Here is a 42828-nt window from a genome sequence, read left to right on the forward strand (position 1 = left end):
ACGTTCGTTGGGATCGGTCACCTATCAAGATGCCTCAACGATTGTGTTATCGACCACCGTTTCCTATCAACTCGGTAATGGATTGGCCAGTTTTTCGCGCGATACTTCCACGCCCTTTGAGCGTACCATCACCCAGGATGCCTACAATCATCAGCAGATCAGCTATAGTGATGCGCTTGGGCGCCATCGCTATGATCAACTCTTTAGCGGCACAGGCGCATCAGGCAGTCCCTATAGTACGGTGCGCACCCTGCAATACAATCGCGATACGGTGGGCAATCTGGTCTCCACCGATACCTTTGATGCCTCCTCCAACCTTCTTGCTTACCAGACGACGACCTATGATGGGGTCGGGCGCAAAACGGGGCTCAATGACGCAGATTCCGGCTCGTGTACGAATACCCCCTTGCCCGCTGGCTGTAGCAGTAGCGCAGATACGGCCTGGAAGTACAACTACGACCGCAACGGTAACGTGCTCAGTCAACAAGATCCGCGTGGGCAGAGTACCTATGTGAGCTATGATGTGCTCAACCGAGCGCTCTGTAAAGGCACCACATCCGCAGCGGTCTCACCCTGTAGCAGCAGTGCCTCTGCGACCTTCTTTTATGATAGCTATGACAACACCAGCAATCCTGGCGTGACCTTCCCCACGACCTGTATGGCTCCCAGCGGTTCCTACGCCTCCGACCCGATTGGTAAAGAGACGGCGGAAACCTTCAGTGCCACGGCAGGCAATGGATCCCGCTGTAGTGGCTACAATCAGCGGGGGCAGGCCGACCAGAGCGGGTTGACGGTCACCGCCGATGGTACGACCACGACGCAAACGGTGCATGCTTCCTACAACGATATGGGGCAACCCACCACTCTGGTCTATCCCGATGGCGAAGCTTTGACGGCACAGTATGATGGCAATAGCTATCTGCGCTCCTCCTACTTTGGCGATGCCAGCAGTACCGATCCCGTCAGCTTCCTGGTGGGACAGGTCTCCTACACCAACACTGGCCAGGTCTCGGGATTAGCGATTGGAGGTTCAGCAACCAAAGCATCGCAGCCGACTCCTGTTTTCTCGACCAGTGCCACCTATGATGGCATTGATCGTCCCGTGACCAGCAGTGCCACGCGCAATGGCAGCACCTTCTGGAGCCAGACGAAGACCTATGACAACGTCGGCAATACCTTGAATCTGAGCACGACCATTCCCACCGTCTCAGGAGGCAGTCAGACCGACTCCCAATCCTTCTGTTATGACGCACTCAATCGTCTCGTCTGGGCCGGAGATACCGGAACCCCGAGTGGAGGAGATCATTGTGGCTTGAATCCCAATGGCACCACTATTGCACCCTATCAACAGAGCTCTAGTTATGATGCCCTGGACCGCCTGACGAGTGGTCCGGCAGGCACCGAAACCTATGGCACGACTCCAACGCATGGTGCCACGACGTTAAGCACGGTGCCCAACCAGTACGCCAGCTATGATGCCATGGGTAACATGACCTGTCGGAACACCGATACCACCGTGGGTTCAATGCAAAGTTGTGATGCCTCCCAAAGCGGCGCACTGATGAGCTATGACAACGAAGGTCGTCTCTCTTCCTGGACCGCGCCCGGCGGCACGACCCCCAGCGATCAATTCCTCTATGACAACGCAGGCCAGCGCGTGCTGCTCTACTACAATTTTCGCTACTATGACTCAACCAGTGGTCGTTTTACAAGTGCGGATACGGTCGAAACCAATGGAAGTGGTCTGGATCCCTATGCCTATGTGCATAACAATCCCGTGAGCCTGACTGACTCGAACGGACATTGTCCATGGTGTATTGGTGCTATTATTGGAGCTGTTGTCGGTGCTGTAGCGGACTATGGCTACCAGGTTTATAGCAACTATCAGAGTGGAGACTCTAATCCATGGGGCGATGTGAATTGGTGGGATGTCGGCGGTGCGGCGGTTGGAGGGGCACTGATTGGAGCCACATTGGGTGCTGCGGCCCCTGCTCTTGCAGACGCGGCGGCAGCGGGTGTGTCCGCCTACAATGCTGGTGTGGGTGCGAGTGGCATTGCTACGCTAGCCTATACGGCCTATCAATATGGACCAACCATTGCAGCGGATACCTCGGCAGTAGCTACAGCAGCTGATACTGGTGTAACGGCAGCAGCAGATACAAGTGCATCAGTAGCACCAAGGTGGACAGAGTCTACTGTGAAGGATACCTTGAATGATGCTGGTGCTAAGACAACCAATGCAGATAGCCTTAAACTGACGCGTAACGAGAATCGTCTCTATCTTGGACATTATGGTGGGAATGGTACCATTATAGGAGGTACGGATGTTCCTCGCATTAAGCCAGGATTGACTTATCTCGATGCGCTTGCCGAAGACAATGGCGGAATGACTCTTGCCGATCTGATAAACCCGACTATAGATGAGATAACACCTCATATTGATAAGGCTGATGAGATTCTGTTCAATATTGGTCGCAATGGACTTGCTCCTGGATCATTGACGGAGCAAGAGTTCATGTATATATTGAGCAAAGAGCAGATCTTGCAACGAACCCAATTCGTTGAAAGGAGATAGTAATCGATGTCACACGATGCCCAAATGCCGATCTTCACTGAAGACTGACGCTTGATAGAGAACAATCAATTAGGCGTTCCTCTATCTATTCATTCCATAAAAAATAAAGAAATACTCTCTTGGACTATTTTGGGCTGGTTTATCTTCATACTCTCTGTTCTTACTTTGAGCGCGCTCATCATCCTCATAATCATCAATTGGCAACAGATCATTGCGCTCTCTACTGAACATCTCCACGATATAGGAGCAGTTGAACAACGTAACGTGAAACAAAGCCAACTGTATGATGAACATTTTTCGCTCTTTCGATCTTTGGTTGTAGTTGGGTGTGTGTTTCTCTTAGGACTGTTTCTCTTGCTTGTCAGAATTTCCTCTATGAAAAGGCGACGAGTCATTGTTTGTGAGCACGGTCTTCTCCAGGTTCGCAGGAAAGTATGGAGTGATCAGGTTGAAGTGGTGCATTGGGAAGAAATCCAGGCACTCAAGTCGGTACATACCATTTCTAACCGAGAATATATGCATCTCATACGAAAGGAAGGCAAACCGCTTGTTCTCGTTAATGATTACGAGGATTTCGACGAACTATTTGAGCAAATAAGACAATATAAACCTTTACCATAAAGGAAGCATATCTAGCTATTACCTACATAGCATTGATCAATGGTATGAGCTGCAATGGGATAGTCAATTGGCAAGAGGAACGTAATATGCATATGAATTCTCTGGAAATAATGTGGAACAATACAGTATATAAAATTTAATAGAACAACAAACCATTGTGGTATTGCTCCCTATTGGAATGGAGACCCTGCGCTGGCTGATCGGCCAAAAGAGGTGCAAAGTTATAGTTCCGATGGGAAACTAATGCAGGACAGTCGGTGGACCGATAGCCTGAGTTGTCCCGCTTCCGGCGTGGCCGCCAGCGTGGGTGTCGTCGGTGGAATGTATGATCCGGGCACGTCAATTTTTCGAACAGATGTTCGATCCACTTCAATCCGCTCTACAAGCGGGGTTGCAAGGGGCGGCTAGCCCCTTGCCGGGGTTACAGGGGTGTCCCCTGTCCTTTTTCTTTTTCCTCGCGCCGCCTGCGGCGGGCAAAAAGGGGAAAAGAAGTATGTGGGGGACACCCCACACCCCGGCAGAAGGCTTCGCCCTCTGCACTCCCATTGTAGCGAACGTTTGTTTCAAAAGTTTGGGATAACTCATGTATTTCGTCTACCTTTCGCTCTTTGTTCTGACACCTTCTTTCATTTCTTATCCTAACATTTTCAGACAGGTGAGGCGAGATGGGTTTCCCAACAGTGTCAAAAGCGTGCCAGACCCATTAAACTGGTGCTTTTACGACAATTATCCTGGTGAACAAGCCGCTCGGGATAGCGTGTTCATAGGGTGGTTATGTACCAGCGACGATGCCCTTGAGCTGGTCGAGGGACGCTCGGATAAGTCGCGATAGATCTTGCTCATCAGGTTCGCTGACCCAGCGGTCAAACGCTATTTTGAACGTGATGGATCCGACTTCCGCGGCGAGTATCGCCGCAAGGTCGCTCACGCCGCGCCTTCGCAACGCGTCGGCTATGGCGGAGGTAAGTGCTGCGCGCTTGAGCATCTCGCGTTCTTGGAGTTCCGGGTTGGCGGCAATCACGGCCTGACGCTGCCGAACGCGTTCATAGCGCTCCTGGAACACCGGGGTAGCGGCCTCCAGGGCCGCGATAACTGCATCGAGCGGCGTGGTGGAAGCAGGCGCAGCTTCGATGGCACTCACGAAGAGAGTGCGCAGCATGTCCTGACCCCCGAACAGCACCTCGCGCTTATCGGCGAAGTAGCGGAAGAATGTCCGCTCGGTGAGACCAGCCCGTTCAGCGATCTCCGTCACCATTGTCTGCTCAAACCCGCGTTCCTGGTACAGGTCCAGGGCTGCCTGCTCCAGTCGGCCCCTGGCATTGGGTTCCCATCGGCTCATACGTTCAATCCCTCCTTCATGACAGCTATTGACATCACTTCCAGTATACGGTATTATAGTGATGTCAGCAACCGACATCACTGTTTCGCCTTACCTGGAGAGATCTGTGGCGGAGCGGAACAGAAAAGGGTGTTGAGTCAGTGGATGTTGTGTGTAGGCCTACCTCACGATAAGAAAACACATGCTCTACTTATTAGTTAGAGCATTACCGAGAGCAATAAGTGTTATAAGGAGTACGTTATATGAGTCGAGCGATTATGTATACGTCATTTGGCGGACCCGACGTTTTAGAACTGCAAGACATTCCAGAACCCCATGCTGGTCCAGATGAAGTACGAGTACGCGTGGCGGCCGCAGGCTTGAACCCGATGGATTGGAAGCTCTCTTCAAATCCCGACGTGGCTGCAAGGTTTGGTATTACGTTGCCAGCAGGATTCGGTCATGATTTCGCTGGCACCATTGATGAGGTTGGCTCTCATGTCAAAGATTTTTCTATTGGAGACCGTGTCTTTGGCGGAGCGCTTGGTCGCGCCGTCGCTGACTATATTGTCCTGAAAGTTTCATCCACAGAACCACAATTGTATCATACTCCCAGTGGCATTCCAGACGTCATTGCAAGCGCTCTTCCGGTTGCTGGTCTTACCGCCGACGCGGCACTGAGCGTGATCGGTGTCAAGTCAGGTGAGACCGTGCTCATAGGTGGTGCCGCCGGTGGCGTCGGCACCTTCGCCGTACAGCTCGCAAAGCTGGCTGGCGCAACCGTTATCGGGACCGGATCAGAGGATTCATTCGACTATCTCCGTACGCTTGGTGCTCTTCCAGTCACCTACGGACCAGGATTGGCAGACCGCGTGCGTCAGTTCGCCCCACATGGTGTCGACGCGGCTACGGCGCTCGTGGGGACAGAGACCATAGACGTTGCCCTTGCGCTTGGTATTTCGCCAGCTCGTATTTCTACGATCGCTGCAGGACCGAATCCGCCAGGAGGTGTACATGCCACAGGCGGGGCACAAGCCAGTCCTGGTGCCCTCGAGAGAATTACCGATGCCATAAGGAGTGGGAAGCTGACCGTCCCAATAGCCGCAACGTTTCCCATCGAACGGACCCGCGAGGCTGTCACGCTTCAGTGCGGGGGGCATGTTCACGGCAAAGTGGTCATTACACTTTCTGAAAAGGATCGCTAAACCTCGATGAGGGGTCAGCATGTTTTAGTGTGTGGTGTTGGAAAAGTTCTAAGAACTTTTCCAACACCACACACTAAAAAGATGTTTGAGCGCCGCAGGTGCGAAAACTCATGCACAGAGATGGTGGAGAGCATGGGAATCAAACACTTTGTCAGAACTGTGGATGAGGTTCATCCAGAAAAGGTAGGCTATGATGGAAAAGCCAGCACGGTCTTCGGGGCGTTCCCAGGAGCGTAGTCAATGGCAAGCACTCTTTCAGCAAAACACTGGCGATCCTGTACAGATGCTGGTCACGATCTTTGAAAAGGAGCTTCCCGCTCCATCGACAGAATTTGGGCAAGCAGAGACGGTCCGTGTGTCTATGCGTGACGGGATAGGTCTTGCGACACGGGTATTTCTTCCGGCAGGCCAGGGACCATGGCCTGTGATTCTGGCCCGTTATCCCTATCCGATGGCGGCAATGATGGAGGCTCTTGGTCGTGTCTGGACGCGGCATGGGTATGCTTTTGTGACGCAGGAGTGTCGAGGAACGAATGCCTCGGAGGGTGTATGGGTCCCATGGGAACATGAACGCGATGATGGTCTGGATACAATAGATTGGCTCAAACGGAAATATTGGCATGTGGGGGAGGTCCTATCTCTCTGGCGTACAGTGGGTCATGGCCGATCAACTTCCACCTGAAGTGAAAGCTCTGGTTCTCTCAGTGAATGGAACTGAGCGCTATCGGCAATTGTACATGAACGGTATGTTCAGGCAGGATGCTTTTACTTCGTGGGCATTTGCTAACTCCGAGGTGAAGACGCGGCAAGATCCAGGAGAACTCTATCAGCAAGCGCTCTATGCGCGTCCACATCTGGATGTGGATGTCAAGTTGCTTGGTCAGGAACTGCCCTGGTATCGCGAATGGATTAGCAATGTGAGCCGCGAGGGAGAGTATTGGAAGCGCGGCGTTTGGAACATGCTTCAGCACATTCCACCCCAGGTACACACTCCTGTCCTGATGGTTGGTGGCTGGTATGACCACAATCTTGATGGGATGATTCGAGCCTATGAGCAGTTCCCAGAGCAGACAAGGGCTGCAAGTCGCTTTGTGATTGGTCCCTGGATTCATGCGCTGGAAAGTAGCGGGGATCTGGACTATCCTGATAGCGATGTTCTGGGGACGTTTACAATCAAGCAGGCAACTGAATGGTTTGATCATCAGCTCAAAGGACAGTCCTATCCCTATCGCAAGGGGGGGATAGACGCATATATTATCAGAGAAGGTAGGTGGCAGGTATGGGATAGAGGATTTCCACAGACACAGAAGCAGGCATATTATTTGTGTTCCGGTCAGGAGGTGTATCCTTCCTCAGGACAATTGACGTCTGAGGCTTCGTCAACGCAGGAGCGTATCTCCTATACCTATAATCCAGATAACCCGGTTCCAACGCAGGGAGGAGAGGGTTTACTCGCCTTCTCCTTTGGTCCGACGTATCATGGTGCCGCGCCGTCGAGTCTCAAGCAGGCAGAGCCAGGGAGCAGAGCAGATGTGATTACCTTCCTCTCCGCTCCTCTCCAAGCGGATGTCGCTATCCAGGGTCGCATCAAAGCGCATCTGCGTGTGAGCTCAGACGTCGATGATACAGCATTTACGGTGAAGCTCATGGAGGTCTTTCCCAACGGCAATGCCTACAACATCCGCGATGGTATCAGTAGCCTTGCGTATCGCAATGGTGCGACACGGCCACAGGACTATGTGGCAGGAGAAGCGGTCGATATTGAGATCGAACTGTGGCCGATCGCCTGGACCATCAAGCAAGGGTCACGGATACGTGTTGATGTCTCCTCCTCGAATTTTCCAGCCTATTATGTCCACCCCAACGTTAGCGGACCCTGGGCCGAACAACAACAGGTACGCATCGCTCAACAGACGCTCTCTATCGGAGGCGCACAGTCGTATGTGGAGTTCCCGGTTGCTGTCGCGTCACTCCATGCTGATGGGATCTTCACCGCAGAGGGATCATGAAAAGCTGCGCTTGGACATGTCATTCGAGAAGAGGAAACACAATACTAACCATCCGTTTTTTTTGCCAAATCCCCTTGCTCTATCGATAGCCATCGTTTAGAGCGAAGTTATGCCGTTACACGAGACCAGGAATCCTGCACAGCTGACTACAGGATCTCTCTTGCTTCTTGATACCCAAGGGATTCGGCTTGTTGAAAGGCGTGGTGTGCCTCGGCCTGTCTGCCGAGGTGTTGAAGCACACGCCCTCGGTGATAGTGGGCGCGTGCATGGGTCGGATCAAGGGCCAGGGTTTGGTCAAAATCGGCCAAGGCCCGCTGGTAGTCCTGGAGCGTCGCGTATACCGCGCCTCGGTTGTGGTAGATGTGGGCATTGCTGGGATCAAGACGAAGGGCCTGGTCAAAGTCGGCGATGGCCTGCTGGCACTCATGGATGGCGGCGTGCGCGTTACCCCGGTTGTAGTAGGCGTCGGCAGAGTTGGGATCGAAGCGGAGGGTTTGGTCAAAATCGGCGATGGCCTGCTGGTACTCGTTGAGGGCGACATACGCAGTGCCTCGATTATAGTAGGCGTGGGCATTGCTGGGATCGAGGCGGAGGGTGTGGTCAAAGTCGGCGATGGCCTGCTGGTACTCGTTGAGGGCGACATACGCAGTGCCTCGGTTGTAGTGGGTGGCGGTGGAGTCGGGAGCGAGGCGAAGGGCCTGGTCAAAGTCGGCGATGGCCCGCTGGTACTCGTTGAGATCAGCATAGGCGGCCCCGCGGTTGTGGTAGGCCCGAGCATAGCTGGGATCGAGGCGAAGGGCCTGCTCATAAGCGGCGATGGCCTGCTGGTACTCGTGGAAGGTGGCGTGGGCATTGCCTTCCTGCACCCATTGTTCTTTGGTCTGTGGCTGTGGAGATTCCATGTGTCTATTCCTTTCCAGGGAGAACCACCCAATGATCTCAAGAGCGCTCGCCCGCCGGAGCAAGGTGGGCTCATGTAATTCGATGCAAAAGAAGCGGGCGAGCACCATCAATGAGCAGCCCATTCCGCCCCGACAGATCCAATCGGATCGCCATCATTGCAAACGACGCACCCCATAGCATATTGCAGCGCGCCATGTTTGGGACAGAGAACAAATTTAGCTGGCCTCCACCATGTTTGCTGATCGAGAGCGATCTGGGGATTGACGCACTTCACGAAGAAATGACCAATCATTTGAGCAAGCTTCTCCAGACAGGCTAGTGACCAATCTTCGTGCGGCTCATAGCACAGCCGACCCTAATCCTGCATCGATTGCGCTCTGCGTATGACCGCGAGGAGAAAGTGCTTTTCGGCCTCAAACTGTTCAGCCGTCCAGGGGATCTCATTCAGATCGAAACCAACCGTGCCCATGCCAGAGAGAGCCTGATCACGACTAGCGAACCAGACGATGAGCAACTTCTCATGCTCTCTCTCCGCCAGAGCCGAACCACTCAGCACAAGAAGAGAGATCATCACACTTGTGAGGCCATTCGACATCTTGAGTGATTCTGAGGACTCAACGCATTCGTTGGTAATGCGATTTCCCATTTATTATACCTCGCCTGTACTGCTTCCCCATTTTATCATTCTAGATGAACCACACTGTTCCTATCTCTCACGCCGCACAGTTCGCATGTGGCCGCTATGAGTCGTTTCACCACCTCCTTTTGCTCATAAGACCCAACACCGAGGTACGTGTAAAAATAGGACATAGGGGAAACAAGCAATAATAGCAAAATAGTTTTTGCATTATGCAAACGTTTTATTCATGAAATATTGGTTAAGATATTTTTTTTCTGCAGTTTCCTGCCAAACAGATAGTAATTCATGCGTAATGAGAAAGAAGTATTTCGATAAACATCTTGCTTTGCAAACCATCACAAGGCCGATGAAACCCCTTCCTTTTGCCCTGACACACAATCGCTTGCATTTTGGGCCACATTGTGCAGAATGATCTGATTTGATTGCGAGTTACTCGACGACTTGAACTGTTTCCAGGCGCTCTTTTTTCTCTTGTGGGGAAAAAGCTGCTGTCGGTTCATCAAGGATAAAAATGGGCATTTCACGCATCAACGCTCGGGCCTGCCCGGCGAGTTGGCCTATCGGTGTCTTTCGTCAGGATCGCACTGACAGGCCAGCTTCGCGCATTTTAGGTCAAATTGATACGGTGACCCGGCGTAGTCCTTTCGCTCATTACCCCAAACTGATGTAGGTAACTCTGCTTATGTATGAACAGCCAGCAAAGCCATTAGGGGAATTAAAAGCGGTCGAGATATTCCAAGGACTTAATTTGGATGAATGAGTTGATCCATCACAACCGACCCAATGAAAAGATAATGTATATTGCCCGCTAGCGAGAAGACCTACATTCCAGAGAGTAACATTTGCTCCTCCCGTACCCTCAAAACAGACATCGTCCTTGTTATAATCAGTGCTAATGTCGACCTGACCAGACGCACCTGGTTCACTACTAGTACACGTGGCACGGCTAATCAAAGGTGTCATAACGGTGTGAGATTGGACAGTAGCTGCGTGGGCGGTTCCTGCGGTGCTCTGAAAGGCAGCTCCAAAGAGAGCGCACAACAGGGCTGGGAGAAGGAGAAATCGTAATGGGTGCTGTTTCATCATTGTTCCTTTTCCTTTCTGTCAAGAAAACTATCAAGAGATTTGACACTACCAACAACATTCTGATTTTTGAAGGCTGTAAAAGCGATAAACGATCGATGATCGTACAGATAACATGATGACCATCCTCATTGCTCACCTTCTAACAAGTGGCTCGAGAGGAAATGTGCCAGTCAGGCATTCCGGAGTGCTCATGCGACAATGACTCCCGGTCACTTCTGTTCTCCTAGCGCAATTATAGGCAAAAATCTGGCTGTTCCAAATAGCATTGGCTATCATCCGGAACTATCATTTTGGCGTTTGCCAGGAGAAAAAGATATAAACTTGCCCGTTTTGTGCAAGAGAACCCCACTACACCTATACACCATCTAGCTGTATAATAGTAGATGATTCGCCTATAAAATGTCTGGTCACTTCATAAGAGAAAAGAGCAAGCAGAGGATGCTATTGATACGCTCTTCCTTTTAGCGCCCTGATCTACATCGTAGTCAAGGCTCATAGAACAAATTTAGGAGTAGAAGCTTTTATGAAAACGCAAGATGCGATTCCCTGGAATGAGTTTATACGACAAGAGCGCATCAGACGAAACTGGAGACAGCGAGATGTCGCCGAACGCCTCGGCACCACTCCCGTCACCGTTACCAGATGGGAGAGTGGTAGTCACTTACCCAGTGCTTACTTCCGCATGAAGCTCTGTACACTTTTTGAGAAAAGCGAACAGGAATTAGGCTTCAGCCAGAATGACACGATTATCTTCCCTGTTACAGAAGATCCATCCGTGGTACGAAACGAAAGCATTGAAGCACCCAGAGAACACGCACTGCCTCTGGACGCTATTCCTGTGACGTCCCTGCCTGAGAATCTTCCGGCTCCTGCCGATTCATTTGTTGGCCTTTCTTCTCCCCCTGAGCTTCCTGAAGTGCAAAAGTCCATCACCCCCCCGCAATTGCTACAAAGAAGGACTATTGCGTTCCTCCTCGGGGCTGGAACGCTCGGGCTGGCGGCCACTGCAACTTTCACCTTCTGGTTTCCCTCATCCTCTCGCTCACGTGTCAGACCGCCCTCTCAGCCAACACCTCGCTACCCTCTGCATCCACCACAAAGCCAACGCCTGCATCACCTGGTCGACATGAATACCTCAAACTGGATCAATCATGTAGCCTGGTCCTCTGATAACCGTTATCTGGCAACAGCCAGTGGTTCCAATACACTGACGATCTGGGAGATAGAGAAAGATACGATCGCGCTGGCTCACCCTACTTTGAATCAATGGATCAACGACGTTTCCTGGTCAAAGACAAATTGGGTCGCAGCAGTCACAGCCGAGTCCGGTGCTGGTGCCTTACAACTCTGGAAGTTCCCTGAGTCTACACCAGCCAGGACCATGAAAAAAGGGTACGCTCTGCGCTCAGTGAGCTGGTCTCCCGACAATTCTTACCTGGCTATTTCCGGCCATAGCCCAACCGTGGAGGTGTGGAACTCCACGCTCGATCACCTGGTGAGTAGTTATACCAACGCAAAGCTGGGGCTTCTGGGCATCTCACGGGTCACGTGGTCTCCCTCTGGACGTTTCCTTGCCTGCGCTACGGACGATGGAACAGCCCATGTATGGGAAGCACTGACAGGCCAAATGCGGGTCATCTATCATGGCCATCAGAGCCGTGTCCACGATCTGGCCTGGTCTCCCAATGAACGGGCGATTGTATCATGTAGTACCGATCAAACCAGCCAGGTCTGGGATGCAGCAACAGGGCATACGTTGATGACATACCGCGGGCAAAAGGGGGAAATTGAAGGGGTCGACTGGTCACCACACGGTACATGGATCGCCTCTGCCAGCGCAGATCACACCGTCCAGATCTGGGCTCCCTTTACCGGTCAGTTCATCGCCCTTTATGACAAATATGACGTCACCGTAGAAACGGCACACTGGTCAACAGATGGCACGATGCTGGCTATCGGTACAGACAAAGATGGTGTAGAGATTTGGCCAGGGCAATACTGAAGTGAAGAACAAAAAGGCTTGTTCTTCCTTTGTGAGAACGCATAAACCCTAGCGCAAAGCCAACGCGCCGTTGCAAAAGAAGCGTAACCGATGATACAATGAGCGTCAATCAACAATGGAACGGAACGTATTGCCTATGCAACATGGGAGAGGAATGTGATGCAAAAGCTCGATGGCGTTGAAGATCTGAGGGTTCGTCGCACGCGTAAACTGCTTCAGCAAGCGTTGATTGAGGGGACTGTGGAGAAAGGGTTTGCGGCCCTCACCGTGCGTGATATTACCAGGCGTGCAATGGTGAACCGCTCGACGTTTTATCGTCACTACCTTGATAAATATGATCTGCTCGAACAGCATCTCAATGAGATATACGAGGTGTTAGAGGAGGGACGGTTCATAGGGGAGGGACGTCATGAAGGAATCATCGATGAAGGCATCATCGAGCTATTCAAGCAGATTCAACAGTTTCCTGACTTTTACCGCGTGATGCTGAGTGCGCAGGCGGACGCCTTTTTGAGCCAGCGCTTTCGCCAACAGACGCAGCAGCGTGTTCTTGCGTACTTCCATCAGACGTTCCCCGAAGCTGCATCTGATCCCGATACACCGCCGCTCGACCTGAAGTTCACCACTGTTGCCTCGGCTGGATGTAGCGCGCTCGGCTGGTGGCTGGAGCAGGAGCGGCCCTCTACGCCTGAACAGTTTGTCCACTGGCTGCGACAGCTGAGTTATGATATCTCGGTCTCTACGCTCAAGCTGAAACAATGAGATCCCTTGCTTTCAAACGTCGCTTCAGCTCTACTAAAAATATGAGCCATCCCGGATTTTGAAACGTCATGCGCTGCAAGCGCACCACTCCGCATGAGGTATCAAAATCGGGGCAACTCCAGGCGCGGCTACGTGGGTTTTCCTCTTACGTTACGTATTTCAAATACGAATGATGTATTCATCATTTTTCCTGTTTCTTTCCTCACCCGACATTTCCGTTCGGGTTCCCTCCCAAAACGGGTCAACTCCAGAGTGAAATTTCACTGATGTCACAAACTGGGAGGTGTCTCTGCCTCAGTTTCCAACGCATTGGCACAGGTACACAACTCGTGGACCAGTTGGCGACGCTGATCCTCTGTGAAATTGGTAACCATGTGCTCTTCAATGGCTCTAGTTTTATGGTGACTCTCTTGAAGGCAGTTCTCTCCGGCTGGAGTAAGATAGGCTTGAAGGACCCGTCCATACTCAGGATGAGGGTGACGTACGATCAGTCCTCTGCTCTCTAAATTCGCTAAGATGAGATTCATTGTCTGTGGGGTGACAAAGCACTGCCGCGCAATCTTGTTCCCTGAAAGACCAGGATTTTCTTCAATCGCAGTGAGCGCTGAATATTGAGGGGTGGTCAGCCCTGTCTCTCGCAACGCATTGTCCATCTGGACGCGTAAAGCGTACTGGACACGCTTCAACTGATACCCCACGCTTTGTTCTCGCATACTTTTTCCTTTCTTCCTACCCTTGTATTTTTATCAGTATGCTGTTATAATATCAGTGTGCTGATACTAAAACAATATACTGATATTATAACATACAAGGAGAACGTTATGGCGAAGATTCTTGGACCTGATTTCATTGGCTTACAAGTTCGCAACCTGGAAGCATCTCGAACTTTCTACGTGGAGCTGCTTGGGCTTGAGCCTACTCCTCAAAGTCCACCCCACGCGATCGTGTTTCGTACCCAACCTATTCCATTTGCCATCCGTGAACCAGTTGTCAACCTTGATGAGGTAAGCCACCTGGGATGGGGAGTTGTGCTCTGGCTTCAATGTGACCATGCTGACGAATTGTGCGCCTCACTTGAAGGTCATGGGGTTCCCATCGTGCAACGACCTTTTGACGGCCCTTTCGGTCGCACCTTCTCGTTTGTTGATCCTGATGGTTACACGATCACCGTTCATGGTGCCTGATGAGCCAGTTCACGCTACAACCGCTGGGACCCTACTCCCTGGCATCTGAAATTGCTCCCAATTTCATGATTCAGGGTGCTCCGTCAGGAGCATGGCTTATTTGAGCGGTATTGACCGCAAGGGATCGGGCCTTCGTTGCGGGAGGACCCCTGGGTGAGGTTGGTGAGGATGACCTGATAGGGGGTGAGGGTGATGGTGCTCTGGTTGAGATGGACGTTGACTTTGTGCGCGGTTTTGTTGACGAGCATGAGTTTTGTGTTCGATGCCAGGGCCCCGATCTGCGCGGGATCGGAGATGGTTGTGTTGTAGAGGATGGTGCCAGCTCCAAAATCCTGGGTGAGGGTTTTGTAGGTGGTGTACCAGGGATAGGCGAGGCCGCCGTTCGCTTTTTGGGTGGATGTCCACAGTCCGTAATCAGCGCCTCCAGCGCCGAAGTTGTTCCAGGATAGGGCAACTCCTCCGCCAGCCTGAATAAATTGCATCATGGTGGAGGCTTTGAGCGCGTTGTCCTTGTCGAAACTGCTGCTGTTATTTTCCTGGCTTGAGGCATACCATTCGGCGAGCCAGATGGGAAGGGTGGTTGCCCCTGGATAGGTTGTGGGGTCCAATGAACGCATCCATTTTACGGTGTCGGCGAAGACGTCGGCGGCGGCAAATGGCTGGTGATTAAGGATATGCCCCGTGTCACGGTTCTCGAGCGAGCCATCAAAGGTGATGAAGCCGGCGCCGCTTTTGTGCTGTAGCCAGTATTGAATAACGTCCAGTGGGCGTTGATCAATGACACCATAGGCTTTGCTCAGATGGGATGGATGGCTGCTCTGCGCTCCATTCGACCAGGTATCGAGGACGACATAAGGACCCCCAATTTTGATGTCCTGCTGATTGATATGCTGTGCGTTGGCAACATTCATGATGGTGCTATAGACCTGATTGTACATGTAGGTGTAGCCATGGCGGGCATTGGCTCCATTCGCTTGGCCGGGACTTATGGTGTAGTCGTAGCTGTTGATATCAGGATTGAAATAGCCTTTGAGCTCGTTCCAGACCTGGAAGGTGCGGACATTGTAGGGTGGCTGCATATAGCGTTCCGCGACCGCCTGTACCAGATGGGTCCACTTATCCATCTTGTTATCCAGGATACGCGAGCTATATGCAATGGGTTGCCATTCATCGTTGGCTGTCAACTGCTTCGTCTTCCCATGTCCATCGTATTCGCCCTTCATCCACCAGGGGGCTTCGGCCAGTGTGATCACGGGTGTCTGGCCCAGATGGATGGCGGTCTGGATACGCGCATCCAGCGCGCCCCAATCCGTGGGATTAGGGGTGGAGGGATCCGGCCAGGGATCAGGCAGGCCCCAGGCCATGATCGAGGTGTTCATGTATTTTACGCCCTGCTTGATCTGTGTATAGACCTTCCCGATTGCGCAGTCATCATTGCCGTATCCTTGTGTCATTTGATTGTCTGATTGCGTGATCCCGGCGGCAAACTGGGAGGTGCTTGTTGTCTGTTTATCATAATTGACGGTCACGTCAGTAGGCGTTACATTTGTTTCTTGTCTGCTATGTTGCATGGATGATGGGACCTCACGGGGTGTCGTACATTGATTAGCAGTCTGTTTTTTAGTGCTGCTCGCACCTGGACCCGCGCAGGAAAAGATAAGTGGCAACAAGACCACCAGTCCTAACAGGGATAGGATGGAGTTTTTTTGCCATGTTCTTCTTATAGTTGTCGGTACAGTCAGTACTCTCTGCATGCTATCTTTCTTGGTGCGAACGTAAGGCTTTTCAAGCGGGATTGCAATGGAGAAGTGTAGGTGCGGCCCGAGGTCGCAACCGAGGTCCGCTTACCCGTTCATCGTACGATGCCCTCACCCCGTAGGCCCATCCCAATCTCAAGAATTGCGTTGGGGCGCATGACAGAGCGTTGGGGCACGATGGTCGTACGAGACGAGGAAAGCGCACCTCGGTTGCGACCTCGGCACGCACCTACATCGCTCCCCTGCGGTACGAATTTCCCTCCCTTATTGTGTACGAAAGAGAGGCACCTCTGGTTGTTACTCATCGATTTGATATTCCTGAACTCAGACATGCAGTGGAGGCGCTCCTGGCTTCCACTGCATGTCTGGTGTGCCTCTTTTAATGGGTAATAATAACCTGATAGGGAGTGAGAGGAATAGTGGTTCCATTCACGCTTACGTTGATAGGATTTGCTGTGGTGTTGACGAGCATGAGTTGCCTGTTTGAGGCCAGCGCAGTGACCGCAGCGGGATTCGATACGGATGTTATGTAAATAGTGGTGCCAGCACCAAAGTTATCCATTAAGGACTTGTAGGTGTTATACCAGGGGTAGGCCTGACCACCACCTGGCTTCAGAGTGGATGTCCAGAGCCCGTAATCCGATCCTCCGTTGCCAGCGTTATCCCAGGATAAGGCGGTTCCCCCACCGGCCTGGATAAATTGCATCATGGTAGAGGCTTTGAGTGCGTTATCCTCATCAACGCTGGTACCATCTATTTCCGTCCAGGAGAACCATTCCGATAAATTGATGGGGAGTGTGGTTGAACCGGGATAGAGCTTTGGATCGAGCGCACGAATCCATTTGACCATATCGGCAAAGAGGCTGGCAGCCGCGAAAGGATTCTGGTTGAGCACCTTCATGGTGTCGCGGTTTTCCAGTGAGGCATCAAAAATAATGAAGCCCGCGCCAGTTTTGTGCTGTAACCAGTATTGCAGGACATCCAGTGGGCGTTGGTCAAAAATACCGTAGGGGGTCGTGACCTTTGAGGGATCGCTCTGTCTGGCGTTGGACCAGATATCTGTAAAGACGTATGGACCTCCGACTTTGATGTCCTGGGTGGCGATATGTTGGGCGGAGGCTGTATTCAGCAAGGTATTGTAGACCTGATTGTACATGTAGGTGTAGCCATTTTTGGCGTTTGCACCATTCGGTTGGCCGGGATCGGTCGTAAAGTCATAGTTATTGATATCAGAATCAAAATAGCCTTTGAGTTCGTTCCAGACCTGGAAAGTGCGGACATTGTAGGGTGGCTGCATATACCGTTCAGCGACCGCCTGGACCAGATGAGTCCACTTATCCATCTTGTTATCCAGGATACGCGAGCTATACGCGATGGGTTGCCACTCGTCGTTGGCCGTCAGGGTCTGGGTTTGTCCATGCCCATTGTACGCACCCTTCATCCACCAGGGGGCGATAGCTAAGGTAATGATGGGTGTCTTGCCAGTATCAACCGCCAGTTGTACCCGCGCATCCAGCGCGCTCCAATCCGTGGGATTGGGCGTGGTAGGATCGGGCCAGGGATCGGGCAAGCCCCATCCCATAATGGGCGTATTTACATATTTCGTGCTTTGCTGGATCATCGATTTCACATTCGCCACAGCCGTAGGATCACTCCCACTTCCCGGATCTAATGAGCCGTCAGATAATGTGATGCCCGAAGCGTATTGCGATGTAATGGCGCACTGTTTTTTGATCGTGACGGTAATTGTCGTCGAACTGTTCCCCGACTGTCCATTTCCTGCATTGCATATTGCATTATAGGTCGCGGTGGCTGTGGCGCTTTTGTTGGGCAAAAGGTCCCCCTGGTTGGTGTTGCCCCCATTCTTGCTGCTAGAATTACTACTTGATGCATCATATTGACTGCCTTTATTGAATGGATTTGAGCAGGATACTAGCAATGGAACAAGTAAGACAAGCAGACTGAGTATATAAAAGGAGTTCATACTCCACTTTTTCATGCGTATCCCCATCCTTGTAAATTTTACCGATAATGTAACGAATGGCATCGCTGATGATTGAGCGGGCTAGTACTTTTGGGTGTCCCTGAAAGGGTGCTCCAGCTCTTTTTCCTGCATGCGTACGCGAGGAGACAAAAATCTGTTTGCTTGACGAATGAAGATCGATCAATATATCATGGAAAAAAAAGCTCTGGAAATACGAGTATTCTCCAGCACTTTGAACAAAACGCTTCATCCTTAATCAACGGTGACCTTTTCGCTTCCCAATTACTTATCGTGCCCTGGCCTGGAGATACAAACGTGTGCTAAAAGATGTATATATTTTTTTGCTCTGGCAAGAACAGTATCTCCTATTCTTATATAGTAATACATGAATGTGATGATGCGTCAAATAAATAGGAAATATAGGACCTCTTCTATAACAGCGCGTAGTCCTGTGGGACTTCATCCCTTAGAGTGAAAGGGGGGCAGGGGCAGCCGCCCAGACGGAGCGCGAAAGAATACATTGAGTAAAAAAGAAGGTTGATTAGAATATTTCTATGCAAGTTACAACACAAGTTCCAAAAATAAGCGTTGTTATTCCCACCCGCAACGAGGCCAAAAACCTGTATCATACGCTCCCCAAAATTCCCGCTATGGTGAGTGAAGTTGTGCTGGTGGATGGTCATTCAACCGATGATACCATTGCCGTTGCCAGAGAGTTGTATCCTTCCATCCGCATCCTGGAACAGACAGGAAAAGGGAAAGGGGATGCCATGCGCATGGGATTTGCGGCGTGCACAGGTGACATCATCGTTATGCTGGATGCTGATGGTTCGGCCCATCCAGCTGAGATTGATCGTTTTGTAGAGGTGCTGCTGGCTGGCTACGATTTTGCCAAGGGCTCTCGTTTTGTTAAAGGCGGGGGGAGTGATGACCTCACGCTATTGCGCACGCTGGGAAACTATGCTTTATGCACTGTTGTCAATATACTCTTTGGTCAACGCTATAGTGATCTTTGCTATGGATATAATGCTTTCTGGCGTCAATGTCTGGATTATGTAGATTTGGATTGCACCGGTTTTGAGATCGAAACACAGGTCTGCCTGCGTATGTACAAGGCGAATATGAAAATTGTTGAAGTGCCGAGTATGGAGCATGCGCGTATTCATGGTCAAAGCAATCTCCACACCTTTCGGGATGGCTGGCGCGTGCTGAAGACGATCTTTCGTGAACGGCTTGTGCGGGGCGTGAAGCTCAAACCAGAGACACGCACCTTTCAGTCGTCTCAGGAAGCACTTGCCTCTGTAGCACCTAAAACACCTGTAGCACCACGAGAAGTCGGGCTGTAAATCCATTTATTGCTATCTTTCAATGCAAGAAGAGTTTTTCTTGCTAGTCAGAAAGTGCTATAAATAGTGACCGCCAAAAGTATGATGATACAATGCGAAGAAAGCAGCCAGTGCCTCAAGCTTCTTCTGTCAGTTCACCTGTTATGGGAAAAAGCCTTTATCCTGGTTGAGGGATGGAGGTAGGTGTAGCCTGCCTTTATCCTCTTATGAAAATAAAATAGAGTGCCGGACACAATGGAATGGAATATATGATCTTTAGAGATACATAAAAACATCTAAACAAAGCACAGTACGGTACGATGCGGGAGTTTTTGTTGGTGAGAATTTCGCTACTTATGCAATGGCTGAAGAATAATAGTGTCATGCTATTGAACACAGGATCGCTGATTGGCACCATGTTAGTAACATCTGGCCTCGGATTCGCGTATTGGTTTGTTGCAGACAGGCTTTTCCCACTGAGCGCTGTCGGACTGGCTTCTGCCGCGACCTCAACCATGATGCTCCTCTCCAGTATTTGTTTATTAGGTCTCAGTACTCTTTTAATCAGTGAATTACCACGCAATAAGGGGCAGGAAGGTACGATTATCAGTGCCGCGCTCATTCTGGTCGGTCTGGTCGGTACCGTGGTTGGAATTATTTTTGCCCTTTGCACTCCCATTATTTCAAAAAACTTGCAGCCAATTGGTGCCGATCTTCCCAGTATCCTTCTCTTTGGACTGGGTATTGGTCTCACCTCGGTCACGATTATTGCGGATACCTGTATGATCGCCTTGCTCCGAGGTGAATTACAATTCTGGCGCAATGCGCTCTTTGCGGCCTCCAAATTAATCCTCCTCTTTGTGGCTGCCCGGCTGCTCGCCGAAAAAACTGGTATCTCTATTTACACGACCTGGATGGCGAGCAATCTTATCTCGATGCTTCCCCTGCTGGCTTTTGGCATCTATAAGGCGAAAAAGACCCATCGTAGCCTGCGACCGCATTGGGGCATGATGCGCAAGGTCGGCCATGCCGCTGTTCAGCACTACATCCTGAATCTGATTTATCAGACACCCACTCAGATTCTGCCAGTGATTGCGACGATTATGCTCTCGGCGTCCGCGAATGCCTGGTTTTACACTGCATCGATGATCGCCAATTTTATCTTTGCGGTGATTGGTTCGCTGACCACGGTTTTGCACGCCACCAACGCCACCCAGATCCACACCCTGCCCCAGAAGTCCCGTATGACGGTCGGCCTCTCTTTTGGTGTGAGCCTGATTGCTGGCATTGTATTGATCGTTGGGGCGCATTTTATGCTGGGCTTCTTTGGTCACAGTTATGCTGATCAGGCATCCTGGAGTTTACGCATTCTCGCTATTGGCGCATTACCGCTCATTATTAAATACCACTATCTGGCAATCCATCGCATTAAGGATCATGTCTCGAAAGCCATTGTGCCGATCAGTATTGGCAGTGTGCTCGAGTTAGTGATGGCTATTGTGGGAACACGCCTCTGGGGCCTATCAGGACTGAGCCTTGGCTGGGTGATTGGTATGTATATCGAGGCTATCATCATGGCCCCCACCGTATTTCGGACCATGAAAGGATTAGATATACCGGCCATGAGCCTGCTTGAGCATGAGGATCTTGCGCTGGCTGGCTCTGGAAGTAGCAGTCAAGAGGAATCCATCTCGATCTCTATGAAGATGATGGCGATCGATTCACCGACCGATATGATTCGCAGCATCGTTTTTATAGATGCACCGACGATTAAATTGAAGAAGTCAGAGCTCTATGGCAATGAAGCTCTCACTGACGCTTACGATGATGCTACTGCTCCCACTATCAAACTAGACAAAGCATCTCTGCGTAAAGCTAAAGCAGCTCAAACCGAAAGAGAACTGGTGAAAAAGAACCTTCCAGCGACAAAGATCTCCAGTGATCAGATTAACGAGTTTATGAATGCACCAACCATCAAAATGCACAGCATTAAGAAGAAATAGCATTAGAAGGAATAAAGAAGAGAGAATCATAAATGATGAAGACTGGTTCAATCGGCATGGCGAGAACAGGGTCCTCTGTACCAAATAGCAAGATGATGGACAGTATCTGTCTCCTCTTGCCTCTCATATTTTTTGTGCTCTGGTTTTTCTCTCTTGGATCTATCAATGTCGGGCAGATGAACGATCTGGGCCTGGTGTCTGTGATGCCTCCAACCATGATTGCCGCATTTTTGCTCATGACGGTAAGTTTTTGTCTGACACTACAGCGTAGTAGCAGATATAAAGTTCCACTCTTGCTGTTCCATATAGCTCTGATGATCTTTATGCTGTATGGGATTACGATGCTGGTGGAGCAGATGCCGCGCTTTGATATTGTGTATCGACATACAGGATATACCGAATTCATTCAGCGTACTGGCACCACCAATCCTAATCTCGATGCCTACTTTAGCTGGCCGATATTTTTCTCACTGGCCGCCTTTCTCAATACGAGCGCGGGTTTTAGCAGCATTCTCCCTTATGCCGATTGGGCCCCCATTGCCTTCGCCATCCTGTACTTTGCCCCGTTGCATATGATTTTTTCGGCCTTTACCAGAGATAAGCGTATTATCTGGCTTGCGCTCTGGTTTTTCTATCTGACCAACTGGATCTGGCAGGATTATTTCTCACCACAAGGATTTAACTTTTTTCTCTATCTGATGATGATTGCCATCCTGGTAAGATGGTTTAAGATGCCTGTGGATGTGCCCGCGCGACCACTCGCCGCCCGATTACGCCGCATCCCTTTTGCGACGCCGTTCTACAATTGGTTGACGGCTGCCGATACACAGCAGACGCCAGCCAGTCCTGCCTTGCGTCTACTGTTGCTGATCTGCTTCCTGCTCATATTTGCCTTTGATGTCACCAGTCATCAATTGACCCCTATGTTTACCCTGTTGAGCGTGGGTGGATTGATCGTTTGTCATCGTGTACGCCTCTGGTGGCTACTTATTGTGATGATTCTGATGGAAGTTTTCTGGCTATTCGTGGGCGCGAGTACCTTTATGTCGGGCCATATGAGCATGGTCTTTTCTGGATTACACCTCTTCTCTTCCTTCAACAACAATGTATCGGGGCGCGTGGCTGGCAACGCGGACCATACCTTTGTGGCTAAATTGCGCGTCTATATGTCGGTCCTCATCTGGGGATTGGCCTTTGTGGGCGCGCTGATTCGCTTGCTTCAGAAGAAACTGGATGCCTCACTTGCCATTCTTGCGGTGATGCCATTCCCATTATTTATTGCGCAACCCTATGGTGGCGAGATGATGCTCCGCAGTTATATGTTCTCATTGCCTGCGATGGTCTTCTTTGTGGCAGCATTGTTCTACAGTTCGCCAGTGGCGGCTGTACAGAATCTCCCGATTGTAAAACGCTTCTCCCTCTCTTTTCTGCGGCGACCAGCCTGGCACTCTGTTGCGCTCGTCGCCGTCAACATTATCTTGATTGCCGGTTTTCTTTTTACCCGCTATGGCAATGAAAATGAAGACTACATCACCTATAGTGAATTTGCTGGCGTCAATTATCTGTATAGCATCGCACCAGGCAATTCATTGTTCATGACCTGTTGGATAGGCGGACCATGGCAGTTTAAAGATTATGAAAAATATACTCTTGATGACCTGGGGACTGTAGACACAACTCAGAAGGTTATTTATCCTGCGAATGTGCCGGGTATCGTCAAAGTCATGCGCCTGAAAAGTTCTGGCGCTAACGCGTATCTGATCTTCACGCGTAGTGAAGTCACCAGATTCGATGCTACTTCTGGCTTGCCTGCGGGAAGTATGCTGACCCTGGAACATGCCGTTACTGCATCGGGCGATTTCACACTTATTTACAAGAATTCCGATGTGCAAATATATGCACTGGCCAGTTCAGCGCAAGGAGGTCAATAGATCGTGCGTTTCACAAAAGTGCTCTGGCCGATCATCATCGTATGCTCCGCCCTGGTAGCAGTAATGGCAATGTCTGTGTTTCCTGGACTTCCAGCAAGGCCGCTTTTCATCATGTGGTTTCTCTTTATTTGCCCTGGCATGGCGTTTGTGCGCTTCCTGCATCTGAAGGAATTGCTGGTAAAATTAGCACTGGCCATGGCTGTGAGCTTCTCAATCGATGGCATTGTTGTCGGTATCTATCTCTATGCCGGCCATTGGTCACCGCTGGCAATGATGCTCACCCTGGCAGTCTTTAGCATTGCGGCAGTCAGCATAGAATTCACGAATGCACATGTGATGGTATACAATCGTTTTGCTGTTTTGCGCAGCCTTGGAATCCTATTGACCCATCCTTTGATTGTCGGGACGAGTAGTGCAAAGCCTGGCAATAGAGATGATCTGGATCTGGTTGAGGAACCTACCGTCCGTATCGTCAGCATGAACTCTATCTCCAACTTACTTGCCACCGCAACCCCAATGGACATAGAAGAGAAGCCAACCATAGAGATGAGCACGGCTCGCCCCCAACCCTCATCAGCCCCGAACTGGGAGGATGATATTGAGGAGAAGCCAACCATAGAGATGAGCATGGCTCAACCCTCATCAGCCACGAACTGGGAGGATGATATTGAGGAGAAGCCAACCATAGAGATGAGCACGGCTCGCCCCCGACCCTCATCAGTCCCGAACTGGGAGGAAGATATTGAGGAGAAGCCAACCATAGAGATGAGCATGGCTCTCCCCCAACCCTCATCAGCCGCGAACTGGGAGGATGATATTGAGGAGAAGCCAACCATAGAGATAGGTTGCATTCCCAGCACATCCCCACCAGTCCAGGAAGAGGTAGACAAGACTATCCAGGTCGTTAAATCCCCCTGGCTGCAAGAGCAGCAAACTAAGCCAGAAGACAAACCTGCGGAAGAAGATGACATTGAGAAGAGAGCGACCCACCATATTGCCAATGTGGCTCCGCCGAAGCAACCTGACAGGGATGATCTTCAGCCTCAAAAGCCATCTGGAGAGAATATTGGCGGTAACGTCCAGCAATCCTCTCAGGGAGAGGACGCGAAGCCGAAGAATCCTCCGCCTGCTCTCCGCAAGCGCTCCCCGGTCAGGTTTACGCGTATTGAAAAGTAACAAAAACTGGTATTTATAATAGTCACGAGCAAATTCGAGCTGAGAGAAGTGTTGAAAGAAGCATAGTTTTTCAACACTTCTCACGTCCATACACTTCAATCCTTGATAGAATAATAATTATTAATCCTCTTTATGCTGAAGAAATTTAAAATGTGAATTTATTCGAAAGGAACATTCGTGTTCAATAACCAGCCTCCATTAAACATATTAATGACTACGCCGCGCTATTTCCCGGATACTGGTGGGACTGAAATGCATGTGCACGAAGTTGGACGGCGTCTTGCGCAACGTGGTATGAATGTAACCCTTTTGACAACGTTTCCTCATCACTACACAGCGCCAGTTCCGGTGGAGGAAGAAGTTGAAGGAATGAAGGTCATACGTGTGCAAGCCTGGAGACAGCCATCAGATTTCTATATTGCCCCGGACATCCATTCTTTTATGAAACGCGGCCATTGGGATCTCATTCATTGCCAGGGCTGCCATACCTTGTTCTCACCGATGGTCATGCTGGCTGCCAGAGCAGAAAAAATACCCTATATTGCGACATTTCATTCGGGTGGACATTCGTCTCGTTTGAGAACGACATTTAGAGCGACACAATGGAAACTCTTACGTCCTCTTCTCGCGGATGCTGAGAAGCTCATTGGCGTCTCCGAATTTGAGACAAACTATTTCCGTGACCTCCTGCATCTTCCTGAAAAACAGTTTTCTGTCATTCCCAATGGCTTTAGCGTGCCTGAGGGATCATATCCTGAGGTTGAAGCGTCGTCAGCAAATCTGATTGTCTCGGTTGGTCGCTTAGAACGTTATAAAGGACATCAGCATTTAATTGCCGCCCTTCCTAAAATACGCGAAGCGCGTCCCGATGCCCGACTGGCAATTCTGGGGGCGGGACCCTATGAAGCAGCATTACATGAAATGGCCCGCAAGCTGAATGTGGCTGAACATGTCACCATCCGCGCTATCCCGGCCAGCAACCGGGAAGAAATGATGGCCCTGCTCTCCCAGGCATCGCTGGTAACATTGCTCAGCGAGTACGAATCGCAAGGTATTGCCATCATGGAGGCGCTGGCGTTGCATCGTCCGGTCCTGGTTGCCGACACATCTGCCCTCAGAGAATATGCCCAGAAAAATCTGGCCCGTGCCGTATCTCCCGACAGCACGCCCGAAGAACTGGCCGCCGCCGTCCTGGACCAGTTAAGCAATCCACTTATTCCTGCCCAACTGAACTTACCGACCTGGGATGACTGCGCAGAACAACTCTACAGACTCTATCATACCGTCGTCAGAAAACCATCCTACGCGCTCTAAGCTCTCCACCATCTCTGTGCATGAGTTTTCGCACCTGCGGTGCTCAAACATCTTTTTATTATGTGATGTAGAAAAGGTTCGAAGAACCTTTTCTACATCACATAATAAAAAGGGTGCAGGCGCGCAAGCGCCAGCCAGCCAGGGAGCAGCAAGATCCCGCTGGTATTGGGAGGCTGACACTTTGTAATACAACAGATGAGAAAGTGCTGTTGCCCGATGGATTGTTTAGATGACGTCGGGGACTCGATCCAGTTCCATGTCTTGAAAAGTGATAGGATCTTCTTTGGGTTCGAGATGGGTAAAGACGGTGCTATCTGGCAAACCGGCCCTGATGGTGCGCTCAATCTCTTCACACATAGTATGACCTTTGAGGACGGTCCAATTTCCGGGGACGATGATGTGGAAGGAGACAAAGCGGCGTCTGCCCGCCATTCTATGGCGCAGGGCATGGAACTCGATGCCGTGCTGACGATAGGTATCCAGGATATCGTTGACGATCTTGATATCTTCCGCTGGCAGTGCTGTATCGAGCAGTCCCAGGCCAGTCTGGCGCAGCAATTTGATGCTGGTCCAGATAATATTGAGCGCGACCAGCAGGGCGACAATGGGATCGAGGATATACCATCTGGTGAGCGCGACCAGAAGCACGCCGATCAGGACGCCAGTGGTGGTCATGACATCGGCGAATAAATGATGGGCGTCGGCTTCGAGCGTGATTGAGCGTTGTTTCTTGCCTTCGCGCAACATAAACCATGCCAGGATGCCATTGATCAGGCCGCCAGTTACAGAGAAGGAGAGACCGACAAAGGCTTGCTGAATGGGTTCTGGATGGAAGAGGCGGGGAATGGCTTCTACCGCAATAATGAGGGCCGCCACCAGAATCAATGCGCCTTCAACCCCGCTGGAAAAGTATTCTGACTTAGTATGCCCATAGGTATGATCCTCATCTGCGGGCCGGGCCGCCAGAGTGATGGCCCATAATCCTACCAGCGCGGCCACCAGATTCACAATCGATTCGGCAGCATCCGAGAATAATCCCACTGAACCCGTTAACATATAACCAATAAATTTGACCGCCATCGTCACCAATGCTGCGGCGATTGAGAGATACATATACAAACGGAGTGACTGCTGTTTCATACTATCCTCTAGGTCACAGGCAATAAAATGCTTGCTTGTCTATACTAAACAGAAATATATCCCTTAATAATAGCACGTCACCTCTACCTTTATGGCGGAAGTGACGTGCTTTCTGGGCAGATCTTGTTTTAGCGAGGATAATGGAGCTTAGAGCAGGAAGCCAACCATGTACCAGAGCATATCTTGTCCACGGCCCAGGGCGTGGCCTGCCTGGGTATCTGTGGCATAGGTATAGAGGGCATGGCCGTCATAGAAGATCTGCGCGCCATTGGCGGTCTGATGGACTGATAGTTGTTTGGGAAGCGTGATGGAACTGGATATCGTCATCATGCCCTGCGGTGCCAGGAGTGGGGGCCAGTCTTTGGCACAGGCGCCGGTACAGGTGGCTTGAAACGCGGTGTCACTCTTGTAGTAGTAGAGGGCAAAGTTTTTATTTGTCAGTAGCACATGGACCTGACGACCATTGATCGCGGCCAATCCGGTATGGATAAACGCATTCATATCGCCCGTCATATTGACTGTGGTCGTGATACCTTGCATCATGGTGGTTGTGGGCGCTGTAGTGGTTGTAGGCTTGTTAGTAGTCGTCATGTTCTTCGCTAAAGAGGCCGCCAGATACCACTTCATATCCTGCCCATTGCCCTGCGCCTGTCCCGCTTGCGTATCGGCTGCATAGGTATAGAGGGCGTGATTATCGTAGAAGACCTGCGCACCATTGGTGGTCTGATGGACCGATAGCTGTTTAGGGAGTGTCATAGAACTGCCGACCGTCATCATGCTGGCCGGTGCCAGGACAGGAGGCCAGTCGATCGCGCAATCAGCGGTACAGGTCGCTTTGAGCGCGGGATCATCCTTAAACGTGTAGATTGGGAAGCCCTTATTGGTGAGCAGGACATGCATCTGCTCGCCATTGATCATAGCGGTTCCAGTATGAATAAAGGCAGCCATATTGCCGGTGGTACTAAAAGTGATGGTAATACCTTGCATCGTATCCATCTGTCCGGTATTTGTCGGTGTGCCAGCCGTGCCATAGCCATTATTGGCGGCGGTCGTCGTCGCCATCCCCGTGTTCTGATTCGTGGTGGATGTCGTAGCGGCTTGATTGGCCGTGCCACCACAGGCTGTCAGCAAAACGGTTAGCAGAATCATAAACGTACACGCGCCCAAACGTCGTAATGTTTTCATATACTGTCATCCCCTTAAAAAACTTTTTTGATACAACCATACGAAAATGAAATTTGCCAGTGTCATCCCTGCCCTGTAACAAGGAACAATCATCTGGTGCTACAAACGTTGATCTATCTACTGCCTAAAGATATTCTTTGTTTTCTGCTGTCCCATCTTGTATTTCTTCTTATCATAAACACGTCTAACTTTCCCAATATTTACCGATAAGGAATGCGTCATATTTCCCTTCCGCGGACCAATCCTCTTTGGCTGTTTCACTTTTGATACTCTCAACCCGACTACTGATCTCTGGCAAGGCAAGGTGGCCTATTGATCCTGTCTATGCTGCTTTTCCACTGCGGGCTCTGCGCCACGAGGCGACAATCATCTCAAGAAACAAGCAGTAAGTCCCAAATCTGGACAAGGGCCAATTTATAAGTCATATGACAGACACATGGACCAGCGTTTGTCGGATCGTGCGTGATGGATCAGGTGACGGATTATCGCCCTCGCCATGCACCTTGCAAAGGAGACAAGAGCTAGCTCTTGACAAAGTACACAAAGGTGTGTAAGATAGGCGAATGTATACACCGAGAGAATTTGGGGAAAGAATCCGTGTTTCCGTCAAGACGTTGCAACGATGGGATCGGCAAGGGGTGCTCAAAGCCCACCGAACTGCAACGAATAGGCGCTACTACACGCAAGAAGACCTCCTCTCGATTCTCCCCCAGGAAGCGGGGGAGAGACGGCGGATCATTGCCTATTGCCGCGTATCGCGTGTCGCGCAAAAGCCGGACCTGGAAAACCAGCGAAGAGTCCTGGCCGCGTTTTGTGAAGCGAACCGCTATGAAGTCGATGAATGGATCAGCGAAATTGGTGGGGGACTCAATTTCAAACGGAAACAGTTTCTGCGACTGGTTGATGCCATCCTTGCGGGAGAAGTGGCAGTGCTGCTCATTGCCCACAAGGATCGACTGGCACGCTTTGGGTATCACTTGCTGGTGCATCTGTGCGAAACCCACGACTGCGAAATCGTGGTGATGAATACCGAGCAGTTTTCTCCTGCACAAGAGTTGGTTCAGGATTTGATCACCATTACCCATTGTTTTAGCTCACGGTTGTATGGACTGCGCAACTACCGCAAAGTATTAGAAAAGGCACTCAAAGATGAAAACCGCGCACCGGATCAGAATGAATCCCACACCTGAACAGGTGGCGTATTTGAAACGTGCCTGTGGCACCAGGCGGTTCATTTACAATTGGGGGCGCGAACAGTGGGAAAAGCAGTACCAGGCGTATACGCTGGAACAAAAAACGGTTCCTGAAGGGCAGCGCGTACTTCCACTACCCAACGCACTTGCGCTGAAGAAGCAGTTCCATGCTATTCGAGCAGAAGCCTATCCGTGGACATATGAGGTCACCAAGTGCGTCGTGGAGGGAGCCTTTGATGATCTAGGAAAAGCGTACAGTAACTTCTTTGCTGGACGGGCGGCCTATCCAAGATATAAGCAGAAAGGGAAATCGCACGAGTCGTTTTATCTCTCCAATGATAAATTCACCCTCGGCAGTCATTGGATCGCCATTCCGGGGTTAGGTCGTTTCATCCTGGATCAACGGAAGCAGGAGAAGGAGCGAGGCAAGCTCAGGCGAAAACTGGGAACGGTCAACCTGGCGGAAAAGCTGCGTTTTGTCGAGACAGGAAAGGTGACTCCTCCCACAAAGAAGCGCAACAAACGAAAACAGGTGCTCTGTGAGTCGGTCAAGATTCTCGGAGCCACCGTCTCCTGTGAGGCTGGTCACTGGTATCTGAGCATTCAGATGGAGATCAAGAAGCCCTTGCCTCCGACTCCGGTACCAGTCGTGGGAGTGGATGTGGGGTTGAAACAAGCTGCCGTGGTGAGCGATGGACGAGTGCTTGAGAACCAAAAGCCACTCGCACGCCATCTCAACAAGCTCGGCAAGCTCCAACGCCACCTCAGTCGCAAACAGAAGACCAAAGACCCGCACACGGGGAAAACCACCTTCAGCGAGAACGATCAGAAGCAGCGGGTGAAGGTCGCACGCAAGCATCAGCAGATCGCCAACATCCGTCGAGATGTCCAGCACAAATTCACCACCGAACTGGCTCGAACCTGCGGGACCATTGGCGTCGAGGACCTCAACATCTTGGGGATGATGGCCAATCGGAAGCTCTCACGTGCCGTGGCTGATGCGGCGATGGGACAACTCTTGCAGTTGTTGAAGACCAAGGTCGCTGCTTCTGGCGGGAACTTCTTCATCGCCTCGCGCTGGTTTCCCTCGACCAAACGCTGTTCAAAGTGCGGACAGATCAAAAAACGGATGCCTCTCAAGCATCGCACCTATCAGTGTCTGGCCTGTGGGCTGGTGATCGATCGCGATCTGAATGCGTCCTTGAACCTGGCACAGTTTGCACACGACATGCTTCGCCGCCTTTCGGCTTAAAGGTGGCCGTCCTGGGCAGTGGCTACGACCGATGACGTTAAAGCGCCTGTGGAGCCAATGTGAGACCGAAACGAGGGAGCTGATCCAAAGGTCCTCGTGCTCTGGCAACTGGCTATGAAGCAGGAACAACTGACCGCTCTGGCGTGTCTTGCACACGTTTGAGTATGAGAAAGGTAGCAGGATGCATGAGAGCGTCTTCCGCGTGGTGCGTGGAGTGTGGAGTGTGGAGTGTGGAGGGCTCTGCAGCAGATAGGTGAGGCGCGCGAGCCCCTTGCGCATCTGTACCTTATGTGCTTTGATATATCATAAGAGGGACGTGGACCTGTGCAAGGCCCGCCAGCATCGCACACTCAAGAGAAGAGAGGTAACACAGAGATATGAGGTTTCTGGGACACCGCGAATCGCTCCAATCCTCAGCGAGCACCGCGGATGCAGATGTCAGTGACAGCGCCTGGGAGCGAAACCAGCTCGCTACGTCTTCTACAAGTGCTGAGGTGACCGAGCAGACCGAGGACATGGTCTCCCTGCCGGAAGAGGACCTCGACGACGACTTCTGGCAGTTCCTCAGCGAGGGGTTTCCCAGCACCGAGGACATGGTCTCCCTGCCGGAAGAGGATCTCAACGACGACTTCTGGCAGTTCCTCAGCGAGGGGTTCCCCAGCACCGAGGACATGGTCTCCCTGCCGGAAGAGGACCTCGACGACGACTTCTGGCAGTTCCTCAGCGAGAGGTTCCCCAGCACCGAGCCGACTGTGCACGATGCCTCCAGGGATCAAGCAGAGGTTAGCCAGACGAGTCAGCAGCGCTGGCGGGAACGAATGAAGAACGACCTGGAGTACCGGGAGCGTGCACGGAAGTACCAGCGGGAGTATAATCGGGATCGGTATAAGAACGAACCGGATTACCGGGAGCGTTTGCTGGAGCACAAGCGGGAGCGGTACAAGAACGAATCGGATTACCGCGAGCGTGCACGGAAGTACCAGCGGGAGTACAATCGGGAGCGGTATAAGAACGATCCGGAGTATCGGGAGCGCAGACTGCAATACGAGCGAGAGTCCGGCGCAAACTGGAAATTACAAGAGAAATGGCTCGACGTCGCCACTAAGATACACGAACTCACGGAGCAGGTTGAGACGACGGAGCAGACCATTTTCGATCAACGCCCAGCCTGGAACGACCGATTAGAGCACAGCTCAAAGCACCTGATGGACACGATGCAGACCACTTTCTATCACCCCAACGACAGTCTAGAAGAGCGTCTGGCTCGGCAACGTCTTGAACAGTCCCGAGAGCAGCGGCTTAAAGATCTCAAAACGCATCTTGCAGAGGAGCCCTAGCTCACAGTCCCACGCTCAACTGTGAGGGAACGGGTTGCTGGCTTATGGCGGTTACGCTCACGTCGTGCCGCCTGACAGTGCACCAGGCCTTGCGTGCCCTTCCCTGTGAATGTGTAGTCTTGAATTGCGCGTTTACAGAGTCGTTTCCCCCACGCATCTCCGCTCATTCCCACTGCAACTTCCATCATAGCGCCTGCTCTGGTAGATGCGACAGCCCGCTCAATTTAATCGCCCGCCCTCAATCGGGAAAAGATGCAACTCGCCATCCTGTCCGGGCATTTCTATCTGCTCAGCAAGGCGCTCTGGTTCAACTTTTGATGAACCAGAGCGCCTGATAGGACAGGTGACCGCGTGTAGAGCTATGTCTGTATGGCTACACGTTGCTGTACAGACGAGACGGTTTAAGAGATGGCCAGGGCGAAGACGTGCAGCGAGCCTTGATTGACTGAAGCAGGCAAGGTGATGCTGGCGACCTGTTTACCCGTTTCGAGCGTGATCGGTGCCGAGGCGAAGATGTATGCCGCAGTCTGATCCTGTCCAGCACCAGCGTTGCGATAGGCGGTTTTCACTGCAACGGTATTGCTGTAGGAAAGCTGACTACCGCCGCTTATAGATGAGCTATATTGTATATAAGTCTTCTTTTATTACTGATAAGTCCGGACGAGCGATCTTGCAAGCGATGATCCAAGGAGAGCACGATCCCGAAATCCTGGCAGACTTGGCACGAGGACGCTTGCGAGAGAAGCGCAACGAGTTGAAGGAAGCAGTCCAAGGAACGCTTTCAGATCATCATCGCTTCTTGCTGGGAAGTCAACTTCGCCAGATCGACTTTCTCGATGGACAATTGAGAGAGTTGGATCAAGAGATTGCCCAACGTCTCGGTCTTCCTGGGGGACCAGATGATCCAGACCCACTCGAAGACCAATCAGTTGGGAAGAAGGCCCCTCCCCAGGAGCCACCAGAAGCCTCTCTTGCTGTTGCGCCTTCTCTTGAACTAATTGCACCATCTGACAAGAAACTCACGAATGCTCAGGTTCTCGACTTCCTGGACCAAATTCCTGGCATCAACCTTCGCATTGGGGAGATCGTGATTGCCGAAGTGGGTAGGGGAGTGGATCGCTTTGCGAGCGAGGACCAACTCGTCTCCTGGGCTGGCTTGTGCCCAGAAGCCAAGATTAGTGCAGGCAAACGGCTCAGCAACAAAACGGGCAAAGGAAACCGCTGGCTTCGTCAAGCCCTCGTTGAAGCGGCAAGCGCGGCTGCCCGCAGTAAGAAGACGTTCCTGGGAGCCTACTTCCAACGATTGCGCAAACGGATGGGATACAAAAAAGCCATTGTCGCTCTGGCTCACCGCATTCTGGTGATTATCTATCACTTACTTCATGAGCAGCAACCGTATCGTGAACTAGGGCCGGAGCACCTCCAGGATCAAACGGCAGAAGCTTCCAAACGGTGGGCTCTCCGACGCCTGGAGCAATTGGGCTATCAAGTGACCTTGCAGGAAGCAGAGGTGGCTTAAGTCACCTCTGGAACCTCTCTTTTCAGAAGAATAAATATTACTATGTGATGCAGAAAAGTCCTTTAGATTTTTCTGCATCACATAGTAATAAGAACACAGGTGGGTTTCCCCTGTGATCAAGCCTGGGGGTTGACCATGACTTTGATGGCTTTGCGATTGTCCATGGCAACATAGCCCTCGGGAACATCATCCAGATTGATGCTCATGTCGAGGACGGGGGAAGGATCAATGGTGCCGTTGAGTATGTGTTTGAGGAGTTTGGGTAGATACGCCCGCACAGGCGCGACTCCACCACGTAGCGCGACATTCGCCATGAACATCCTGAGCATATTAATCTCTTTGCCGGTCGGGACGCCAACAAAACCGACATAGCTGCCGGGGCGTGCCATACCCAGCGACTGATTCAGGGAATCCTGAGTGCCGACGCATTCGAGTACGGCCTCGGCTCCTCCTTTGGTCATCTCCTGTACCTCTTTGACTGCTTCCTCACCTGTTTTCCTGACCAGTTTAGTGGCACCGAATTGCTCGGCGACCTTGAGGCGCTTTTCCTGATGTCCGACCATGATAATCTCTTGCGCACCCATCAATTTCGCCGCCAGGATACCACAGAGGCCGACCGCGCCATCGCCTACAATCGCGGCAGTTCCGCCCGGGCGCACTCCTGCCGCCAGCGCTGCATGATAGCCCGTGCCCATGACATCGGTCAGAGGCAAGATCTTCTTCAGCATGGCTTCATCGTTCTTCACCTCTGCAGGAAGCACAACCAGCGTGCCATCGGCCCAGGGAGTGCGCACGGCCTCCCCCTGCCCACCATCATTTTCAGTCCCACCCCAGACCGAGCCATGGATGCAGGAGGTTTGCAGGCCCTTCTGACAAAACTCGCAGGTGCCATCTGAAATCACAAAGGGCGAGATCACGAGATCCCCTTTCTTCATGGTCTTCACCTCAGATCCCACCTCCTCCACAATCCCCATCAACTCATGGCCCATCCGCGCGCCATCGGGCATCTTTTGCACTCCCCGATACGGCCACAGGTCCGAACCACAGATACAGGCCAGACTGACACGCAGCACGGCATCTGTTGGCTGCTCAATCTTAGGATCAGGCACATTTTCGACCCGCATATCGCGAGGACCATGGTACACAGTTGCACGCATTGAAAAACTCCTTTGTATGCTATGGAATTCTCTGTTATTTGCAACGCAAGTCTGCTTTCGTCTCCCATGATATCACATCGCTTCTGACGCTATCTCTTGTTTTACCTCTACAATGGTTCAAATCATTCTGCCCATCCTGCAACAAAGGATGTTATTGTTTATTGATGTTGATGGCTCCGATATTGTTTTTAAGATGGAGATGGATATGGCTCTCGGTGTTGGCAGGGTTATCATTGGAATTGAATTCGTTGCTTACTTTGCCAATGTTGGTCTTGCTATCCAGTGCAAAGATCTGGTCGGCTGGAAAGGTGAGATTGATGGCTCCAGTGTTGTCCTCGAAGGTGTAGTCGCCGTCGTTGGTGATTGAGCCCTGGAAGGTGATGTCCCCAATGTTCTCGCGAATACTGGATGTCCCTGTCAGGGTGCTGTCCTCAATCTCGACTTTGCCGGTATTATCTTTTACATCCATGGTACCGCTCACACCGTTGATAGTGATATTGCCGAGATTGAGGGAGGACTGGATGTTGCTATTGGCGGGTAGAGTGACATCAATATCGACATTCTTGTTATGCATGAAGTCAGATCCAGATGTCTTCTGTTCATTAACAGTGATGGTGTTGGAATTGCTGTCCTGTGTGCTTTCGACATTGACCGCGTGTGATTGATTGAACAGTCCGCTATCTTTCTCGGTGGCTGTGACCGTCACCGTATCGCTCGCGCCCGTATGGAATCTTATGGAGCCTACCTGGGCATTAACGATGATCTTTGGCATGGCCCCCACGGTAAAGGTGCGTGTTGGATACAAGGTAGCGTGGTTACCAGTGACATTAGTGGCAAAGTTAAATGCACCCCCTAGCACGAGCAGGAGCAAGATGATGGACGCAGCGATCCACAGACGTCGTGGACGCCGACGACGCTGCGACTGTGGATAAATCTTCTGGCCTTCATATCCCTCCATCCGTTGCCGCATCGCCGCTGCATAGCCCGCTTGATAAGCCTCTGTATCCTGTAACGGCTCCCGCTCCTGAGCCTGCCGCTGCTCGCGGGGATCGTTATTCATCATATACGACGTATCGGCAATATTGGCAGCCTGCTCGCGCCGTTCAAATTCCGACTGCTGATTCATGCACTATCCCTTTCGAGAATCGATAAATTCTAGCGCCTATTCTATAAAATTGCGTGTATTATGTTCGATTAACAAAGATAGTACGTATCAATACAGCTCAGGTTGCATAATATCCTTACCCATCGCGCATGAAAAGTCCAAACACGTAGGTGCGGCCCGACGTCCACCTACTCCAACAAATGGAGGTGAAGCAAGAACTCCCTGCCTGCCGACGGAGTCTGGGTACGGATGCTGGTGTGCTTGCAAGCGTTTTTTTGGGTGCACTACCATACCGCTTCATGAAGAGGAATGAAGGCGAGAGGAGCTATCCGTAGGAGCCACCCTTCACGGGTGGAGGGTCACGACCCTCTCGCACTGGCTCTCCTTCCCGCCTGCTCTGGTGGGGCTTTGGGGCGCAATGGCAATGCCCCTCCACCCGTGAAGGGTGGCTCCTACGGATGCATCGGCGTTCCCCATGCTCCCTCTTTCCATTCATTTGTTGGAGTAGGTGGCCGAGGCCGCAACGGAGGTCCGCATTCCACTTCCACGTACACATATCTCGCCTGTAGACGGTAGGACCCTGCATACGCCAACCATTGTGCGGAGGCACGTGACAGAGCGTTGAGGTGAGATTGCTGTACGAGGAACGGGAAAGCGGGACTCACTAGCGTTCGTGCCGCACCTACGTTTTTATTGATTATTGACGGTATTGAGCATTCAGGCCTGGTTGTCTTCCCAGACGATGGCTACTTTGCCGCATTTGCCGCTATCGAAGAGTTCGTAGGCTTCGCGGGCCTGATCGAGGGTGAAGCGGTGCGTGACCATGATTTCAGGATGCAGGTTCCAGCGGACAAGATGCTCAAGGAGATCTTCCATCTGGGGGACACTACAGACCCAGGAGCCATGCAGGGTGAGTTGTTTGTGCAGGAGCAGAGGACTGGGTTCAAAGGAGACGCTGCCACCTTCGCCGACATAGACGACACGCCCCCACTCACGGGCGAGTTCGAGGCAGGTGTGGCGTGCGGTGGCATTGCCGGAACAGTCGATGGCGACTTCAAAGCCATTGCCCTGGGTCAGGGAGCGCAGGGTATCCAGGGCCTTGACGTCTCTGGAGTCAACCACTTCGGTGAAGCCAAGCTTCTGGAAGAACTCGATACGCTCAGGTATGGCTTCGGCTCCTACAACACGTGCGCCCATGGCGCGGCAGAGCAGCGCGGTACCAATCCCAACCGGACCCAATCCGGTGATCAGGACGGTATCGCGCCCCGATACGCTGGCGCGCAGACAGGCCGCATAGGCGGTTCCCAGGCCACAGGCCACCATGGCACCATCCAGATAACTCAACTCGTCGGGGAGGGCGACCAGGGTGCGTTCCTCGGCCAGCAAGAAATCGGCGTGTCCACCGTTGCGCTGCCAGCCATAGGCGGCACGTCCACCTTCAACACCCACCTCTTCCGTACAACTGATCATCCAGCCATTACGGCAATTGTGGCACTGCCCGCAGCCCGCGATATGATACAGGACCACGCGATCACCGGCCTTAAAGCGCGTCACATCAGGTCCCACGCGCTCAATGATGCCACAGGGCTCGTGTCCCGCGATCACCCCCTGGTACGCCTCTGGCCCATGACCCTGATCGGTTGGTCGATAGATCGCACGCAGATCGCTCCCGCAGAGCGACGATGCCTTCATGCGTACCAAGACCTGCCCATGACCTGGCTCCGGCACCGGAAAATCCCGAAATTCTAATTGTCGATTGCCTGGTAAAACAACGCCAGTCATCTTTGACATAATAAAGCATGCTCCTTATCGAAATAGCAATTATCGGTAATCAGAATCAATACCTGGCTATTATAGCGCACGCTTCATTTGTATGCATACCCAAATGAAATCGTTTTCTGAGTTCCCCTCACCCGTGAAGGGCGGCTGCTACGGAGCCTGATCTGGTATCGTTTGCCTCCAGATGAGCTTGTTGTGCTGGTCGTAGAGCTCGGCCTGCATAGGTAGCTTGATCTGCTGCTCCGGCCTGCAGGCAAAAAAGACATAGCCATCCTCCACGGCATCCTCAAGCTGCTGGCCCGCTTGATTGATCAGGCGCACGCGCTTGATATGAAAGCCATTATCGATCACATGCCCGTAGGCCGTCTGCAAAAGCTGCTGATTACCGAAGATGGTCCAGCTCACGGTAAGAAAGATCAAGGGATGATCGCGCACGGGTGCCACGAGCTTGAACCACTGATTTTGCATATCGATGCTGCTCCCGCCACTGATGAAGTGCCAGGTGCCATCCTCATTTTGTTGCAAGAGGAAGACAAAGCGCTGCTGCTCACGATTAATCCCCTGGAAGGTGGCTTCATAGAGCTTCCAGCCTGCGGTACTCTTCTCGCGTAAGAATTGGAGGGTGGCGAAATCTATGTTCCCATAGAACTCATGCTGCTTTCCCAGGTGTTCTACCACAGCTTGCCTGGCTAGAACATCGCGATTGGGTAGCTCCTGGCGCGGTGGTACGTGTGGTACGTGTGGTACGTGTGAAACGGGTGGGATTGGCCTGCGGGCATAGGTGCGATACAGTGCGTTGGAGTGGCTGCCCTGCTTCTCTTTTGCATCGGTAGAGAGGGATGGTCTGTTTCGCGGGCTTGACTGTCCCACGAGTTCTGCGACCGCTGCTCGCACGCGCCCCCAAAATTCTTCTGGCTCTGGCTGACCATCCTGAATCGTCATCAAGAGCGTCGCCGGGGGGATCAGACAATCGAGCGGCAACTCGTAGCGGATTAAATAGATTGTCAGAGGAGGAATAAGTGCATGATAGGGACGCAATTCATCGTAGAGTCGCTTGCCAGACTGTTGTTCCGCGTTGCGCAGCGCCCTGCCAAATTCAAGTGCACGCTTCTTACGCTGGCTGGCGACTGATGTATATTGCCCCCACAGCTCTGCCAATCTTTCTCGCACTGCTTGATTGCCATCCCAGACAACGTAAGGATACTGTGGCTCAAGGACTTGTCGCGCTGACAGATTCTGAAGAGGCTTGAGTGGATTGGTGGCAGCAAGCCGTTGGAGAGCTTGTTTTTGTGCGCTTTGTTGATGTATCACCTGCTGTAGCCAGACCTCCCAATCCCTGGCGGTAAGCCCGGCGGCCCGTAATGAGCTGTCTCTGTTGACATGTTGATCAAATGGGGGAACATGGAGTCCATCAGCCTGTAAGGTCCAGATGCAGAAATCAATCATACCATCAAAATCGATACTATAGGACCAGGCATTGGATGAATGGAGCATTTGCATAGCAACTCTCTCCCGTCATAGATAGCAATAAATAAAAGTTATTCATAGAAAGATGAACAAGAGATAGGATTCCAATGCTTTTTTATGCAGCACATAAATATATATTTAGTATACGTGCAATGTTTTGCAATGTTGTATATCATTTTGACACGATAAGTTATCGATATCTTATTATGCGTTATGCGAATCGCTTGATGGTGCTGTAAGAGTGTAGCAATGCTGCAAAAAGATGCAGCACTCTTTTGTTGCTCATTATTCTGCAGGGGAAATACAATTTTTGCCCATGTCGGCAGGATGCACTTTACTGGTTATGCTTCCCTCCATTGCAACGGGGAATCAGGAGATTTTATGCGAAATGGTATATTTCTTGCTTGCTTTTGTCTGTGGCACGCGTACGCGTGAGAGCGTGAGTGAGGGTGTTTTCTCGCCCAGACTGAGCGAGTGTATCACTTCATAGCGGATCGAGAGATGGGATTTATTCAGTTCATAGAGGATCACCACGCCACCGCACCAGACGATTCCGACACCGCCCAGGAAGGTCATAAAGGCGACGGTCGCAATTGAATCTGAATGTTGCATTGCCGCCATGGCAAGCAAAAACATACTGATCACAAAGATCATAATCGCGATCCCGATCAGGAGCGCGGCATCGTGGATCAATTTATGGCGGCGCAGCAGGTGGGGAAGTTGTGCGTCAATTTCATCGATGCGTATCTTACAAAACTCATCCATCGTCCCAATCGCCTCCTCCAGGGTGTTTTCAGTGGTGCGCAGGAGATCAAAACGCTCCTGAGTCATCGCACGCATACGCACACTGATGCCATCATAGCGTTGGAGTTGTCCATTCAGGAAGAGAATACAGCACGAGATCATTACAACAGGTGCAACAATAAGACTAATAGTACGAATAAGATCGGTCATGTCCATGAGATTAATAATCCTTCTGGCAAAGAGTGAGAGATAATTGCAAACAAGCTCAGCAATGTTCAGGAGAGAAAAACTCAAACAAGGGAGCTATAAAATTATTATTATTATTAAATAAATATTTCATTTTGTCGATAAGCAAATAAGCTTATCACAGTTATAGTGAATGTAGCTCTATTTCTGATAGATAGAATCGTAAAAAAATAAAATTCAGCTACTCTTTCAAAACGCACGTTTTCAACATTCTCACCAAACTGCACCTCGCAGATCGCACGCAGGCCGCCATCTATGCTCTCCAGCAGCGCCTGGTTCACTCACAAAAGCACAGAAACACCGGTCAAGTAATGGGAAGAGAGAAACCAAATCAAGGACATGTTATCGTACATGATGCCACTACTCATAGCGACGAGGCAATCCCTTGCACTTTTCTCAGAAGCTTACATTTCCTCAACCTCTGTCGCGGTATTTGTACGCCGCCCCAGCACCTCGTGTGCAACGGCAAGAAATTCCTGGACCAGGGGAGGGATGTCTTTTCGACGCCACACCAGAACCGTTTCGATGGCACCATCCCCATCGAGATCGACAAGAGGACGATAAACGATCCCTAGATTGCGGATGTCTGCTGCTGAAGCAGGCACAATGGCAATACCCAGGTTTGCAGCCACCAGCCCAAGTTGCATACGAATGTCAGGGACCTCTTGCGTAATGCGCGGACTAAAGCCGCAGAGCTGAATGATCCGGTCGTAAAAAAAATGTGAAACCTGGCGTTGGCAAAAAATGAACGGTTCATTGCTCAGGGAATGGAGCGAGATGGACGCCTGTGAAGCCAAGGGATGACGTTGTGCGAAAGCAGCAACGAGAGGAATACGCTCAATAACGACTGAATCTAGCTCGTCTGGTATCACCGAGGGGGAGAGGACAAAAACCACCTGGATCTGTTGCGCTTGTATGGCTTGCAGTTGGTCCTGGATCGTCACCTCTCGCAGGCGAATCTCCACAGCGGGAAAGCGCTGACGGTAGATGGCCAGGATGTCAGACATCAGGGTGGTCGTTGTGCTCGTACTCTCGACATATCCAATGTCCAGCCGACCCGCCAGCCCGCGTTGTGCATCTTGCACCCGCGAGAGGGCATACTCCATCTGCTCAAGCACGCGTTGAGCTTCCTCCAGAAACACCTGGCCCGCGTTCGTCAGCGTCACGGTATGGTAATTCCGCTCGAAGAGCTGCACCCCTAAGGTCCGCTCCAACTGGCGAATCTGTTGACTTAAAGGCGGCTGTGCGATTTGCAATTTTTCGGCAGCTCGGCCAAAATGCAACTCTTGAGCGACGGCTAAGAAGTAGCGCAAATGGCGCAACTCGACATGCTGGCTATACATATTATATCTCGCAGGGATAGGAACGATATATTGGACATATTGCTAGTATAGCGCTATAGTCAAGAGGACATCGGCAAGAAGCCTGATGATCGACATCTCTCATAAAGGAGAACACATGAGTACTGAAACATCTCAAACCATGAAAGCCATACAGATTCATACCTTCGGAGGTCCTGAAGTGTTAGTGTACAAGGACGTGCCGCGTCCTGTGGCGGGGCCGGGCGAAGTTCTGATTCGCGTCTTTGCTGCAGGCCTCTACCCTGGTGATTGGTATTTCCGCTCAGGGTTTGCCAACGTGCCAGAGGCCGTGCGGCGCGTGCTCCAGCAAAGGGCAATCTCTCTGCCCTTTATTCCTGGCTCACAAGCGTCAGGGATTGTCGAGGCTGTTGGGCCAGGTGTCACCGCATTTCACAGGGGTGATGCAGTCTATGGCCTGCTTCGCTTTCCCGGTGGTGGTTCCCCGGCAGGAGCCTATGCCGAATATATCACGGCTCCAGTGGAGCATCTGGCACTCAAGCCAGCAAGCATTGATCATCTCCAGGCGGCAGCGGTCCCGATGGCAGCGCTGACCGTATGGCAAGGGATTATGGAGCATACGAATCTGCAAGCCGGACAGACCGTGCTGGTCAATGGGGCTGCTGGTGGAACTGGTCACATCGCAGTGCAACTGGCGAAGGCCAGAGGGGCGCGGGTCATCGGTGTTGCATCTGGGCGTCATGAAGCGTTTCTGCGCGCACTGGGTGTTGATGTGTTCGTTGATTACACGACCACATCTCTAGAGCAAGTGGCTCATGAGGTCGATGTAGCCATCGATACCGTCGGCGCCATGGGGGAAAACCCGCTACTCGTGACGCTCAAGCGCGGCGGCACGCTCCTGTGGATTGGCTTACACTCGATGAACAACGGCGTCGTGATCGAAACTGAACACACCGAGGCTGGTGTGACCATTGAGAAATTCCAGGTCCGTTCCAATGGAGCGCATCTGGCTGCAATCAGTGAGTTGATCGACACGGGGCAATTGCGCGTCATTGTCGATACGGTTGTGCCTTTGGCAGAAGCGCCGAAGGCGCACGAGCGGGGCGAAGCTGGTCACTTGCAAGGAATCATTGTCCTGCGTGTCGCAGAAGAAGGTCGCGGCCTGGAATGATGATGGAACGCACCTACGTTTGTGTTCATTTTATGCGCTATTGGGTATGTTTCTCCTGAAATTGCTCCCAACCTTATGGTTCATGGTGTCCCCCAATACGGCTCAAATACCTGAAATGATGATGAAAACGTAGGTGCGTGCCGACGCTCCACCTACTCCAACAAATGAATGGAAAGAGGGAGCATGGGGAACGCCGATTGCCTTCATTCCTCTTCATGAAGCGGTATGGTAGTGCACGCAAAAAAACGCTTGCAAGCACGCCAGGATCCGTACCCAGACTCCGTCAGCAGGCAGGGTGTATGGTTTTCCGTCATCGAGACCCGGCCCTGTTTTCCCTCATCGTATCTGCAGAGGTGGGTGAGAAGGAGCCTGTCTTTCTGCGATATACTACCACGAAAAGGAGGGTGATGATCGTTTTC

The 42828-nt window shown here is 51.5% G+C and carries 34 protein-coding genes and 3 pseudogenes; 19 read left to right on the forward strand and 18 right to left on the reverse strand.

Annotated features, from left to right (window positions below; translation table 11 throughout):
- Together F1593_RS18390 and F1593_RS18395 are read left to right on the forward strand one after the other, a co-directional pair.
- Nucleotides 1–2575: RHS repeat-associated core domain-containing protein (locus F1593_RS18390; RefSeq protein ID WP_149403029.1), on the forward strand; the 2575-nt coding region annotated here is incomplete at its 5' end.
- A gap of 51 nt (nucleotides 2576–2626) precedes the next feature.
- Nucleotides 2627–3196 (forward strand): PH domain-containing protein, encoded by a 570-nt coding sequence (locus F1593_RS18395; protein ID WP_149403030.1) that lies wholly within the window; start codon nucleotides 2627–2629, stop codon nucleotides 3194–3196.
- 772 nt (nucleotides 3197–3968) lie between these two features.
- Here F1593_RS18395 and F1593_RS18400 read toward each other — a convergent pair.
- The gene (locus tag F1593_RS18400; protein WP_149403031.1) at nucleotides 3969–4535 is read right to left on the reverse strand and encodes a TetR family transcriptional regulator; all 567 of its coding nucleotides are present in this window, start codon (nucleotides 4533–4535) and stop codon (nucleotides 3969–3971) included.
- Nucleotides 4536–4777: 242 nt separating this feature from the next.
- Here F1593_RS18400 and F1593_RS18405 point away from each other — a divergent pair, with 242 nt between their 5' ends.
- Together F1593_RS18405 and F1593_RS18410 are read left to right on the forward strand one after the other, a co-directional pair.
- Complete coding sequence (locus F1593_RS18405) at nucleotides 4778–5719, forward strand: NADP-dependent oxidoreductase (protein WP_149403032.1); 942 nt, start codon at nucleotides 4778–4780, stop codon at nucleotides 5717–5719.
- Between the two features lie 361 nt (nucleotides 5720–6080).
- Nucleotides 6081–7728 (forward strand): annotated as a pseudogene (locus tag F1593_RS18410) (CocE/NonD family hydrolase).
- Between the two features lie 146 nt (nucleotides 7729–7874).
- Here the strand turns inward: F1593_RS18410 and F1593_RS29340 are convergent.
- The 4 genes and pseudogenes from F1593_RS29340 to F1593_RS18425 all read right to left on the reverse strand — a co-directional run bounded on the left by F1593_RS29340 (nucleotide 7875) and on the right by F1593_RS18425 (nucleotide 9277).
- Nucleotides 7875–8036 (reverse strand): tetratricopeptide repeat protein, encoded by a 162-nt coding sequence (locus F1593_RS29340; RefSeq protein WP_235932618.1) that lies wholly within the window; start codon nucleotides 8034–8036, stop codon nucleotides 7875–7877.
- A gap of 3 nt (nucleotides 8037–8039) precedes the next feature.
- Nucleotides 8040–8753 (reverse strand): annotated as a pseudogene (locus tag F1593_RS29870) (tetratricopeptide repeat protein); the annotation flags it as partial.
- Nucleotides 8738–8923, reverse strand: coding sequence for a hypothetical protein (locus tag F1593_RS29020; protein WP_149403034.1), 186 nt, complete (start codon nucleotides 8921–8923; stop codon nucleotides 8738–8740). The pseudogene F1593_RS29870 and the gene F1593_RS29020, both read right to left, overlap by 16 nt.
- 63 nt (nucleotides 8924–8986) lie before the next feature.
- A complete protein-coding gene (locus F1593_RS18425) occupies nucleotides 8987–9277 on the reverse strand; it encodes a hypothetical protein (protein WP_149403035.1) in 291 nt (96 codons plus the stop codon).
- A gap of 505 nt (nucleotides 9278–9782) precedes the next feature.
- On the opposite strand from F1593_RS18425, the gene F1593_RS28450 reads away from it, so the two are divergent.
- The 3 genes from F1593_RS28450 to F1593_RS18435 all read left to right on the forward strand — a co-directional run bounded on the left by F1593_RS28450 (nucleotide 9783) and on the right by F1593_RS18435 (nucleotide 13121).
- Nucleotides 9783–9941, forward strand: coding sequence for a hypothetical protein (locus F1593_RS28450; RefSeq protein WP_172632240.1), 159 nt, complete (start codon nucleotides 9783–9785; stop codon nucleotides 9939–9941).
- Between the two features lie 939 nt (nucleotides 9942–10880).
- Nucleotides 10881–12359, forward strand: coding sequence for a helix-turn-helix domain-containing protein (locus F1593_RS18430; protein WP_149403036.1), 1479 nt, complete (start codon nucleotides 10881–10883; stop codon nucleotides 12357–12359).
- Between the two features lie 159 nt (nucleotides 12360–12518).
- Nucleotides 12519–13121 carry a TetR/AcrR family transcriptional regulator gene (locus F1593_RS18435; protein WP_149403037.1) on the forward strand — a complete coding sequence of 201 codons (603 nt, stop codon included), beginning with the start codon at nucleotides 12519–12521 and terminating at the stop codon, nucleotides 13119–13121.
- 269 nt (nucleotides 13122–13390) lie between these two features.
- Here the strand turns inward: F1593_RS18435 and F1593_RS18440 are convergent, their stop codons facing one another.
- Complete coding sequence (locus F1593_RS18440) at nucleotides 13391–13834, reverse strand: MarR family winged helix-turn-helix transcriptional regulator (protein ID WP_149403038.1); 444 nt, start codon at nucleotides 13832–13834, stop codon at nucleotides 13391–13393.
- A gap of 108 nt (nucleotides 13835–13942) precedes the next feature.
- Here F1593_RS18440 and F1593_RS18445 point away from each other — a divergent pair, with 108 nt between their 5' ends.
- Entirely contained in the window at nucleotides 13943–14305 is a 363-nt protein-coding gene (locus F1593_RS18445) for a VOC family protein (protein ID WP_149403039.1), read from the forward strand.
- A gap of 83 nt (nucleotides 14306–14388) precedes the next feature.
- Here the strand turns inward: F1593_RS18445 and F1593_RS18450 are convergent, their stop codons facing one another.
- On the reverse strand, nucleotides 14389–16059 hold the full coding sequence (locus tag F1593_RS18450) for a hypothetical protein (protein ID WP_149403040.1): 1671 nt from the start codon (nucleotides 16057–16059) through the stop codon (nucleotides 14389–14391).
- Between the two features lie 382 nt (nucleotides 16060–16441).
- Complete coding sequence (locus F1593_RS18455) at nucleotides 16442–18061, reverse strand: hypothetical protein (protein ID WP_149403041.1); 1620 nt, start codon at nucleotides 18059–18061, stop codon at nucleotides 16442–16444.
- Between the two features lie 539 nt (nucleotides 18062–18600).
- Between F1593_RS18455 and F1593_RS18460 the strand changes: the two genes are divergently transcribed.
- From F1593_RS18460 to F1593_RS18480, 5 genes are all read left to right on the forward strand, one after another.
- Nucleotides 18601–19392 carry a glycosyltransferase family 2 protein gene (locus F1593_RS18460; protein WP_149403042.1) on the forward strand — a complete coding sequence of 264 codons (792 nt, stop codon included), beginning with the start codon at nucleotides 18601–18603 and terminating at the stop codon, nucleotides 19390–19392.
- A 362-nt stretch (nucleotides 19393–19754) separates the two neighbouring features.
- Nucleotides 19755–21374, forward strand: a complete 1620-nt coding sequence (locus F1593_RS18465; protein WP_149403043.1) for a lipopolysaccharide biosynthesis protein — start codon at nucleotides 19755–19757, stop codon at nucleotides 21372–21374.
- Between the two features lie 32 nt (nucleotides 21375–21406).
- On the forward strand, nucleotides 21407–23305 hold the full coding sequence (locus tag F1593_RS18470) for a hypothetical protein (protein WP_149403044.1): 1899 nt from the start codon (nucleotides 21407–21409) through the stop codon (nucleotides 23303–23305).
- Between the two features lie 3 nt (nucleotides 23306–23308).
- Nucleotides 23309–24481 (forward strand): acyltransferase family protein, encoded by a 1173-nt coding sequence (locus F1593_RS18475; protein ID WP_149403045.1) that lies wholly within the window; start codon nucleotides 23309–23311, stop codon nucleotides 24479–24481.
- A gap of 177 nt (nucleotides 24482–24658) precedes the next feature.
- Nucleotides 24659–25795 (forward strand): glycosyltransferase family 4 protein, encoded by a 1137-nt coding sequence (locus F1593_RS18480; RefSeq protein ID WP_149403046.1) that lies wholly within the window; start codon nucleotides 24659–24661, stop codon nucleotides 25793–25795.
- 225 nt (nucleotides 25796–26020) lie between these two features.
- Here the strand turns inward: F1593_RS18480 and F1593_RS18485 are convergent, their stop codons facing one another.
- Nucleotides 26021–26935 (reverse strand): cation diffusion facilitator family transporter, encoded by a 915-nt coding sequence (locus tag F1593_RS18485; RefSeq protein ID WP_149403047.1) that lies wholly within the window; start codon nucleotides 26933–26935, stop codon nucleotides 26021–26023.
- Between the two features lie 147 nt (nucleotides 26936–27082).
- Nucleotides 27083–28120 carry a hypothetical protein gene (locus F1593_RS18490; RefSeq protein ID WP_149403048.1) on the reverse strand — a complete coding sequence of 346 codons (1038 nt, stop codon included), beginning with the start codon at nucleotides 28118–28120 and terminating at the stop codon, nucleotides 27083–27085.
- A gap of 563 nt (nucleotides 28121–28683) precedes the next feature.
- Here F1593_RS18490 and F1593_RS18495 point away from each other — a divergent pair.
- The 3 genes from F1593_RS18495 (at nucleotide 28684) to F1593_RS18505 (ending at nucleotide 31902) form a co-directional block, all read left to right on the forward strand.
- Nucleotides 28684–29310 carry an IS607 family transposase gene (locus tag F1593_RS18495; RefSeq protein WP_149403049.1) on the forward strand — a complete coding sequence of 209 codons (627 nt, stop codon included), beginning with the start codon at nucleotides 28684–28686 and terminating at the stop codon, nucleotides 29308–29310.
- On the forward strand, nucleotides 29270–30565 hold the full coding sequence (locus tag F1593_RS18500) for an RNA-guided endonuclease InsQ/TnpB family protein (RefSeq protein ID WP_149403050.1): 1296 nt from the start codon (nucleotides 29270–29272) through the stop codon (nucleotides 30563–30565). The genes F1593_RS18495 and F1593_RS18500 overlap by 41 nt, the downstream gene beginning before the upstream one ends.
- Nucleotides 30566–31059: 494 nt before the next feature.
- On the forward strand, nucleotides 31060–31902 hold the full coding sequence (locus F1593_RS18505; protein WP_149403051.1) for a putative RNA-binding protein: 843 nt from the start codon (nucleotides 31060–31062) through the stop codon (nucleotides 31900–31902).
- On the opposite strand, the gene F1593_RS18510 is transcribed toward F1593_RS18505, so the two are convergent.
- Both F1593_RS18510 and F1593_RS28455 read right to left on the reverse strand, forming a co-directional pair.
- Entirely contained in the window at nucleotides 31899–32090 is a 192-nt protein-coding gene (locus F1593_RS18510; protein WP_149403052.1) for a hypothetical protein, read from the reverse strand. The genes F1593_RS18505 and F1593_RS18510 overlap by 4 nt on opposite strands.
- 213 nt (nucleotides 32091–32303) lie before the next feature.
- Nucleotides 32304–32471 (reverse strand): hypothetical protein, encoded by a 168-nt coding sequence (locus tag F1593_RS28455; RefSeq protein ID WP_172632241.1) that lies wholly within the window; start codon nucleotides 32469–32471, stop codon nucleotides 32304–32306.
- Nucleotides 32472–32581: 110 nt separating this feature from the next.
- Between F1593_RS28455 and F1593_RS18515 the strand changes: the two genes are divergently transcribed.
- Nucleotides 32582–33421, forward strand: coding sequence for a transposase (locus tag F1593_RS18515; RefSeq protein ID WP_235932620.1), 840 nt, complete (start codon nucleotides 32582–32584; stop codon nucleotides 33419–33421).
- Nucleotides 33422–33537: 116 nt separating this feature from the next.
- Here F1593_RS18515 and F1593_RS18520 read toward each other — a convergent pair whose 3' ends face one another.
- The 5 genes from F1593_RS18520 to F1593_RS18540 form a co-directional block, all read right to left on the reverse strand.
- Nucleotides 33538–34578, reverse strand: a complete 1041-nt coding sequence (locus F1593_RS18520) for a zinc-dependent alcohol dehydrogenase family protein (protein ID WP_149403054.1) — start codon at nucleotides 34576–34578, stop codon at nucleotides 33538–33540.
- Nucleotides 34579–34729: 151 nt separating this feature from the next.
- Nucleotides 34730–35704, reverse strand: a complete 975-nt coding sequence (locus F1593_RS18525) for a DUF4097 family beta strand repeat-containing protein (RefSeq protein WP_149403055.1) — start codon at nucleotides 35702–35704, stop codon at nucleotides 34730–34732.
- Nucleotides 35705–36400: 696 nt separating this feature from the next.
- The gene (locus F1593_RS18530) at nucleotides 36401–37465 is read right to left on the reverse strand and encodes a zinc-dependent alcohol dehydrogenase family protein (protein ID WP_149403060.1); all 1065 of its coding nucleotides are present in this window, start codon (nucleotides 37463–37465) and stop codon (nucleotides 36401–36403) included.
- 147 nt (nucleotides 37466–37612) lie between these two features.
- Nucleotides 37613–38962, reverse strand: a complete 1350-nt coding sequence (locus tag F1593_RS18535; protein WP_149403056.1) for a hypothetical protein — start codon at nucleotides 38960–38962, stop codon at nucleotides 37613–37615.
- Nucleotides 38963–39298: 336 nt separating this feature from the next.
- The gene (locus F1593_RS18540; protein ID WP_149403057.1) at nucleotides 39299–39889 is read right to left on the reverse strand and encodes a DUF2721 domain-containing protein; all 591 of its coding nucleotides are present in this window, start codon (nucleotides 39887–39889) and stop codon (nucleotides 39299–39301) included.
- 221 nt (nucleotides 39890–40110) lie between these two features.
- On the opposite strand from F1593_RS18540, the pseudogene F1593_RS29875 reads away from it, so the two are divergent.
- Nucleotides 40111–40197, forward strand: a pseudogene (locus F1593_RS29875) (DNA-binding response regulator); the annotation flags it as partial.
- Nucleotides 40198–40323: 126 nt separating this feature from the next.
- Here F1593_RS29875 and F1593_RS18550 read toward each other — a convergent pair.
- On the reverse strand, nucleotides 40324–41262 hold the full coding sequence (locus tag F1593_RS18550; RefSeq protein ID WP_149403058.1) for a LysR substrate-binding domain-containing protein: 939 nt from the start codon (nucleotides 41260–41262) through the stop codon (nucleotides 40324–40326).
- A 115-nt stretch (nucleotides 41263–41377) separates the two neighbouring features.
- Between F1593_RS18550 and F1593_RS18555 the strand changes: the two genes are divergently transcribed.
- Nucleotides 41378–42409, forward strand: a complete 1032-nt coding sequence (locus F1593_RS18555; protein ID WP_149403059.1) for an NADP-dependent oxidoreductase — start codon at nucleotides 41378–41380, stop codon at nucleotides 42407–42409.
- The last annotated feature ends 419 nt before the right edge of the window (nucleotides 42410–42828 follow it).

It is taken from the genome of Dictyobacter arantiisoli (genome assembly GCF_008326305.1).
Lineage (GTDB): Bacteria > Chloroflexota > Ktedonobacteria > Ktedonobacterales > Ktedonobacteraceae > Dictyobacter > Dictyobacter arantiisoli.

Excerpts from the sequence above, each read along its gene's own strand:
- F1593_RS18400 (WP_149403031.1), bottom strand. The coding sequence starts at position 4,535 with ATGAGCCGATGGGAACCCAATGCCAGGGGCCGACTGGAGCAGGCAGCC.
- F1593_RS18405 (WP_149403032.1), top strand. The coding sequence starts at position 4,778 with ATGAGTCGAGCGATTATGTATACGTCATTTGGCGGACCCGACGTTTTA.
- F1593_RS29020 (WP_149403034.1), bottom strand. The coding sequence starts at position 8,923 with ATGATTGGTCATTTCTTCGTGAAGTGCGTCAATCCCCAGATCGCTCTC.
- F1593_RS18425 (WP_149403035.1), bottom strand. The coding sequence starts at position 9,277 with ATGGGAAATCGCATTACCAACGAATGCGTTGAGTCCTCAGAATCACTC.
- F1593_RS28450 (WP_172632240.1), top strand. The coding sequence starts at position 9,783 with ATGGGCATTTCACGCATCAACGCTCGGGCCTGCCCGGCGAGTTGGCCT.
- F1593_RS18430 (WP_149403036.1), top strand. The coding sequence starts at position 10,881 with ATGAAAACGCAAGATGCGATTCCCTGGAATGAGTTTATACGACAAGAG.
- F1593_RS18435 (WP_149403037.1), top strand. The coding sequence starts at position 12,519 with ATGCAAAAGCTCGATGGCGTTGAAGATCTGAGGGTTCGTCGCACGCGT.
- F1593_RS18440 (WP_149403038.1), bottom strand. The coding sequence starts at position 13,834 with ATGCGAGAACAAAGCGTGGGGTATCAGTTGAAGCGTGTCCAGTACGCT.
- F1593_RS18445 (WP_149403039.1), top strand. The coding sequence starts at position 13,943 with ATGGCGAAGATTCTTGGACCTGATTTCATTGGCTTACAAGTTCGCAAC.
- F1593_RS18450 (WP_149403040.1), bottom strand. The coding sequence starts at position 16,059 with ATGCAGAGAGTACTGACTGTACCGACAACTATAAGAAGAACATGGCAA.
- F1593_RS18455 (WP_149403041.1), bottom strand. The coding sequence starts at position 18,061 with ATGAAAAAGTGGAGTATGAACTCCTTTTATATACTCAGTCTGCTTGTC.
- F1593_RS18460 (WP_149403042.1), top strand. The coding sequence starts at position 18,601 with ATGCAAGTTACAACACAAGTTCCAAAAATAAGCGTTGTTATTCCCACC.
- F1593_RS18465 (WP_149403043.1), top strand. The coding sequence starts at position 19,755 with ATGCTATTGAACACAGGATCGCTGATTGGCACCATGTTAGTAACATCT.
- F1593_RS18470 (WP_149403044.1), top strand. The coding sequence starts at position 21,407 with ATGATGAAGACTGGTTCAATCGGCATGGCGAGAACAGGGTCCTCTGTA.
- F1593_RS18485 (WP_149403047.1), bottom strand. The coding sequence starts at position 26,935 with ATGAAACAGCAGTCACTCCGTTTGTATATGTATCTCTCAATCGCCGCA.
- F1593_RS18490 (WP_149403048.1), bottom strand. The coding sequence starts at position 28,120 with ATGAAAACATTACGACGTTTGGGCGCGTGTACGTTTATGATTCTGCTA.
- F1593_RS18495 (WP_149403049.1), top strand. The coding sequence starts at position 28,684 with ATGTATACACCGAGAGAATTTGGGGAAAGAATCCGTGTTTCCGTCAAG.
- F1593_RS18500 (WP_149403050.1), top strand. The coding sequence starts at position 29,270 with ATGAAAACCGCGCACCGGATCAGAATGAATCCCACACCTGAACAGGTG.
- F1593_RS18510 (WP_149403052.1), bottom strand. The coding sequence starts at position 32,090 with ATGATGGAAGTTGCAGTGGGAATGAGCGGAGATGCGTGGGGGAAACGA.
- F1593_RS18515 (WP_235932620.1), top strand. The coding sequence starts at position 32,582 with ATGATCCAAGGAGAGCACGATCCCGAAATCCTGGCAGACTTGGCACGA.
- F1593_RS18520 (WP_149403054.1), bottom strand. The coding sequence starts at position 34,578 with ATGCGTGCAACTGTGTACCATGGTCCTCGCGATATGCGGGTCGAAAAT.
- F1593_RS18525 (WP_149403055.1), bottom strand. The coding sequence starts at position 35,704 with ATGAATCAGCAGTCGGAATTTGAACGGCGCGAGCAGGCTGCCAATATT.
- F1593_RS18530 (WP_149403060.1), bottom strand. The coding sequence starts at position 37,465 with ATGACTGGCGTTGTTTTACCAGGCAATCGACAATTAGAATTTCGGGAT.
- F1593_RS18535 (WP_149403056.1), bottom strand. The coding sequence starts at position 38,962 with ATGCAAATGCTCCATTCATCCAATGCCTGGTCCTATAGTATCGATTTT.
- F1593_RS18540 (WP_149403057.1), bottom strand. The coding sequence starts at position 39,889 with ATGGACATGACCGATCTTATTCGTACTATTAGTCTTATTGTTGCACCT.
- F1593_RS18550 (WP_149403058.1), bottom strand. The coding sequence starts at position 41,262 with ATGTATAGCCAGCATGTCGAGTTGCGCCATTTGCGCTACTTCTTAGCC.
- F1593_RS18555 (WP_149403059.1), top strand. The coding sequence starts at position 41,378 with ATGAGTACTGAAACATCTCAAACCATGAAAGCCATACAGATTCATACC.